The 57671-nt window shown below is 61.1% G+C and carries 44 protein-coding genes (1 of these 44 running past the window's edge); 18 read left to right on the forward strand and 26 right to left on the reverse strand.

Translation table 11 applies throughout. The features are described from left to right. The first annotated feature begins 575 nt into the window (after positions 1 to 575). The 5 genes from V3330_RS08540 to V3330_RS08560 all read left to right on the forward strand — a co-directional run bounded on the left by V3330_RS08540 (position 576) and on the right by V3330_RS08560 (position 6678). The gene (locus V3330_RS08540; protein WP_354694988.1) at positions 576 to 1865 is read left to right on the forward strand and encodes a choice-of-anchor Q domain-containing protein; all 1290 of its coding nucleotides are present in this window, start codon (positions 576 to 578) and stop codon (positions 1863 to 1865) included. Positions 1866 to 2542: 677 nt separating this feature from the next. Then, positions 2543 to 3610: a type IV toxin-antitoxin system AbiEi family antitoxin gene (locus V3330_RS08545; protein ID WP_354694989.1), complete on the forward strand. Its 1068-nt coding sequence runs from the start codon at positions 2543 to 2545 to the stop codon at positions 3608 to 3610. After that, entirely contained in the window at positions 3594 to 4427 is an 834-nt protein-coding gene (locus V3330_RS08550; RefSeq protein WP_354694990.1) for a nucleotidyl transferase AbiEii/AbiGii toxin family protein, read from the forward strand. The genes V3330_RS08545 and V3330_RS08550 overlap by 17 nt, the downstream gene beginning before the upstream one ends. 305 nt (positions 4428 to 4732) lie before the next feature. Continuing rightward, positions 4733 to 5692, forward strand: coding sequence for a hypothetical protein (locus V3330_RS08555; protein WP_354694991.1), 960 nt, complete (start codon positions 4733 to 4735; stop codon positions 5690 to 5692). 14 nt (positions 5693 to 5706) lie between these two features. After that, positions 5707 to 6678: a hypothetical protein gene (locus V3330_RS08560; RefSeq protein ID WP_354694992.1), complete on the forward strand. Its 972-nt coding sequence runs from the start codon at positions 5707 to 5709 to the stop codon at positions 6676 to 6678. A gap of 79 nt (positions 6679 to 6757) precedes the next feature. Here V3330_RS08560 and V3330_RS08565 read toward each other — a convergent pair whose 3' ends face one another. Together V3330_RS08565 and V3330_RS08570 are read right to left on the reverse strand one after the other, a co-directional pair. After that, positions 6758 to 8068: a type II toxin-antitoxin system HipA family toxin gene (locus tag V3330_RS08565; protein WP_354694993.1), complete on the reverse strand. Its 1311-nt coding sequence runs from the start codon at positions 8066 to 8068 to the stop codon at positions 6758 to 6760. Continuing rightward, on the reverse strand, positions 8065 to 8406 hold the full coding sequence (locus V3330_RS08570) for a helix-turn-helix transcriptional regulator (RefSeq protein ID WP_354694994.1): 342 nt from the start codon (positions 8404 to 8406) through the stop codon (positions 8065 to 8067). Before V3330_RS08570 ends, V3330_RS08565 begins: the two co-directional genes overlap by 4 nt. Positions 8407 to 8733: 327 nt before the next feature. Here V3330_RS08570 and V3330_RS08575 point away from each other — a divergent pair, with 327 nt between their 5' ends. Next, complete coding sequence (locus tag V3330_RS08575; RefSeq protein ID WP_354694995.1) at positions 8734 to 10839, forward strand: C25 family cysteine peptidase; 2106 nt, start codon at positions 8734 to 8736, stop codon at positions 10837 to 10839. 73 nt (positions 10840 to 10912) lie between these two features. Continuing rightward, positions 10913 to 11332 carry a hypothetical protein gene (locus V3330_RS08580; protein ID WP_354694996.1) on the forward strand — a complete coding sequence of 140 codons (420 nt, stop codon included), beginning with the start codon at positions 10913 to 10915 and terminating at the stop codon, positions 11330 to 11332. Between the two features lie 60 nt (positions 11333 to 11392). Here the strand turns inward: V3330_RS08580 and V3330_RS08585 are convergent, their stop codons facing one another. The 10 genes from V3330_RS08585 to V3330_RS08630 all read right to left on the reverse strand — a co-directional run bounded on the left by V3330_RS08585 (position 11393) and on the right by V3330_RS08630 (position 25013). Further along, a complete protein-coding gene (locus V3330_RS08585; RefSeq protein ID WP_354694997.1) occupies positions 11393 to 12136 on the reverse strand; it encodes a sulfotransferase family protein in 744 nt (247 codons plus the stop codon). Continuing rightward, on the reverse strand, positions 12133 to 16278 hold the full coding sequence (locus tag V3330_RS08590; protein WP_354694998.1) for a sulfotransferase family 2 domain-containing protein: 4146 nt from the start codon (positions 16276 to 16278) through the stop codon (positions 12133 to 12135). The genes V3330_RS08585 and V3330_RS08590 overlap by 4 nt, the downstream gene beginning before the upstream one ends. Continuing rightward, positions 16268 to 17185, reverse strand: coding sequence for a GlcNAc-transferase family protein (locus V3330_RS08595; RefSeq protein WP_354694999.1), 918 nt, complete (start codon positions 17183 to 17185; stop codon positions 16268 to 16270). Before V3330_RS08595 ends, V3330_RS08590 begins: the two co-directional genes overlap by 11 nt. Continuing rightward, positions 17182 to 18306: a PqqD family protein gene (locus tag V3330_RS08600; RefSeq protein ID WP_354695000.1), complete on the reverse strand. Its 1125-nt coding sequence runs from the start codon at positions 18304 to 18306 to the stop codon at positions 17182 to 17184. The genes V3330_RS08595 and V3330_RS08600 overlap by 4 nt, the downstream gene beginning before the upstream one ends. 14 nt (positions 18307 to 18320) lie before the next feature. Then, positions 18321 to 19271, reverse strand: coding sequence for a 2OG-Fe(II) oxygenase (locus V3330_RS08605; protein ID WP_354695001.1), 951 nt, complete (start codon positions 19269 to 19271; stop codon positions 18321 to 18323). A gap of 19 nt (positions 19272 to 19290) precedes the next feature. Beyond that, positions 19291 to 21315: an O-fucosyltransferase family protein gene (locus tag V3330_RS08610; RefSeq protein ID WP_354695002.1), complete on the reverse strand. Its 2025-nt coding sequence runs from the start codon at positions 21313 to 21315 to the stop codon at positions 19291 to 19293. Then, entirely contained in the window at positions 21312 to 21959 is a 648-nt protein-coding gene (locus V3330_RS08615) for a hypothetical protein (RefSeq protein ID WP_354695003.1), read from the reverse strand. The genes V3330_RS08610 and V3330_RS08615 overlap by 4 nt, the downstream gene beginning before the upstream one ends. After that, positions 21949 to 23349: a PqqD family protein gene (locus V3330_RS08620; RefSeq protein ID WP_354695004.1), complete on the reverse strand. Its 1401-nt coding sequence runs from the start codon at positions 23347 to 23349 to the stop codon at positions 21949 to 21951. The genes V3330_RS08615 and V3330_RS08620 overlap by 11 nt, the downstream gene beginning before the upstream one ends. Position 23350: 1 nt before the next feature. After that, positions 23351 to 23884 (reverse strand): hypothetical protein, encoded by a 534-nt coding sequence (locus tag V3330_RS08625; protein WP_354695005.1) that lies wholly within the window; start codon positions 23882 to 23884, stop codon positions 23351 to 23353. A 124-nt stretch (positions 23885 to 24008) separates the two neighbouring features. After that, positions 24009 to 25013 (reverse strand): GlcNAc-transferase family protein, encoded by a 1005-nt coding sequence (locus V3330_RS08630; protein ID WP_354695006.1) that lies wholly within the window; start codon positions 25011 to 25013, stop codon positions 24009 to 24011. 125 nt (positions 25014 to 25138) lie between these two features. On the opposite strand from V3330_RS08630, the gene V3330_RS08635 reads away from it, so the two are divergent. From V3330_RS08635 to V3330_RS08645, 3 genes are all read left to right on the forward strand, one after another. Beyond that, a complete protein-coding gene (locus tag V3330_RS08635) occupies positions 25139 to 26098 on the forward strand; it encodes a putative nucleotide-diphospho-sugar transferase (RefSeq protein WP_354695007.1) in 960 nt (319 codons plus the stop codon). An 86-nt stretch (positions 26099 to 26184) separates the two neighbouring features. Continuing rightward, a complete protein-coding gene (locus V3330_RS08640; protein WP_354695008.1) occupies positions 26185 to 27186 on the forward strand; it encodes an NAD-dependent epimerase/dehydratase family protein in 1002 nt (333 codons plus the stop codon). A gap of 134 nt (positions 27187 to 27320) precedes the next feature. After that, the gene (locus V3330_RS08645) at positions 27321 to 28919 is read left to right on the forward strand and encodes an IPTL-CTERM sorting domain-containing protein (protein WP_354695009.1); all 1599 of its coding nucleotides are present in this window, start codon (positions 27321 to 27323) and stop codon (positions 28917 to 28919) included. A gap of 77 nt (positions 28920 to 28996) precedes the next feature. Here V3330_RS08645 and V3330_RS08650 read toward each other — a convergent pair whose 3' ends face one another. From V3330_RS08650 to V3330_RS08665, 4 genes are read right to left on the reverse strand one after another with little or no spacing between them, the layout of a single operon-like run. Beyond that, positions 28997 to 30349 (reverse strand): cytosine permease, encoded by a 1353-nt coding sequence (locus V3330_RS08650; protein WP_354695010.1) that lies wholly within the window; start codon positions 30347 to 30349, stop codon positions 28997 to 28999. Positions 30350 to 30389: 40 nt separating this feature from the next. Further along, entirely contained in the window at positions 30390 to 31487 is a 1098-nt protein-coding gene (locus V3330_RS08655; protein ID WP_354695011.1) for an S-methyl thiohydantoin desulfurase family protein, read from the reverse strand. 5 nt (positions 31488 to 31492) lie between these two features. Continuing rightward, entirely contained in the window at positions 31493 to 33040 is a 1548-nt protein-coding gene (locus V3330_RS08660; protein ID WP_354695012.1) for a hydantoinase/oxoprolinase N-terminal domain-containing protein, read from the reverse strand. Positions 33041 to 33076: 36 nt separating this feature from the next. Next, positions 33077 to 34195, reverse strand: coding sequence for a zinc-dependent alcohol dehydrogenase family protein (locus tag V3330_RS08665; RefSeq protein ID WP_354695013.1), 1119 nt, complete (start codon positions 34193 to 34195; stop codon positions 33077 to 33079). Between the two features lie 216 nt (positions 34196 to 34411). Here V3330_RS08665 and V3330_RS08670 point away from each other — a divergent pair, with 216 nt between their 5' ends. Further along, complete coding sequence (locus V3330_RS08670) at positions 34412 to 37144, forward strand: LuxR C-terminal-related transcriptional regulator (protein ID WP_354695014.1); 2733 nt, start codon at positions 34412 to 34414, stop codon at positions 37142 to 37144. 7 nt (positions 37145 to 37151) lie between these two features. On the opposite strand, the gene V3330_RS08675 is transcribed toward V3330_RS08670, so the two are convergent. From V3330_RS08675 to V3330_RS08705, 7 genes are all read right to left on the reverse strand, one after another. Further along, entirely contained in the window at positions 37152 to 38819 is a 1668-nt protein-coding gene (locus V3330_RS08675; RefSeq protein ID WP_354695015.1) for a hydantoinase B/oxoprolinase family protein, read from the reverse strand. Then, positions 38812 to 40911 (reverse strand): hydantoinase/oxoprolinase family protein, encoded by a 2100-nt coding sequence (locus V3330_RS08680; RefSeq protein WP_354695016.1) that lies wholly within the window; start codon positions 40909 to 40911, stop codon positions 38812 to 38814. Before V3330_RS08680 ends, V3330_RS08675 begins: the two co-directional genes overlap by 8 nt. A gap of 12 nt (positions 40912 to 40923) precedes the next feature. Next, positions 40924 to 41670, reverse strand: a complete 747-nt coding sequence (locus V3330_RS08685) for an aspartate/glutamate racemase family protein (protein WP_354695017.1) — start codon at positions 41668 to 41670, stop codon at positions 40924 to 40926. Beyond that, complete coding sequence (locus V3330_RS08690) at positions 41667 to 42797, reverse strand: S-methyl thiohydantoin desulfurase family protein (RefSeq protein ID WP_354695018.1); 1131 nt, start codon at positions 42795 to 42797, stop codon at positions 41667 to 41669. The genes V3330_RS08685 and V3330_RS08690 overlap by 4 nt, the downstream gene beginning before the upstream one ends. Further along, the gene (locus V3330_RS08695; RefSeq protein WP_354695019.1) at positions 42794 to 44386 is read right to left on the reverse strand and encodes a hydantoinase/oxoprolinase N-terminal domain-containing protein; all 1593 of its coding nucleotides are present in this window, start codon (positions 44384 to 44386) and stop codon (positions 42794 to 42796) included. Before V3330_RS08695 ends, V3330_RS08690 begins: the two co-directional genes overlap by 4 nt. A 94-nt stretch (positions 44387 to 44480) precedes the next feature. After that, entirely contained in the window at positions 44481 to 46562 is a 2082-nt protein-coding gene (locus V3330_RS08700) for a TonB-dependent receptor (RefSeq protein WP_354695020.1), read from the reverse strand. Positions 46563 to 47075: 513 nt separating this feature from the next. Next, the gene (locus V3330_RS08705; RefSeq protein WP_354695021.1) at positions 47076 to 47651 is read right to left on the reverse strand and encodes a phosphoribosyltransferase; all 576 of its coding nucleotides are present in this window, start codon (positions 47649 to 47651) and stop codon (positions 47076 to 47078) included. Between the two features lie 171 nt (positions 47652 to 47822). Between V3330_RS08705 and V3330_RS08710 the strand changes: the two genes are divergently transcribed. After that, positions 47823 to 48431 carry a phosphoribosyltransferase gene (locus V3330_RS08710; protein ID WP_354695022.1) on the forward strand — a complete coding sequence of 203 codons (609 nt, stop codon included), beginning with the start codon at positions 47823 to 47825 and terminating at the stop codon, positions 48429 to 48431. 136 nt (positions 48432 to 48567) lie between these two features. After that, positions 48568 to 49005, forward strand: a complete 438-nt coding sequence (locus V3330_RS08715) for a hypothetical protein (RefSeq protein WP_354695023.1) — start codon at positions 48568 to 48570, stop codon at positions 49003 to 49005. Between the two features lie 75 nt (positions 49006 to 49080). On the opposite strand, the gene V3330_RS08720 is transcribed toward V3330_RS08715, so the two are convergent. Continuing rightward, positions 49081 to 49512, reverse strand: a complete 432-nt coding sequence (locus V3330_RS08720; protein WP_354695024.1) for an SRPBCC family protein — start codon at positions 49510 to 49512, stop codon at positions 49081 to 49083. A gap of 95 nt (positions 49513 to 49607) precedes the next feature. Further along, positions 49608 to 52025 carry a TonB-dependent receptor gene (locus tag V3330_RS08725; RefSeq protein ID WP_354695025.1) on the reverse strand — a complete coding sequence of 806 codons (2418 nt, stop codon included), beginning with the start codon at positions 52023 to 52025 and terminating at the stop codon, positions 49608 to 49610. Between the two features lie 407 nt (positions 52026 to 52432). Here V3330_RS08725 and V3330_RS08730 point away from each other — a divergent pair, with 407 nt between their 5' ends. Both V3330_RS08730 and V3330_RS08735 read left to right on the forward strand, forming a co-directional pair. After that, positions 52433 to 53347, forward strand: a complete 915-nt coding sequence (locus V3330_RS08730; RefSeq protein WP_354695026.1) for a hypothetical protein — start codon at positions 52433 to 52435, stop codon at positions 53345 to 53347. Further along, positions 53344 to 53736: a DUF6152 family protein gene (locus V3330_RS08735; protein ID WP_354695027.1), complete on the forward strand. Its 393-nt coding sequence runs from the start codon at positions 53344 to 53346 to the stop codon at positions 53734 to 53736. The genes V3330_RS08730 and V3330_RS08735 overlap by 4 nt, the downstream gene beginning before the upstream one ends. Before the next feature lie 66 nt (positions 53737 to 53802). Here the strand turns inward: V3330_RS08735 and V3330_RS08740 are convergent, their stop codons facing one another. Further along, positions 53803 to 54282, reverse strand: a complete 480-nt coding sequence (locus V3330_RS08740; protein ID WP_354695028.1) for a hypothetical protein — start codon at positions 54280 to 54282, stop codon at positions 53803 to 53805. Between the two features lie 195 nt (positions 54283 to 54477). On the opposite strand from V3330_RS08740, the gene ada reads away from it, so the two are divergent. From ada to V3330_RS08755, 3 genes are all read left to right on the forward strand, one after another. Continuing rightward, positions 54478 to 55578 (forward strand): bifunctional DNA-binding transcriptional regulator/O6-methylguanine-DNA methyltransferase Ada, encoded by a 1101-nt coding sequence (ada, locus tag V3330_RS08745; RefSeq protein WP_354695029.1) that lies wholly within the window; start codon positions 54478 to 54480, stop codon positions 55576 to 55578. Positions 55579 to 55858: 280 nt separating this feature from the next. Continuing rightward, the gene (locus V3330_RS08750) at positions 55859 to 56440 is read left to right on the forward strand and encodes a TetR/AcrR family transcriptional regulator (RefSeq protein ID WP_354695030.1); all 582 of its coding nucleotides are present in this window, start codon (positions 55859 to 55861) and stop codon (positions 56438 to 56440) included. Positions 56441 to 56485: 45 nt separating this feature from the next. Then, positions 56486 to 57671, forward strand: the 5' portion of a protein-coding gene (locus tag V3330_RS08755) for an AMP-binding protein (protein WP_354695031.1). The gene runs 434 nt beyond the window's last position; the window shows 1186 of its 1620 coding nt (coding positions 1-1186); the start codon lies at positions 56486 to 56488; its stop codon lies off the right edge, out of view.

Below are 57671 nucleotides of genomic sequence, written 5' to 3' on the forward strand. Positions count from 1 at the left end.
TTTGGGTTCTCCCCAAATGCAGTCATGTGTAAACCATGTGCTCGGAATATTCTGTCAGCTATCTGTCGATAAGCTCAAAGCCCTTGAGGAAACGCAAGGGCTTTTTGCTTTTCTGACCTGCGCACCCTCAGATAAGCCAAAGTAAACCACAGTCGGGTCGGGCCTGATCAAGCCTGCCCAAGCCTCAGAAACACAGAGGGAATCAACTCATTTATGCGGAGCATTACGGCTTGAAGGACTAATTTCTGGGTAAGAATGGGTGTTCTAAAAGGCAACTCCCTAATGCTCAATTCAGACAGGCCCAAAAAACGATTTTGGCGCTGAAATAGTGGTTCTAAGCGCCAGGAACGGACAGTTTCAATTACATTTTCTCAGTAAAACCGTAGATTAAATCGGATTGGCTTGGCCCGACCCCAATCCCTCCATGGAGCATCGATAGACCCAATCGAAGCCCCGCACACAACACGGTCTTCACCTGCCACACAGTCGGTTGGTTCGCCCCCAGTAGACCCCGATAATCCGTTTCGGTATGGTCATGCGACAACCCGGTTCGGGGGGACTTGGAGAATGCACAGATGAACTCGCCCAGGAATACTGGCGGCGTTGCGTTGTGGCTGATTTTCGCCGTCTGGACTCTGCTGGCGCTCACGCCAGGCACGGTCGCGGCGGCTTGTGGTGGCTACACGGACGTTTCTTCAGAAGCGGAACTCGATACCGCAATTGCCTCATTCAACAGCCAGCCCGGCCCCTGCATTTTCGGCATCCGGTTTGCCGGCGACGTTCTGCTCACCGCTTCGACCAGCCCGATCGACAACAGCAACCAGGGCGTCGAACTCGTGATCGACGGCCAGGGTGCATCGCTCGATGCGCAGAACCTTCCGGGCGTGCGACCGCTGTACATCGCCTACGTATCGACCGTCCACGTCACCGATTTGACCATCGAAAACGGCAACGCGCCCCCGAGCGAGTTGGCGGGCGGGATATTCAATGCGGGCATCCTGACATTGAGTGACTGCACGATCGCCAACAATACAGCCAACACGTCCGGAGGCATCCACAACGACGGTTTACTGACGGTCTCGCGCTGCTCGATCTTCGGTAACTCCAGCACCGGCCTGGGCGCCAGCGGCGGAGGCATCGGCAACAGCACCGGCCGTACGGTCACAGTGACCGATTCCATTTTCGCCGGCAACAGCACGCAGCGGGGCGGTGGACTCTACAACAACAACGGCACTGCCATCGTTGAACGAACCCTGTTCACGAACAACACCGCCAGCCTGGACGGTGGCGCGATCTACCTGAGCAATGGCGGCCAGGTCGTACTCATCAACAGCACCGTGTCGGGCAATAGCGCCCAACTGGCCGGGGGTGGCGGCATCTACGTTGCCAGTGGCCTGATGAAACTGACCCATGTCACGGTGACCGGCAACACCGGCGGGGGAATCGCCAACTCCTCAGGCGCATTGCGTTTGAACAACAGCGTATTCAGTGCCAACCCGGACGGTGGCGATTGTCGATCCTTCAACATCAACGTCACGATTAAACACAGTCTGCTGAGCGATGCCGGCGTCACGGCATGCGGGCTGGACGCCGCCAACCCCGACGAGGATGGCAATATCATCGGCCAGGACCCCCTGCTCGGCCCCCTGCAGGCCAATGGTGGCCCCACGGACTGCCATGCACTGGGCGAGAGCAGTCCGGCGATCGATGCCGGCGATGACGCACTTGCCGTGGACTTTGCCGAAGACCCCCTTGAGCATGATCAACGCGGACCGGGCTATCCACGCCGGACCGGATACGGGGTGGACATGGGGGCGTACGAAGCCCCAGGGGCACTCTTTCTGGACGGCTTCGAAGAGCGCTGACTCAGATTGAATCGGGTCGGGCCTACCCAAGCCTCAGAAATACCAAGGGAATGAACCCGTTTATGCGGCGCATTACGGCTTAAAGGACTAATTTCTGGGTAAGAATGGGTGTTCTAAAAAGACAACTCCCTCAATGCTCCATTCACACAGGCTTAGTAAACGATCTTAGCGCTGAAATAGTGGTTCTAAGCGCCAGGAATGGACAGTTTCAATTACATTTTCTCGGTAAAACCGTAGATTAAATGGGATTGGATTGGCCCGACCCCAATTTCAGCAAATGGGATTGGATTGGCCCGACCCCAATTTCAACCAATTTCAATTTCCCCCGACCCCAATTTCAGACCAATTTCACTACAACTTCTGACTGGGTATTCATCCTTTTCTCAGACCCTTACAGCTGGACTTCGATAGTTACCGCCATCCACCGAAGCCATTCCGCACCCCAGTCCGTGTTCATTGATCCGATATGTTCAATATTATTGAACAGATTAATTATGTGAACACAAATTCGGGATAATTCCCAGCTGAATTCTATTTATATCAATATTTACAGTAACTTAGAACACTATTGGCGCTTAGAAAGCCCGATTATCCGATCAGATGGATAAGACTTGTTCACTTCATAGAGATGTTCGATAATACTGAACAAAGTAACTTCATGAACATATAGCCTGCACATGGAAACACGACCTGAGAACACGGCAGAGGCGCTGATAGGCAAGGCGATCGACAAATTTGCTGCCGACACCGGCGTGCAAATAAAGATCCTCGCTCACGAACACCCCATTGGAAAGGGCAAATATCTCGATGCACTCGCTGATGTCCAGGCAGCGGACCATACAGCAACCTACGCCATTGAAACGAAGCGCCACCTAACAACTGCAACACTGGGTTTGGTGGTGGAGCAACTGAAAAACACCCCCTACAAAGGGATGCTGATTACCGAGTATGTAAACCCGAACATGGCGGAAAGATTGAGAAGAATGGGCATTGCGTTCCTTGACCTAGCTGGCAACGCCTACCTAAACGAAAAACCAATCCTCATCTACATCAAAGGCAACCGTGCCAAGGATAAACCAGAGAAAGCAAAAAACCCCAGACCCACAAGGGCGTTCCAGGCCACTGGGCTCAAGGTGCTTTTTGGGCTTCTATTGAAGCCGGAACTTCTGCAACAGCCCTATCGTGACATTGCCAAGGCAACCAATGTGGCTCTGGGAACAGTGGGCTGGGTTCTAACCGATCTGCGAGACCATGGGTACCTCTATGAAGGCAAAGGCAATGAACGAAAACTCGTTCAGAAAGCAAAAATCATTGAACAGTGGGTTACCGCGTACCCCGATAAACTCAGGCCAAAGCTGAGGCTTGGGAAATATCTAACAACTAATCCACGCTGGTGGCATAACGTAGACATCGAGCAATACAAAGCACAATGGGGAGGAGAAGTCGCTGCCGCCATTCTCACGAAATACCTCGTTCCAGAAAACGCCGTTATTTATGCCGACAACCTTCCGGCAAAGCTGATCGTGAAGAACAAGCTAACCAGAGAAGCGGAAGGAAACGTTGAAATACTTGAGAGATTCTGGAAGCCAGACCTTTTCGATGACAATCAAGCACACGACAAGATTCCACCCGTCACAGTACCTCCATTGCTTATATACGCCGACCTCATTGCGACTGCCGACGACCGGAATATCGAAACAGCCAAAATGATCCGCACGGACTTCCTTGATGGATATTTCGGATAGGATCGACGATCCAATAATCGTTGAGATTTTGCAGCACGTTTCTGCAATCGCGAGCGAATTAGGAATCCCCTTTTTCGTTGTTGGCGCAACTGCTAGAGATTTGATACTCCGACACGGATTCGGAATAGAGCCTGGCCGCGCAACAAGAGACGTCGACCTTGGTTTCAGGGTCGCCTCGTGGGATCAATACGAAGAGTTGCGAGGAGCACTTACTGAAACGGAAAATTTCAATCCGATCGGAACGGGACAGCGTTTAAGTTTCCGTGGCATTACTCATGTAGACGTTTTGCCGTTTGGTCCCATCGCTGACTCTCAAACCAAAATCAGATGGCAGCCTGATGAAGACACCGAACTTGATCTAACAGGTTTCGATGAAGCCTTCGATCATGCGATCCCAGTGACTGTGAGCCGCGATCCACACACAGAGGCGAGGGTTGCCAGTGCCGCTGGACTAGTTTTGCTAAAGATCTTTTCCTGGAATGACCGGAGACCCAAAAGCAAGGACGCAATTGACCTAGGAATACTCATCCGAAGTTACCTGCAAGCGGGAAACGAAGAGCGACTTTGGGATGAACATGATGACCTCTTACACCACGAAGATTTTGATTTTCAAGTTGCGGGGGCTCGTATTCTGGGCAGAGATCTTGCGCGGATATGTCGAAAGGAGACCCGCGAGAAGATCCTAGAAATTCTTGATCGGGAGCTTGACGGAGACGGCGATCTTCCGTTGGTTGTGCAAAGCGCAGGTGACAACCCACAAGTCAACCGCACCCTTGAGTTCTGGGAGGCGATCCGCGCCGAACTTCGATCTTTGTAGGAAAGGGTTCACTTGGAATTAGTAATTTGCTGGCCCAAACTACAGAGGAATCAGCGGGGTCAGAGTAAAGGGACAGAATAAGAAAGGAGTCTGGTGGCGTACTGGTGGGACGGATACGGGGTGGACATGGGGGCGTACGAAGCCCCAGGGGCACTCTTTCTGGACGGCTTCGAAGAGCGTTGACTCAGGCAGCTCACACATATAACGCACTCACACATATAACGCACTCACACATCATGCTGTTTACCGTCCAATTTCCTTGAGTTAAATTAGCTTGGCTTCGAATAATGGTTAGGGAGAGACCGATGATGCATCGTTTCAGCGACGGCTGGAAATACGGGATAATTTTCTGGCTCAGCCTGGGGTTCAGCGCAACTGCTTCGGCCCAAATCAACTTCCTGGATAATGCCGCGTTCAATAACGACCTGAGCGGTTGGGATGTACTTTCAAACGAAACCTCCGAATGGATCGATACGGATTCGGGCGATAATCCGGCATCCGGCGCCGTGGAGTTGATGCATATCGGGACAAGCAACGGTGGCACCGCCCTGTCATTGAGTCAGTGCATCGTCGCCACCCCGATGGTGGATTACGAGTTTGGTGGCTACTTTCGCGTGCCCGACGGACAACCTGAAGGCACCGAAGCCGTTATCACCGTCCGCACGTTCCAGACCAGCAATTGTGTCGGCGATACGGAACAGTTTTTTGATCTGGGAAGCCGTTCGGATCGCTGGCAACGCCGCTCGGAGTTCTTTTCGACGGGTGAGTTCGGCAACAGTTTTCAACTCTCGCTGGGCGTGTTCAAACCTTCCGGAGAAACAGCCGATGCAACGGCTTATCTCGATGAGATTTATCTGCATGAACGGGAAAGCCGTGCCAGTTACCTGAACCCGTCCATGTCGGCATCCTGGTACAACCCGGACGAAAGCGGACACGGAATCATGATTCATATTCTCGACGGCACATCGGCGTGGATGTGCTGGTTCGCATTCGACGATGGCGGCGACCGAGCGTGGATATGCGCACTGGGCACCATTGACGGGGATACCATCGAATTCGCCGACGCATTCACCGTCTCGGGCGGCGCTTTTCCGCCTGCTTTCGACCCGGATCAGATCACGGAAACACCGTGGGGCAGCATTACCGTAACCTTCGACGGTTGTAACTCCGGCACCATGACCTGGGTTACCAGCGCCACCGGATACCAGTCGGGCTCGATGCCCATAGCCAGACTGACGCCCCTGTGGGGCGCCGACTGCTCGTGAAAGGAGGCGGCACCATGAATATCGCAATCACCAAACAATCCAAAATGCTGCCCGTGTTGCTGGGCCTCCTGGGGCTGGCTTTCAGCCAAGCCCTTTCCGCCCAGATCAATCTGGTTCGAAATGCCGAACTGGACGACAACATCGACTATTGGCTGAACCCTTACGACCGGCCAGCCGAATGGAACTCGGCCGACCATGAAGGCAGCAACAGTTCAGGCTCGGCCAAACTCACCAATACCGGCACCAGCAACGGCGGCGTTTCACTGGCGATTGAGCAGTGCATCCCGGCACGGCCCGACACGCAGTACGAAGTCGGTGGTCATATTCAGATTCCTGCCAACCAACCCGACCAGACCACTGCCTATCTGTTCGCCTATACCTACGAGAGCGGTGACTGCGAGGGAAGCAAGGCATCCACCCACGAATTGTCAGCCAATGGAGTGAATGTCTGGACGCGCGTCACCGACGTGTTCTTCACCGGTCACAATGTGACCAGCATCAAGATCATCCTCGGTGTCAGCAAGCCTGGAGGCGAAACAGCCGATGCCGCAGGGCTGTTTGACGGACTGTTCGCGCGAGCCATCGCCGGCCAGACCGGCGATGTTCTCGGCCCCTCCATGTCCACGTCCTGGTACAACCCGAGCGAGAGCGGCCATGGGATCATGATGCACCTGCTGGATGCGACCACGGCCTGGATGTGCTGGTTTACCTTCGACCCTGCCGGGGAACCCACCTGGATTTGCGCGCTGGGAAGCGTGTCCGGTAACACCGTTCAATTCGACTCGGCATTTCAGGTGGAAGGCGGCGTGTTTCCACCCGCCTGGGATCCCGCCAAAATCAAGGAAGTCCCCTGGGGCAGCATCACGGTATCCTTCGACACCTGTCACGCGGGCACCATGACCTGGACCACCGGCGCCGCGGGATTCCAGTCGGGATCCATGCCGATTGCACGACTGCTGCCGGTCTGGGGGACTTATTGCCCCTGACCGTTGCCTCGGTGTCCACCTGGACCGACCCAGGGCCGAGCGTCACCCGCGGAAACACCGGTACCGCTGATGATCGAACTCACGCCGCCTGAATAATATCCAGGCGCTGGGCGTTGCGGATGCGGCGCATCTCGTCTTCGGCGACGCCGGCCTGCTCGGCGAACTGCGGCCAGCGCGCGATCGCAGCGTGGACCTCGCGCACGATTTCCTCCGCTCGCCCGCGCTTCATCGAGGCGAGCGCGGCACAGGCCCTGAAGTCCTCGAGCACGAAATGATCCCGCTTGCCACCCAGGCTCATCTGGTGCGTGCTGGTCCAGGCGCCGGCCGGGTTATGGCTATAAGTCATGTCATAGGCCGGCGACAGCGACCACCGGCCACTGCGATCCATCAGGAAAGCGATGTTCTTGACGTGATCATCCTGATTGCGGCCGATGATGTTGAATGTCATGCGGCGAAACTGCTCCTCGACATCCTCCATCGGCAGGCCGAGCTCGCGAATCACCTGCAGCGCCTGTTCGTACGAATACGCGCCGGGGCGTCGATAATCGAAATGCGCCATGGCGCAAAGCGTCTGCATATGGATTTTGCCGCCACTGTCGGTGCGGTCGAAGCGCCGGGTCATGAAGTGATTGCGCCCCTGCTCCTGGAGCAGGCGGCATTCGTTCATCGTGATCCCCGCTTCCAGCGCCATCAGGTAATAGGCATATTCGATCAGCCCGTAACCCGCCGGGTCTTCGAGTTCCTTGTCGCGATTGCCGGACACCCCGTCGAACTTGAGCAGCCAGTAGGTGAAGCCGTCTCCGGCGGCAACCTGCCCGGAACGCACTTCGCCCGTTTCCCGGTTCCAGGCAATGATGGCCTTGGCACGCGCGCCGCCCGCCGAGGTGCCGACGCGCAGGATGTCGAGCAGGGTTTCTTCGCGTTCGTCGGGCAGCAACGAGCCGGACAACCGGTTTCGCCGGGTCAGAATCTCGCTGGCGAGATCCACCAGGGCGGCGACATCCACCTCGGCGGACCGGTTACGGAACGGGCCGGCCGCGGGCGCGTACTCGAGCGCGCCCATGCCGCGCACGCCGATGTAGCAAAGCCGTTCGACGGCATTGAAGGTGTCGGGCGCGCGCCCCTGGCGGGCGAGCCAGGCATCGATCAGCGCATTGCCGAAATCGTCGGGCAGGGAATCGGCCAGCAAACCGGGAAGTCCCTGATAGGTTTCATGCGCCAGCGCCGGAAAACTCCAGATGCGGTCCGACAGGGGCATGGTGAGTGGCGCGACCTCGATTCCGCTGCGGCGAAAAGCCGGATCGTATTCGAAATGGCACAAGGCCCGATCCGCATCCTGGCTCACCGCGCCGATATCACGACCCCACAGCCTCACCGTCGCGGTGGTCACTCTTCATCTCCCCACGACCAGGAAGCTTTCTCGCGCCTCTTCGATTCCCGCGAGGAAGCCCGCTGACGCACCCGGCCCTGCAGCTTGACCTGCTGAATGGGGCTGGGCGGCGGCGCCGGCACGAGGGCGTCGAGATTGTGCAGCAGCCCATGGGCGCGCAACACCCGGATCAAGCTGGTGATCTGAACCGATTCACCATGTTCCAACCGGATCAGCGTGCGTTGGGAAATCCCGGCTTCCTCGGCAAGTGCGCTCTGGGTCTGGTTGCGGTTCAGTCGGTAGCGGGCAAGTCGTTCACCGAGTTCCCGGATGGCCGCGTCGTCGGAGGTGTTTTGCATGATATCCATAACACGCCACTTTTGTCACTAATTACCCTATAAGAGCAATCATACTGCCATAATTGACATATTATTAGAACTTTTCAATACCTTTTAAGGTGTAAATTTTGTCGCTTATTACCGATTTCAGTAGCTTAACATGTCACTTATGACACTTTATGAGCCATTTTGCTCCAAGAGCCGATGGGGCATGCCCCTCCCGGCTTCGCGTCCAGCCCATCCAGACCGCATCGATCCGGAGCCGGCGCCGGGTCCCCTTCCACGGTGATTGGCAACCCGGGCACGGCTCGGTTTACTCTGGCGCTTTGGCCAGACCCAGGGTATTGCATGCGCACCGATCGCCGCTTCCGCTCAGCGCCTTTGGCGTTCCGTGTACTGGTGACCGTCTGCGGCCTTCTGCTGGCCAGCACGTCACTCCACGCCGATGACTTCGCCTTCAAGATCGCCGTGACCGAGGACGGCCCGTACCGGGTGGACTTCGATGCTTTGGGGTTCTCCGGTCCGCCGCCCGCGACGTCGCGACTGAGCCTGACGAACGGAGGCCGTCCGGTGGCTTTCGAGGTCGAAGACGGAGGCGATGGACGTTTCGGACCTGGAGACAGCTTGCATTTCATGGGCCTGCACCTCGCCGGAGAGCATTCCTGGTTCAATCCCTGGTCGGCCGAAAACATCTATCTGCTGCGCCTGCGCGGGAACAAAGACCCGGCCTCGCCGGAACCCGAGACCGCCGTGCATCGGGATTCGATCGTGACCCGGCATCTCGAGCACGAAGCCTTCCGCACGGCCCTCGACGCGCCCGACGGGAAGTCGCCTGAAACCTGGTTCTGGAAACGCCTGAGTCACCTGGACCGTGCGCCGTTTCGGCTGGCTTTGCCGGACGGTCCGGCGCCCGCCGGCATTCGCGTTGCGCTGGCCGGCCTGTCGGCTGACCAGGCGGCTGCTGCCGCCGGCGCGCCTCAACACCGGGTGGAATTGCTGGTGAACGGCCGGATCGTCGCCAGCGCGGAGTGGCAGGGTCAGGCCATGATCGAACTCAACGCCGATGCCGAAGCACTCGGTTCGGCGCCCATTCCCGTACACGACCCCGTACACGATCCCGCACGCAAGCCGACACTCGCATCCGACAACGAACCGGCGCTCACCGTGGAACTGCGCGTACCGAAACGCACCCTCCCCGGCCGGACGGCACCGGTCATCGACGTGGTTCTGCTCAACTGGATTGAATTGGACTATCCGAGCCACGCGGTCGCAGACCTGCCAGCCTTTACCGGGCCGGGCGGAAAACGCCGTTACCTGACGGACGCCCGAGTCCACACACCCGTGTGGATCAAACCCTTCGAAGCACCCGTGCTGCGTGCCGCCACCGCACAGGCGGATTACCTGATGATCGTCCACCCATCCCTGCGGGAAGCGATCGCTCCACTGTCGGCCTTCCATGCCTCACGCGGCCTCGCAGTCGCGGTCATCGACGTTGAAGACATCTACGATGCTTTCAATCACGGCATCGTGTCGCCGTTCGCGATTCGCGATTTCATCCGGCACGCCAGCGAGCACCGCGCACCTCCCGCAGCACGTTTCGTACTGCTGGTGGGCGATGCGTCCTGGGCGGTGCGCGGCGAATCCCCGCGCCCCAACCTGATCCCGACCCTGCAGGTACAGGCCCACGACGAACTGGCGGCCAGCGACAACGGGTTTGTCACGATCCGCGGGGACGACTGGCGGCCGGACCTGGCGATCGGCCGCATCCCCGCCGGCGATCCGGATGAACTCACCGCGGTCGTGCGGAAACTTCTGGCCCACGCCCGTGGCGCACCGGACGCCACGTGGCTCGGCCGGGCGGCGCTGATCTCCGATGCGAGCACGGAATTCCAGGACATCAGCAATGAACTGGCCGCCGACCTGGCCGCGCAGGGTCTGGCCGTCAGCACCGTTTTTCCCGATTCGGCGGCAGGCACCGCCCACCAGGACCAGACAGACCTGATCAGGACCTTCAATGAAGGCCATGGACTGATCCATTTTCTCGGCCACGGCGGGCGTTTTGTCTGGCGCACGGGGCCACCCGACCTGAAGCACAGCAGCGATCTGTTCTCCGTCACCGATCTGCAGCGGCTCGGTAATTCAGATCGACTGCCACTGGTGCTCAGCATGACCTGCTCATCGGGCCCTTTCGATCACCCGGAGGCGGGTTCGATGGCCGAGGCCCTGCTGATGATGCCGACGGGCGGAGCGGCCGGCGTACTGGCGGCCTCCTGGCGGGTACCGGCATCCAGGTCGTTCAGCGGATTGCTGCTGGACCAGTTGGTGCAACCCGGCCAGAGCATCGGCGAGGCCATCCTGCGCGCCAAACGCGCAGAGCCCAAACGCGCACTGGTTGAATCGTATAATCTGCTGGGCGATCCCGCGCTCGGCTTGCGCCTGGCGGACGAGCGCTGAAAACATCGTTTATCGAAAACCGGCCCGGCCGGAACCGTGACATCCCTGAACCGAAAGACGGAGAGTCGCTCCATTGAAATACGCGATTACCTTGCTGGTGTTGCTGAGCCTCATGACCGGGGCCTGTGGCCAGGAGTCCGCAGGCCGGCAGGCCACAGAACTACGGGCCGCCGGACGGCAAGCGGCGGAAACCACCACCGCCCCGGAACCCAATGTCATTACCTGGAGCACGGCCAGCGAGCACGGCAGTTTCGGCTACGACGTTTACCGCGGGCTCTCGGAGAACGGACCCTTCACCGCGGTCAATGCCGAGATCATCCCCGGCGCGGGCACCACCGACCTGACCCGCCACTACGAATTCGTCGATGAAGACATCGAGCCGGACACGACTTACTGGTATTACATCGAGAGCATTTCACTGACGGGCGAGCGCAAGCGCATTACCCCCATCCATCCCTCGAAGCCCAAACCGACGGTTCCGGCGGCCGACTGAGCCGGACTCTGGCAGCGATCTGTTCCGCACCGACGCAGCGGCGGATTCCCGCACGACCCATCAGCGCGCGGCAGCGCTCGCACCTAATCCGGGTCTGGCGCACTCCGGGGCAGGCCATGCCAGGGGATAGTCGAAGCGCTTGAGAAGCTCGGGGTCGATCTGCTGGTTGATGAACGACAGGTCCTGGCGGCGCAGGGTTCGCGTCACATGCTCCAGGCGGTTTTTTTCCTCCCAGGCCGATCCGAAGGCGTTGTCGGATTTGGACGGTCGGCGGGACAGTTTTGCAACCACGGCAGCAACGTCGCTTTCCGGTCTGCGCTCGAGCCGGGTCTCCAGCCGCTGAATCGTCGCGGCTGGGTTCCTGACCAGGTCCTCTAGACGGACGTAGATCACCCGCCCCATCGGCTCCAGGTAGTGTGCGTAACCGCGGTAGTAGCCGTTCCACGCGCGCGCCAGGTTGATGAACAGTTCACCCTTGAGGTACACCGGGCTGCGCAGGCGCTGGCCCAGATCGAAACTCTGGGTCGTGAACCGGAAGTTGTAATGCCGCCTGCAGGTGGCAGGCAGCCAGAAATACGGCGACCGGACCATGCAGATGAGCAGCACACCGGGAAACTCGCCGACGGCGTCCTGCATCAGGATGCGTTGGTCGGAGTTGCGTTGATAGCGCGGCGGCAGCGAATGTTTCCAGTACGCGAATCCGTCGTGCCGGACATTGCGAAACAGATGATTCACGTACGACTGCATGAGCACGGTGCCGGAATTGAAAGGACCCAGTACCTGGCAATGTTCGATTCCGCTCATGCGCGCACGAACACCAGGCCGCGCCACTTGAAATGTCCCGCCCGGGCCACGTCGCGGGCCTGGCGGGTCAGCGCTTCATCCAGACCGAATCCCAGGCGGCGCATTTTCTCCACCCAATAGTCCTGCGGCCGGCAGTTGACGTGATGCCAGCCGGTCTGGCCCGGTGGCGCGAACGTCATCAGCACGTACTTTCGGGCGCAGGCGAACGTGGCGAGAAAATGGGGGCTGAAACGCTCTTCGACGTGCTCGACGAATTCGCAGCTCCAGACCAGGTCCCATTCACCGGGCGGCACCAGTGGGCCGCGGGTGTAGTCATGTCGCCGGTGCAGGCCGGGAATCACGGTATCCCGCTCCGCCTGCGCGCTGCCGTCCACGCCCAGCACGGTACAACCGTGATCGCGGAAGTACGCCGCGGCGTGGCCCTCGCCGCAGCCCACATCCAGTACCGACTTCACGCCCAGCGTGTCCAGCACCCATTGCCACAGCTCCGGGGCGTAGGTCGCCGGGTCGCCGTGCTGCGTGCCGTATCGATCGGCCAACGGGTGGCACGAACGCAGATATCCACCCAGATGGCCTTCGGCCGCGTGGGTCAACGGGTGATGGGGGGTCCCGTCCTCCGCCGGCGGCACCAGGCTGGCGAAGTGAATGTCCGCGCCGGAGAACGTCAGCGCCGCCCGGCCGTGATGGAGCGGCACCTGGAACAAGCCCGCGTCACCGGCGCACCGGGCGCCCTCCCCCCGGTTAATGCGCTTGCGCAGAGATTCGATGTACGGAGAATCAGCCGGCAGATCGAACTCGTGCACGGTGCCGTCGCGCATTTGCACCACGCCGTGCCAGGTGCTTTCCGCCGTGGCATTTGCCCGCCGGCCGGACCTGCCCTCGCCGGCCCCGCCCCCTGAACCTTGCTGCGCCGCGGCTTGACTCTCCGGGTGCAGCAGTTCGCAGCTCTGGCGATCGCGATGCAGGCAGGAAATCATTCGGCCGACATTGGAGCGCCAGGTGGAAACAAAGCGCCGGGACCTCGCCGCGATCAGGGTTTCGGCGATCAGCATCCGGGTCGCGTCACGCACGTACTCCCGGTGCCCTGACCCGTCCGTCGGACCGCTGTCGTCACCCATGAAGGGTCGCCCTTCGCACAATCGGGTCACATTGAAACCCGCTCGTTCGGGCTCGGCCAGACTGGCAACGCGGACCGCGTCTCCCCGATCCCGCAGGTAGCCGATCACTTCCTCGACGGCTGCCCGATCGTCGCTCATCACGAACAGGGTCTGCCCGGAACGTAACGGGGTCAGCCGATCGAGGTAGGCCTGCGCCGGATAGGAAATGTCCTCATCTTCCACCTTGTCGCCACGCCGCACATGTATCGCATCATAGTCCTCGGACAGGTTCAGGGAGTCGGTGAGCCGGTCGACCACAGCCTGACACTCGGGTGTTGGCCGGAACGCCAGGCTGGTGAAGAAGGCCATGATGTTCCCGAAACCCCGAATCGTCTCCCGGCCAAAATCCAGTTCCCGCGGCGCGAACCGGATCAGGCGGCGCCAGACAGGACGGTCCTCCCGGCGTGCGAAGTCACAGCGCTCGACGATTTGACCGGCGGCCACCTCACTCGACTCCGCGCCGAATGGTTCGAAGTAGTCTGTCCAGCCCTGTTCGTGCGCCCAGGCGGATGCGGAGGAGTCCAGCAGCAGTCGGTAGCCGTGCGCCCAGCAGTAAATCATTGCACGAACCACGGTCGAGACTTCCGCATAGAAGCCCCGGTTGCCGAACACGTAAACGAAACACGCTTCGTGCTGTTCGTTGACCCGGGTGTAAAGCTCGGATGGCGCCGCATCCTCGTCGGCGAGAATCGAGAGCGCACGTGCCTGACTGGACGGACCACCCCGGGACTCGCCCGTGAACAGCGCCGGCACCGGGCAATGCGCTTCCACCCGATCCACGTCCTCCCGATACAGGCGTCGAATCCGGGCAATCTGTTCCGGGTTCAGCTCGTGATGATCCAGATTGAACCGGGTATAACCGAAATTCGCCTGGCGGCCACTGCGCGACCGGCGCCGTGGCAGGTCCGGGCACGGCCCCAGATCCAGCGTGTCGAAAACCTGCTGCAGATCGGCGGCCAGGGTTTCCACCCGGCCGTGGAAATCCACCGGCAAAGATCCCAGCAGCCTGGTCTGCGTGGCCACGTGCTTGTCCCACTTGTCCTTTTCGACTTCGTCCAGAAAGGCCTCGAAGCGCTCGGGACCCTCTTCCATCTCCAGAAAGGGCTTGGCGCCGATCGCCGAGTCCTTCATTTCATGCCGCATGGAGATTTCCTGGTAGGCGGATACCAGGCGGGTAACCGGGTCGCGCAGAAATGTAAACGTGAAGTAGGCGTCCAGAGTGGCCTCGTCGAGGGAATTGACCGGAACCTGTTCGCATTCGTACCGTGGCCTGAAGAATTCCGCCTTCAAGGTACTGCTGGCGTTTTTGCCAATCTGGAAATAGATGAAGCGGTACTTGTGCGAAATCAGGCACGAAGCCCCGGGGGAGCGGAATTTCGCCGTGGGCAGGCGAGCCAGCCCCTGTTCCGGCGCGATAGCCTTGCCGCCGACCTGCTCATTGCCGGGCAGCAGATCTGCCAGATCACCTGCGGTGGCATCACGGTCCAACTGCCGGCACTGGCTGCGGGCCGTCAGCAGAGCCGTGTAAGCGGGCTGCAGCATGGCCAGGCCAATGTCGCCCATGTGCGGCAGATGGCGGTTGGTCAGCGCTTCCACCTGGGACTCGATCACGGCCTGCTGAAAACCCGGTTTCAGGTACAGCAAGGCATGCCGGGCCAGCATGTTGTACACCCGGAGATAGTCCTTGTCGAAGCGCTCCCACAACACCCCGCCTGCGCGGCCCCAACTCATCCGCCCGGGTTCGCGCAGACCGAAAATCGAAGCGCCGAGGTACAGGCAATCGGCTTGCGCCGGCACCTCGATAACGGGCCGGAAGTGCTCGTCGAACACGCAGTCGTCTTCAAGCACGAGAAACGGGGGACGCGCGCGGGAAAGTCGCAATGCTTTCAGATGCCCGAGCGCGACTCCGACCCAGCCGGGCGTGACCCGAAGGGTGGGAATGAACTCGTAATTCAGGCCGAGCTCCGCCATCTGCTCGACCATCAGCAGACGCTTCCTGGCGTCATCGGCGCAATTGAGAATGAAGGTCGGGATTTCGCGCAGGTCGATACGCAGATAATCCCGGCCATCGCGCGCGATCCGTTTCCAGCCCGTCGGCTCCGGCTCCCGCTCATCGACCATCAGCGGCAACTCCTGCTCGACATGGCAGGCATTGAATCGCTTGCCGGCAAACGCCCGCACATCGACCGCGTTACCGTCCAGAAAAGACCGGTTCAGGGACTCGGCGTCCTGGTTTCCACAGCGGTTGGCGACAACTTCCTGCACCCGGTTGGCCGCGACATTGAGCACCGTGGGAACAGCCTCACAGACCAGGTCGGGGCGTGCCAGCGGATGCCCGGCTAGCGCGGATTCGAGGCTGTTCGGGCCGGCGAAATTCAGTCTCGGTATCAGGACGGCCAGGTCGGTGGTGCGAAACACATGACCGTCCAGCGACATGGGGTAATTCCAGTACCCTGGACTGGCTTCTTTCCAGGCCCAGCGGTATCCATCGCTGAAATCGGGCGGCCGCGTCTCGCAGTCACGCGGGTAGCAGTAGCGGATGTCCTCGCCCAGGCGCAGGGAGACGGCCAGTATGGCCTCATCCTCGTCCAGCGATCGCATCAGATCCATTGCGGTGAACGGGCGGGTGAACAGCATGTCGTCCACCGCGAACATCAGGTAGCGGCCGGGGCCGCTGCTGATCGTTTTCAACAAACCGAGTAACGCCCCGCGGAACTGATTCTCGTCCGGCCGCCAGCGCACGCCCCGGTGCCAGCGGCGCAGGCGATCGTATCCCGACTCGAACCCCGCGGTCGTGGTGGTGTAAAGCACGTGCAGACGGTGCGGGTACGGCATGAACGCACGCACACTGCGCAGCAGGGCATCCAGTTGGGCGGGGCGATCCTTGCTGAACACGATGATGTCCAGCAGCGAGGTTGCGGCCTGCCCGTCCCACACCGCAGGGACCGGCTGGTCGACCGGCAGGAGTTGCAGCTCAGATTTCAAGCTTGAGGCCGGCGAGGCGGGCCCACTCCTCGAGCGAGCGCTCTTTGCCGAGGGTATAACGACCGAGGATCGCGGGGTCTTCCTTGCCGTAGAACAGGGCGCGCAAGCGCCGGATCATGCCGTCGGTGTGCTCCGCCTGCCAGCGGTCGGTTTTGGCCTGCCAGACCTTGTTGCGGTCGCCGTTCGGATAATTGCTGTAATCCAGGTGCCAGATCTGCACTTCGTCCGGCAGGTAGATGTCATAGCCGTGGGTATAGGTGCGGGCCGACAGCGCGGACTCGTGCCCGGCGTTGATCATCGCCGGATCCTCAGGCACCTCGGTAATCCAGCGCCCGTGGGTAAATACGAAGTTGCAGCACACCAGGGCGGTCGTCTCGTGCGGTTCGGACTTGCGCTGCTCCGACATCTGGATGTCGATCCAGCCAACCGGAGGAATCACCGCGGCTTTCATCAGCGGCACGCCGTCCCGCCCGGTGCCGGCCCAGGGAATCACCACCTCCCCCGAGTCCGAGAACGTGAACGGGGGCGAACTGGTGGTCAGCAACGGCTTCGGCCCGGGTTTGCCTTCGAGCTGCTCGATGAGATTGACGTCCCAGCCTTCGGCGAACCAGGTGTGGGAGTCGATCAGGAGGTGGTATTCCTCACCGGCGTACAGCTTCTGCACTTCGGCGCGCGACCAGCCGTAGCCCAGGCTGGCATGGTACGGATACTTGCGAATGCGAAAGCGCGGGTCTTCCAGCCATTCATCGAGATTTTCCGTTTCGTCGGCCTGCCAGCAGACGCCGAAGCTCAGGCGCTCCGGGTGCGCCGCACGGGCAATTGCCGAACGCAGGGTAAACGGCAGAAACTGATCGCGGTAGGAGGCCACCGATACGAAGATGCGGGCCGTGGCCGGGTCGTTGTTCATGGGGAAGCCTTATCCAGTTCGAGGGCGCCCTGGCTGTGCAGTTCGATGACCGTGCGTTCGACATCGTCACACACGACATCGCCCGGCACCTCGAACTGCTCTTGCAGCACGTCGGCGATATCGGCCAGGGTTCGCTGATTGTCGCACAGATTCCAGATCGCGCCGGCCGAGGCGTTGAGTTGCAGCAGCTCTTCGGCGCCGGGCACCTCCAGTACCATGCGATCCGGCAGGCGGGCTTCGCGCACGCCGTGGCAGCGTCGCGGACGGCGCGTGGCGAGCAACGCTCCGGATTCCCGCCGGGTGACGTAATCCTCGAGGAAGCTGAGAAAATCGCGCCCGGCACCGGCCCGTGCCGCGGTTGCATCAGGCCGTGTCCAGGGCCGGTAGGTCGCGGCATCCCAGACGGTCTCTTTTCTCGCCGACACGATCGGCTGGCCGTAGTCGAGCACCGGCGCTCCGGCGCGGCGGTCCGTACTCGCGGCCGCCAGCTTTTTCGCCCGGTGCGGAATGCGGTACTCGGCGGCAGCCACGGCATAAGCCACCTGGTGCGCCTGATTCGCCAACTCCGAATCGGGCGAAATCAGATTCCGGATCAGGCCCGTCAACTCCAGCCAGCGGGCAGCCATTTTCCTGAGGTCCGTGGAATGGATCATCACCGGGAATGTCACGCGCGGCGGCTCCAGGGTCCGGTTGACGCACCAGGCCTGCAGCCCGGTGAAGTCTTCGGCCAGTCCGAACGGACCCTCTCCTTCCGGCCAGTCACTCCAGCGGTGGCCCACCGCGCCACCGGGTTCGGCTTCGTCGTCAAGCGGCTGCAACAGCACGCTTTCAAGGTCCAGCAGCAACAGGCTGGCATCGACGGACTCACGGACCAGCCATTCCAGCAGGGCCGCCGGCAGCTTGTACCCGGAAAACCGGTCCGGCAGGTAGGGATGCGGGTCGTATGGCAGGGTTCGCACCACCCGCGCCGTGCCGTGCATCGGCAGCGCGGCGTTTGCCGGCGCGGCCACCAGGCGCAGCAGTTCACCGGGCTGGCCGGACTCGAGCCAGGCTTGCTCCAGCAGTTCAGCGCGCCACTGGTCGCCGGCGGAATGGGTGCTCACGAAAACGGTGATGATCATCGGCGCGCCAACCTTCAGACCTCGAATTGGGCCGGCACGGCACCGCAGCGAAGCTGGCCCCAGCCGAATCCCGCCTGCGGGTCCGGCTGATCGGTCGAAATGAGCCAGTTGGTCACCGCGAAACGACTGTCCGCAAACTGCCGCGAAGGACAGCGGATGCGCATGAGTTCGTGGTGGACATGGCTGCGAAACACCAGCAAGCGGTTCGACACCGGCTCCAGTTCCCGGTAGCTCGTCATCGGCATGCGCCGCTCGCCCTGTTCCAGCACGTCGTACAAGCGCAGGGCACCGCCGCTGAACGGGCGCGGCTGCCGGAAAAAGTAGTACACACAGGTCAGCATCCGGGCGCCGGCCTGATCTCCGCCCGCATCGCTGTGCAGGCGGTAATAGTGTCCGTCATTGCTGGCCGTGAGCTGGGATTCGACATGCCGGAGCGGAAACGGCGCCAGGTCGAGTTCACGGGTCAGATGGGGCAGCCAGGTCAGCAGGCGGTTCTGCAGCAGTCGGGAATGGGCCGTCTCCGCGAAACCCATGATGACCTGGTTCTGACGGTGAGGAGAGGCTTTTCCTTCGACCGTCCCGCTCTCGAACTCTTCTTCGTGCTGGAGCGCGTAGGCCAGCATGTCCTCGTGCTCGTCGACGGAAAGAAAGTCCTCGATGACCAGGTAACGCGGCGTGTGCACCACCGCAGGTTGCGCTTCCGCCGGTCTGTCGGCCGCCGGGTGCGCTGCCTGCGGTGTTTCCAGCCGCACGATCACAGGCGGCTCGGTGATCACCGAGACCAGTTGGCGGGAATGGAAGGAAGCGGCCGCCTCGCCGCCTTCCAGCGGCAGCTGCAGAAACTGTTCCATCGGTTCCACGTCGCCGCCCCGGCTACCCAGTATCTGGAACAGGGTCATCAGTTCCGGCGCGTTCTCGGCCAGGCGCAGACTGATTTCCTGACCGCCCTCCAGTTGCAGGCGCACGGAAATCATCCGGGCGGGTTCAGGCGGCGCTGACACGGCCTTCACGTCTGAGCGGAGACACGGCATCGCCCTCGGGCGTGGACAGGAATTCAAGCAGCCCGGGAACAGCCTCGGACTCACCGAAGCTCAGACTGTAAACGGGAATCTGCGAGGCGATGCGGCACACGCGCTGGACAGCGCGTTGGCGGTCGAACTGGAAATCGATGGACTGTTGCATGAGTTCGGCCGCCGCCACCGAGGGCGGCAGGCCATGGAGCCCGGCGCGGACCAGCAGGCGGTGCTGCCCGTGCACGATGGCCTTCACCTTCGCCTGCTGCCAATGCAGCCGGGCCGCCGCACCATTGGGCCAGGCCAGGCGTGCGAACGGCACGGCTTCCAGGCTGTCTGCGCGCAACGGAATGGCCTCGTCGCCCAGGAACTCCCAGCCGGAAGTGCACAGCGCATCGGCGACCGGATCGTTCGCGTGCCCGAGTTCCCCGGTATAGATCACGGCCTGGCCATCCTTGCGAAACAGCATGCCGCGCAACCAGACGTGGCCGCGGCGGGCGCGACACAGCACGGGCACGAGGTAGCGGATCAATTCAACCAGCATTCGTTGCCGCGACGGCGCTTCAGCCACCTCGCTGCCATTGGCGATGAGCCCATAACCCTTGCCGCGCGCCTTGATCTCCAGGCTGGCGATGTTGCTGCCCTGAGCGTCGCGCGCGCCCGGCGCGAAAACCTCTGCCACCTTGAAGGCCAGTCCGGGAACCGTGCTGCGCACATTCACGCCCAGACCCTCGAACTGAAACCGGGCTTCGGTTTGCCGGACCGCTTCCGGCGGGCTGGTCACCGGCCGCAGCTCGTCGCCGGCCAGCGCACCGGTTTCAAGCACGGATCCGGTCAGAAAACTCTCCGGCCATTCGCGCATCCAGGCGGGGTTGATGCGCGGGTTGTAGCGATTCCAGGAATACGGCCCCTCGAACTCCTCGACCATGATGCCGTCCTCGAGCGGCACGCACTCGCTGACCGGATGGCGTCCCCGCTCGTAGCGTTCACCGGGGTCGGGCAGTTCATTCCACAGGAACTTGAACGGCTCCGCCTTGCCCCGGTTGCCCCGGTAACGCTGGATGATGGACGTGAACGTGCTGGTCATGGTGCCGATGAAGTCCTCGGACTCCGCCGCCACCAGTTGCGACAGGTAGGCCAGAGCGATGCTGTCATGCCGCGGCAGGGCGAAAAACTCGTCGCCGAAGTGATCGAGAATGTGATGGTCGATGAAAACGTGATCAGTCCAAGCGTTCTTCAGCTCCGTGAAAAACGGATCATCGCGCTCATCGGTGCAGATCAACAGACGCTGGTCACGGCTGAAATGCTTGTCCAGTGCCTCGATGGCCTCCCAGGGCTGGCGGTCGAGCACGGTCACACCGTAGGTGACCTTGAAGTCGCCACGGCGCATGTGCACGGCGTTGAATCGGCCGAGGTCCGCCGCGACCTTGCGCGCCAGCTCGGTATACGGCGCTTTCGCCTGCATGCGCTCGAGCATGCGGTAGGCGGAACGCCGGGTCTCGTTGTCGAAGTAGAACAGGTAGGAGTAGAAGCACAGGTTGTTGCGGTGGTATTTGCCACCGGGAACCAAAGGTTTTTCAGATACCCGCAGCAACGGGATCTCCTGCACTTCACCGTCACCGCCAATCCAGGTTTCACGACCCCGGGCGAAATGAACCGCGTCCTGCGAGTCGATATCCACGGTGTCCGGCACGTAGAACACGGTATCCATCAGGCTCTGTTCGGTCAGTTCGCGGCTCTCCAGGCCCTCGAGTTCGCGCTCGTCCGGCTCGGTCCACGCGACCGGCAGGTCGATCAGGTCGGTCACCCGGCTTCTTACCGTGTTGTCCACCCGCCCCTCGTACTCGACCACATTGGCCGGCGGGGACGTATTGCCGTCCAGCAACAACAGGCGATTGGTCAGAAAAGCCATCACCACGCCGCATTCGATGGACATGATGGCATTGCTCAGACCGGATTGGCCCGACTGGTAGTTGGTGTAGTAAAGCTGTCTCATGGCGTGCCTGCGGAATGATTCGCCAGGGACAGGGGACGGTAGTGCACGAACATGCCGATGTAATAGTCCCCCTGCAGCGCCCAGGGCCGGCCGTGGATCAGCCTGGCCCCTTCGTAGAACACGAATTCGCCCGGCTCCAGGTTGACCTGATGAGGACGGCCTTCGATGTCCTCCAGATACAACGGCCAGGGTTCGTCCAGGCGGCTGTCCACGCAAATGGTGGAACTGATGATGTGCGTCTGCGTGCGGTCCACGTGGTTGTGCAGATAACTCCCGCGCTGGTACACGCGGAAGCCGTAACAGGCCGATTCGGTCAGACGCATGCCGGCCCAGGTCTCGTGCATGGGTTTCAGCGCCTCGCAGACGGCCCGGTTGAATTCGGGATCCTCGTGAAACAGTACGGGAATGACACCCGGCTCGGTGGTCTGGATTTCGTCAATCGCCGTTTCGGGACGAAACCGTTCCGCGTTGTGCGTGAGCCTCTCCACCATGCCCGCGTGCAGGTCACTGTCCAGTCGCCCTTTCTTGAAGCCCAGCCCGCAGTACGGCGCCATGGCCTGCTGCCTGGCCGTTTGCTCCACCAGCCAGTCCGGCGGGGCGAATACGTCACGGGAGACCGTGCGTTGCTCCGGATTACCGCTCATCGCGCGCCCCGTACAACCGCTCCCGTGCCTGCCGGGCCAGGGTCATGAAACGGATTTCCGCCTGGCCCCGGGCGACCTCCAGGAAACTGTCGATGTCCGCCTGCAGGAAATTCTGCTCGGCGAAGAGTTGCTTGTGCCACTGGGATTCGAAAAACGGCCCCCGGCTGCCGGCGTCGTTGATGTCGGTGTAGTAATGGAAGAAAGTGCCATCCGGCAACTCGTCGGCATGCTGTTCCTGCACCGCGAACTGCTCGATATCCAGTAACTCGTAGTCGATGCCGTTCGGGTACGTGGCCATTGCGAAGCACGCCATTTCGGCAACCCATACGCCGTGCTCGGGCAACTCGAGAATCTTGCCGGCGAGGTAGAGTATCTGCAGAAACCGGAAGCAATCGCGTATGACCTTGCGGTCGTTCTGCTGCAGGGCTTCGCCAGTGAGAAACACCATCACGCCGCCCGGCTTGAATTCCTGCTCCACACCGAGGGCTTCCAGCAGTTTAGGCAGCGCCAGCCCCTTGGTGTCCTGGGTGGAGAACTGGAAAAACCGTTCCTGCGCGACAATCCAGTTGCTGGCCATGGCGTTGCCGCGGGGAAACAGATCCTGCCGCAGATTGCCGTACAGGAAAATATCCGTATCCATCAGGCAGACGATGTCTTCAGGGCGCACATGGTGTGAAACCACGTTCAGGGCTTCAACCCGGTTCATCGGCACATACCGATCACCGCCGCCGGCGAAATCCAGGTGGTGGTTGTCGGCGTGGCTCTCCCCGGTGAAATACTCCACAGAGTAGGTATCGAAAATATGCTGCAGTTCCGGCGAGATGGGCTGGTGGTTGTTGCACACGACCACCCGGATGGCCCAGCCCTCGGGCAATTGGCCAACCAGTGACTCGAACATGATGCCCAGTTGCCAGTGAAAATACGGGCGATCCTCCACACCGTGCACGATATACACGCGGGTGCCGGTATCCTGGCGCGGAGCCAGCACGATGGTCCCCCGGGTCGACAGGTCGGGATCGCTGAGCGAACTCGAATCCAGCAGGTTCAGGGCGTTGAAACGGAACAGGGCCGCTGTCACATCGGCCATGATTTGTACCGGATCGCCTTCGAAGCGCTCGCACAGGGCCGAGTGCATCTCCATCAGGGAATGGCGACCGTCACACATTTTCCAGATTTCCGCCCCGGTTGCGTTGAGGGCGAAAATGTCGCTGCCCTCGGCGGGCACCAACACGGACTCGTCGAGGACCTCGTGCAATTCAGGACCGCTGCGCCTGAGCGGACGCACCGGAAAGGTCTCCAGGGGTGTTTCGAATGCGGGGTTGTTGCTGGACTTATCGCTGCCTGGCGCCGGGGAATCGGCGCTCCGGGCGGCCGCTTTCGCGCGGCTCATCTCAACCGTTCACCTCGAACTCAGTCAGCTCGACCGGAATCGTCACAGTCGGACTGGCGGTTGGGAATGCGGTCGGAAATGCCGTCGGGAAGGCAGTCGGAAATGCCGTCGGGAACGCAGTCGGGAAGGCAGTCGGAACTGCCGTGGTGGGCGCGGCGGTCGGAGCCGTGGGGCTGGCCGTCGGCTGCTGTGTCGGCGCCATCGTGGTCGGAAAACTGGTGGGAAAACTGGTCGGAAACGCGGTGCCTTCGGGGTTCTCGGCGGTGCCGGCCTCGACATTCAGCCGGGTCGGAAACGCGGCGAAATCGGCCTGCGGATCGCCGGCCGGAGTCTGCGCCCGGCCCGCTCGTGGCATCAACGGCACCGTCAGGATCACCGGCGCCACCCAGCCTGACAACACGTCGCGCCGGGTCAGGCCACCGGTCGGGGCTTCCGCCCCGGCATCGGAATCAGCCGCTTTGCCGGATTTGACCTGACCGCGCAGGGCCTCGAGTTCTTCGATGAGTTGCTGTTTGGTTTTATCTGAGTCGCTCATGGATGCCAGCCCGTTGCCGCCACGCAATTCTGCTTTGGGAGTCAAAGCAGTCACCGGATACTAGCACGACCGCGCGAACCCAGTAAAACCTTGATTCCGAAGCCCGCTTTGGACATACCGGGGATCAGGTGGATTCGGCGAGCGCCTCCTCGGCGCTGATGCATTTCGCCCAATCCGCATCGCAACGGATGGTGACCGGATCCGGATTGGCGCCCGTGAATACATCGGGGTGCGCGCGCTTGTTCGCGAAATCGAACCCCGCGTAAACCTCGTAGTCGCGCAGAGACCGCTCCCGCCCGAGGCCATAGGGTCCCAACGAATGCCCCTGCCCGCTGTAGATGAGCCGGTCCAGGCGCTCGAAGGCTTCCCGGTTGCGCTGCTGAACCACCGCCTCGCCCTGCTCCCAGTGCCGGCGCGGCGGCCCGTTGGTATGCAGCATGTGCCAGACCACCACTTCGCTGGGCAGAAACAGGTCGTAACCCCAGGTGTAGGAGCGCACCGTGACGTTGAATTCCTCGCCCCAGTAGTAACTCTCCGGATCCTGCGGCACCTCGACGCACCATTGCCCGCGGCTGAAGGCGAAATTGCCATTGATGAACCGGGTGCGGCCCGGTGTCTGCTGATTCGGCGGACCGAAGTCGAACCAGGGCGACCAACCGGAACGTGCCTGCCAGTCACTGACCCGGGTGGTGGGAACCCCCATCTCGAACCTGCGGTGCAGCACACCCTCTTCGTCGTAATGAAACAACGGGGCGTTCATCGTGATGACGGGCTTGCGGGCCGGCAGCGACTCCAGCATGTCGATCAACCGATCATCCCACCCGGGTTCGAATTTCATGTGCGAATCGACCTGCAGGGTGTAGGGCTCACCGCGCCAGAGCGACTGGGCCTGATTACGCGCCCAGGGTCCGCCGCGGCTTTCGGCGACCGTGCGGTCGATAAAGCGAAAACGCGGGTCGGTGCGGAAGCGGTCCACATCGATCGGATGATCCGGGTCCCGTTGCCAGCAGATGCCGAAGCTCAGGTCCCGCGGCCGCGCCGCCATCGCCATGCAGTCGTCAAGCGTACGCGGCAATTCCGGGTCCGCGTAAGCAGCAATGGCAACAAAAATTCGGGGGGTACCGTTCATGGCTGGAATTCGGCAGCGCACACGCGCCGCGTGGTCTGTCGGCATCAGACTCGGTACGATACCGGCAATCCGGGCATGAGTCACGCCGCGAAAACGAGGCGCCCCAGGGCGAATTCCGCGAACAGATGAGCGATTCCTATTACCATCGATTTCCTCCCGGCGGTTTTCCCGGTGCCGGCAATGAGGACATTCGTTTCTCGTCGGCCGAATGGCTCGATCGGCCAGACCATGTGGCAAAGCACAGGAAATGGCAGGTGGAACGGGCGCAGGCACTGCGCGACTCCTTCGAAGCAGGCCGTCCAGAACGCCAACGGGAACTGCGCGGCCTGCTCAAGTACCGGCACCGCTTCAACACCGTGCTGGCCATGACACTGAACCGGGGATTCTCGGACCTGTTGCTCAACTGGGTCGAATCCTGCGACCGCCACGGAATCGAGGTTCGATCGTGGACCCTGATTGCCGCGATGGACGAGGAAACCGCACAGCAGTTCGAGGCTTTGGGCTTCACGGTTTACCTCGCGAGCCCGGCGTACGGCCAACACGATCCGGACGCGGCCACGGTCTTCGGCGACCGGATATTCCGCGACATGATGTTTCCGAAAACCGCACTGGTTCAGGACCTGCTGAACATCGGCCACGATGTGTTGTTCCAGGACGTCGACCTGGTCTGGAAAAAAGACCCGGGCGAATTCCTGCTGCAGCCCGAACGGAACATCCTCGATGCGCAGTTCATGTACGACGGCCCCAATCCCAATTACGCGCCGCTGCACGCCAACAGCGGATTTTTCTTCCTCCGCAACAACGAACGCAGCCGCACGTTCTGGCAGCAGGTCTTCGATCACTTCGACAAGGTCTACGCCTACGGAGGACAGCAGCGCCACGTCAACATGCTGCTGGTGAACCGCTATTTTCGTGGGCTGCGCGTGGACATTCTGCCCGAGGCGGACTTCGCCAACGGCCACCTGTTCAGCCGGTCTGACGTGGACCGGTTACCGCCCGATCCGTTCGTCATTCACTGCAGCTGGACGCAGGATCTGCAGCACAAAATGGAGAAATACCGTCTGGCGAACCTCTGGTATCTGTAGGCGGCGGCGCTCGCATCACCGCTTGACCACTGCGGGCCGCAGCGCTGAAGATGCCGGCTTGTGCTGATTCCGACAGGAGAACACCCTTGAAATCCGTACTGGTATGCGGTGCCGGCGGCTTTATCGGCTCCCACCTGGTCAAGCGCCTCAAACGGGAAGGATGCTGGGTGCGTGGTGTCGACCTGAAGCACCCGCCTTTCTGCCCCACCGCCGCCGACGATTTCATCCAGGGTGACCTCAGAGACCCGGCCCTCTGCGCCGAAGCGTTCGATCGCGAATTCAGTGAAGTCTGGCAACTCGCCGCCGACATGGGCGGCGCCGGCTACATCTTCACCGGCGACAACGATGCGCAGGTGATGCACAACTCGGCGCAGATCAACCTCAATATACTGGAAGCCTGCCGGCAGCACGGAGCCGGCCGCGTGTTTTATTCCTCTTCCGCCTGCGTGTACCCCGAACACAATCAGACCGACCCGGACAAGCCCACTACCGAGGAAGGCACGGTCTACCCCGCCGCACCGGACAGTGAGTACGGCTGGGAGAAACTGTTCAGCGAACGAATGTACCTGGCCTATGGCCGCAACTACGGGATGCCGGTACGCATCGCGCGCTACCACAATATCTTCGGCCCCGAGGGCGCCTGGAACGACGGGCGGGAGAAAGTGCCGGCCGCGGTGTGCCGCAAGGTGGCCGAAGCAGCGGACGGCGGGTCCATCGAAATCTGGGGCGATGGCCTGCAGACCCGCTCTTTTCTGTACATCGACGAATGCCTGGAGGGCAGTCTGCGGCTGATGCGTTCGGCCTGGCCGGGGCCGGTGAACATCGGGTCCGACCAGATGGTTTCGATCAACGAACTGGCTCGCCTGGCCATGCGCATCGCCGGAAAGAATCTGTCCCTGGAGCACGTTCCTGGCCCGCTGGGTGTTCGCGGGCGGAATTCCGACAATCGCCTCATTGCCCGAAAACTGGGTTGGGCGCCATCGCAGCCGCTCGAGGCAGGACTGAAGAAAACGTATGCCTGGATCGAACAGCAGGTGATGAGCGGGCAAGCCACCGCCCATCGACCCAGGGCCACGATACCGCCGTAATTCCTTCATGTCCCTCGATTAATTTTGCCGGATGGACTGAAGTACACTCCAAGTTAGGTTATAGTCGTCTTCGTCTGTGCGCCGAAACGGGCACATCACTATCCTTCGACTAGCTGGCATCCTGGGGTCACGTCATGAACGCGATCAAGAAAATCACCCTGATTAGCGCCGTATTAATGAGCGCGAACGCATGGGCTTCTGTAGAAATCGTGGGTTTTACGGTGAACGAAAGTGCCGGCACCGGAACCTGGGATGTAACGGTCACGCCCGGTCAGGAAAACCCGGCCGGCGCGGGCGTCGACGTGCAACTGGATTACCAGACCCGCGACGGAACCGCCGAGGACGAAAACGGGGATGACGATTACAAGTCGAAATCCGGCACCCTGGATTTTTCCAGTGACAGCACCCAGCAGATCACCATCGATATCGTGCAGGACACCAAGATCGAAGGGGATGAAACTCTCTACGTGGACCTGTTCGAAACGCCGGGCGTCAAAGAAAATCCCGCCGGCCCCGCTGAACCTGCGGCCACCGGCACCGGCACCATCATCGATGACGACGTCACCCTGACGGTACTGGTGCAATTCCCGGGCGGCGACAACCCTCCGGTTGAAATCTTCCTGGATTGCAACGGTAACGGAACGATCGACGACGACACCAAACCTGTCGTCGGCGGCATGGTCACCTTCGATGTGACCAACTACACCGATCCGCTGAACTGCACGGCCGTGCCCGTGAATACGCCATCGGGTTACGCCGTATCATCGAGCGACTGTGATCCGGGCCTGGATGATCAAAACACCCAATGCAACATCGCTTTCGCCGAAACCCGAGTGACGTTCACGGTGCAGAAGCTGTTCATGGACGGCAACGACAACACCGACGTGGAGCTGAACATCAGCTGCAACACCGGTCTGCCGCTGGACCAGTCGCGCACCGCGACCTTGAAGCCCGGCCCGCTGGGCTCGCCCCAGACCTACGAGGTTGAATTCGTCGTACAGGACTTCGACGACGGCGAACTCGACTGCACCGTTTGGGAGACGCCCGTTCCCGGCTACATCCCGTCCTACAACTGCGACAACGACGTGGGCGGCACCTGTGACGCCGGTGACGAATTCGATGTGTACAGCGGCGCCTTCATCGATGGCGATGTCGACGACTACTTCGACGGACCCTGCGTGTACGAGAACCTGTCACCGAGTGGCGGCGCTGACCAGTCCAACTGGGACACCCTGTGCGTGATCCGCAATTACCCGGCACCGGTCGAAGTCGAAATCGACAAGCTCTGGGTGATCGAAGGCAGCAGCACCCTCGACGGAATCAATCCCGACTTCCAGGTATTCCTTGGTTGCGACTCTCAAATCATCGACGCCGACATCGGTTCTGTTTCGCCTGAGCCGCCCGCCGAGTCCCCGCAGGGTGGTGCGTACCCCTACTGGGTCGAGTTCGATGTCAACTTCCTCGCGGAGCCGACGGACCTGGCTCTCTACGCGTCGGTGATTCCGGGCTACCCGTCGTCCAGTTGCACGGTTGATGAAACCGTTTGGGATCCCGCGGTCGAGGTGGACAACAACTGCGGCACATTCGAGATCAGCGTCGGCAACGGCCGCCAGTGCACGATCACCAACACGGTGTTCTACGAGGGCATCCCGACCCTGAACCAGTACGGCCTGGCATTGCTGGCCCTGCTGATGCTCGGAGTGGGCTTCGTCGGCTTCCGCCGCTTTGCCTGAGCACCTTTCCTGATAGCGGGGTCAGGGCAGAAATTCTGCCCTGACCCCCAGCCTTTCTGTTCGATACCCTGTTCGAGCTAACTGTCGATCAACTCGACGGACCGGGTGCGTTCGGGCCGTAATATCCGCTTATCAATCAGATACACCAGGAATGCGACGGTAATGGCGTCGCAGGCGGGAATGGACGTCAGCCGAAAATATCCATAAGTCGTCATCCAGGCAACAACCGTCCCCATGGTCCAGGCAAGGAATGCCGCCCAGGCGATCGGCGGCTGCGCCTTGAGACGCTCGAGCTGATAACTACGACGGTGCACGAAAAAGTAGTCCGCAATGTAAATGCCGGCGACAGGCGGAATAGAAATTCCCAGGAACAGCAGAAAGTCGATGAAGTAGTGAGTAACGCCAACCACTGCCAGCACCGTACCCAAACTGCCGGCGAGCAGCACCAGTATCCACAGGGGAACCCGAGTGAAGATGGTTTTCAGAACCAGGGCATTGGAGTACAGGTTGCCGGTGTTTGTGGTCCACGTAGCGAAAATCAGCACCACCAATCCGACAGCACCGAAGCCAAGCGCAGTCAGAATACTGATGAAATTCTTCTCGCCGGAATGGATCGAGACGACCGCCAGCATGAACAGAATCAGCGGATAAGCCACGCCGAAATGCAGAACTGCGGCCAACAGGCCGTGCGCCGTATTGCGAACGTACCGGCAGTAATCCGGCAGAATAATGGCGCCGACGATGAAACCACCGATTACCGCGGTTATACCCTGACCCAGGGTCATGGTGTCACTACTGTAGGCCGCCAGGCTGGAAATCGTGGCGTCGGCCAATGCCCGTGTGACCAACCACAACAGGGCCGCGAACAGCAACGGGACCGCTATCAGGGCGAGCTTGTCGATGGCTTTGAAGCCGAAGATCGTGGTGGCGATCACCAGGCCGGAACCGACCACGATCAGGGTATCGAGGTCGGCGGAATAACCCCACATATCCTGGACCGCCTGGTAGATGGACTCACCAAAAAACGAGGCCGTAACGGCGAACCAGCCGAAGATCGTAATCGAGATAATACCGTTCACGAGCTTCGCCCCGCGCACCCCGAACGAAAACTCGATGATCATGTAGGTGGTCAGCCTCGACTGAGCGGCAATAACCGCCGCCAGGCAGCCAATCATGCACAGGAAAGCGGAACCCACCGGGATGGCGACAGCAACATCGGCCAGCCCCATCGCCAGACCGAGCTCGGCCCCTGTGAGAAAGGCCGGTATCGTGATCGCAATGCCGATCAGCACCAATGCGACACGCAGCCCGTGAACAGTCTCTCCCGCAGGAACCGCTTCAATGGAATGATCATCGCGCGGCGCGTGAAGGTGCTGCGCGCCCACCTGCGGAGCCGGCGCCTTGTTTGCTGACTCGTCTGCGGCGCCCAAGACTATGTGTTCCGCCCAGGCGGGATCACCCGGGGAGTTTTCACGGGTTGAGCTCTTCGATCGGCTTGAATTCCTCTTTGTAACCGAAACCGCCCGGGCCAAACACGGCCAGGCATTCGGGACGGCGCATGATCGGCGCTGCGCTGAGCCCCACCACCTTGATGCGCTGGCCGTACTTGAGCCGTTCTCCGGTAATGGGTTCCGCCGTTTCGGCATCCAGAATGCACAGCAGGTCCGGCACCATCGTCACGGTCTTTCCATTATGACGCGCCGCCAGGTATTCATTCTGCATTTCCACCACCATGACATCGTCCGGGTTACCGTTGGCCTCCATGGTAATGGTGCCGAAGTGCCAGGCGTCGCGAATCTCGTGCACCAGATCCACGATCTTGCCATCGAACAGGAGGCGACAGTGCCGGCCCTCTTCCGGCCGATTCAGCAGCGCCAGCAAACCGTCAAACGGATTGTCCAGTTCCTCGCGGGATTCGCGAATGCACTTGCCGATGCTGTAGCACAGCGAAATCGTGTCGTGCACGGCGAAGTCCTTAACCTGCCGCCCGGTCATCGGGTACAGCGCAGAATACACCATCGCGCCGAGGCTGGAGGATATGGCCCGGCTCATCATCTCGGCGGTCGCGTCGTCACGTGATTGCACGATCGCCATATTGCCCAATTCGTCCATGATCATGACCGGACTTGCCGGGCAGCCGTAGACGCTGAAGGTCACCAGTTCGAGCTTTGGAAAGGCGCGGCCCATGCCGTCGGCGTCGATCAGCGGCAAATCCCGCTGCGCGGCGACCCCGAGCGTCATCACGGAATTGAGTCCACCGATTTCCGCCGAGATCAAAGCGTCGATCGAGTAGCCCAAATGTTCTTCCATGCGGTCCATCAATTCAGACAGCAATCGACTGGACAACAGATGCTCCACCAGCACCGGTGGAGACCCGATACCACACACGGACAGCACTCGGGCATCGTCGTCCAGTTCATCAGCCTTGATCACACGCGGGTAGCGGCCCTTCAGGACTTCCTGTTGCAGCATCAACTGGCCGACGTAGGGGTCGCCACCACCACCCACGCCGAGGAATGCCGCACCGCGGGCCATGTCACGCACATCCTGCTTGTTTCTGATCTCCATGTGATTCAGTCTCCCGTCGCCAGGTCGCCAATGGCCCGAATTTTCAGGCTCACCGCATTCGCCTGCAGATAGGTCATCTGCATCTCCTCGATTTCCACGACCTTGACGGTTTCGGGTATCCCCCCGGCCTCGACGACATCGCGTTTCACTTCCTCCGACACTTGCCGGATCACTTCATCCCGGCCGGAATCACCGTACTCGACGATACGCTTGATCCGCGCCCCCACCTGGCCGATCGCCGCGCCGATGGCATTGGCCACCGAAGCGTGCTCCGGGCGATGCAGTTCGGACACACCCTTGAGCGAACGTGATACCAGTACATGTCCGCCGCCCACCAGCACGGCCGGCACTGCCCTGGCGCTGGTCTTCATGCGATCGAGCGCGGTTTCAATCTTGCTGTGCATGTCACTCAGTGCATTCTCCACCAGCTCGGACGGCAGAGTGCTGACGGCGCTCGCGTCGCCGATGTCGGCTTGACCAGAGGCAACCGCGATGTCGGTGGCCGTCAACGTTGATCCTCCAAAAATCCTCGCTTCCTGCAGAATGCGATAACCAACCGAGGCAGGACCTACGGTCACCTCGGCATCCCCCGCGACGATACTGCCGCCGCCGAGCCCGATGGATAGCACATCCGGCATGCTGAAATTGGTGCGCACCCCACCAATATCGTTGGCGTCCGTGGTCTCGCGCGGAAAACCGTGATGCAAAAAGCCGACGTCCGTCGTGGTCCCGCCGATGTCGATAACGACCGCCTCTTTGAGACCCGACAGAAAACCCGCGCCGCGCATGCTGTTGGTGGGCCCGGCCGAGCACGTCATGACGGGGTTTTGCTCGGCCGCTTCCGCGCTCATCAGGGTACCGTCGTTCTGCGTGACATAGAGCCGGCCATTGATGTCCAGCGCGGCCAGTGATTTTCGGTAGGAATCGATGACCTGGCGCGAAAGTCTCATCAGCGAGGCATTGATCACGGCCGCGTTCTCACGTTCCACCAGGTTCAGGCTGCCAACCTGGTTGGACTGGGTGATGGCCACATCCGGGGCATATTCGCGGATGATGGCAGCCGCACGTTCCTCGTAGTCCTGGCGAATGGGCGCGAAAATAGACGTGATCGCAACCGCCTCCAGACCTTTGTCCCGAATGTCTCTGGCGGCTTTGACCAGGGCCTCCTCGTCCAGGGGCATGTACTCGGCACCCGTGTAGTAACAACCGCCGCCGACCATGTAGATGTGTTCGCCAATGGCGGCGCGCAGATCGTCCGGCCAGTCCACGAGCGGTGGTATGCCTTCGGACAGCGGCAGCGCGATGCGAATGATCGCCACTTCCGACAGATGCTTGCGCTCAACAAACGCATTGATGAACTGGGTGGTTCCCACCATCACAGAATGAATGTCTGAGACCGGCACTTGTGAATCGTCCAGCACGGCTCGGATCGCCGCGACCATACCGCCGGCGACATCCTCCGTGGTCGGCCGCTTGGCCGAGGCCAGCACCCGGCTTCCCTCCATGATCACGGCATCCGTATTGGTGCCGCCAACATCAACGCCTATGCGCATGCTTACAACTCCTTGATCGACTCGGGACATGCCAACTCATTCCACACGTGGCCGCAGCAGAATTTTGCCGGTCTTCCGCTCCAGGCTGGAGCGAATCGCATCCCCGACACGCTCGAAAGGAAACACCTCGGCGACCGCCGGCCTCAACGCCTCGTTCGATCGTATGTGTTTCCACACCGCGTCGAAGATGCGTTGCTTGACGCGATCCGGCGTATCCGGCAACCACCAGTTCTGCAGCGAAAAGCCCCGAATACTCAGGCATTCCAGCGGGATGTGACATGTGGTTTCAAACGGGACGGTGAACGAACCTCCGCCAAGTACGCCGTACACGATGATGGTGCCGTAACGCGAAAGTGTGTTCAGCATCAGCGACGCGAAGACACCGTCGCCCACGGCATCGAGCGCGCCTTTGATGCGCGCGCCATCGGCAATGTCATGAATCTGTCGCTGCAATTCCGTGGCGCGGCTGCCATCAGACGGGCACCACAACACGTGTTCGGCACCCGACTCGGCCCGCAACTCCTCAACCTGCTCTTCTCGCCGCACCAGGTTGATGGTGTGGATGCCGAGTTCCTCGGCCAATGCGATGACCCACCGCCCCACGGCCGATCCGGAGGCATTTTGCACCAGCCAGTCGCCTTCGCCGAGGCCGAGTTCCTCCAGCATCATCACGTAAGCCGTGACCGGTATGACCATGAACATCGCCGCCGTGGCGTCGCTGACGTCTTCCGGCACGGCAATGACGTTTTCGCGCCGGACCAGCAGGTACTCCGACCATACGCCATCGGCTTGATCCCAGCGCCCCCACGGGGCCCAGCAGCAGACAAACACGCGCTGACCCGTTTGGAAATCACCTGCCAGATTCGCCCCGACTTCTTCCACCCGCGCCACGGCTTCGATGCCGGGTACGAACTGATCGCTGTCCGAACCGTCCGCAGCGCCATAGCGTTTCGGCACCAGTCCGGCTGCGCACAAGACGTCACACGGGTGAACCGGCGAGAGCAAAGTCCGTACCCGCATCTCGTCGGGCCCGGGTTCGGGAAGATCCGGTACAGACACCGCCTTGAGATGATCGGCCACGGATTGGTCGGGCCGCTCTGCGATGGACTCCAACCGGACCTGCTTGAAGGGCAGTTGCGCTCTAGCAGGAGGCATGTTCAACACGCTACCTGCCACCAGCTCGCACGGCAATGCGCGATGCAGACAGGCCGGCGGTGATTTTGGACAGCCCCCACTGCAACGGGCGCACAGGGCACCTGTCCAAAAAGACAGAGCAGGCCGGCCAAAGCCATGGCTAGCGCGGGGTAATTTCTTTACGATACCCGGGATAGCCAGAGCCGGGCCCGCGCACCGCAGCCAACAGACCGTCCCATGAAACCTGCCACCGCCACAGACAAACCCGCACTCTTTCCGGTTTGGCTCCTGCACTCCAAGACATCTCCCACCCGGCAACGCGTCGATCTGCTGGAACGTCCGTCGCTAACGCTGAAGCTGCACCAGGCGCTTGATGCGACTGTTTCGGTCATCCATGCGCCGGCCGGATACGGCAAAAGCACCCTGCTGAGTAACTGGCGCGACCTGCTGCTCGCCGAAGGCCACACGGTATGCTGGCTGTCCCTGGACAGACAGGACAATGAGGCGCTGCATCTGCTGATCTACATCGCCTTTTCGCTGGTCGAAGGCGGTGTGGCATTCGATTCCGACAGCGCCGGCTTCGACCGCACGGTGAGCGAACTGTCAGAACGCGATCTGCTCAGCCTGATTATTCACTGGGCCGCCGAACACCCGAACCAGGTCGTGCTGATACTCGATGATTTCGATCATCTCAAGGCCGAAGTCATCGATTCCGTCATCCACCCCTTGCTGGAATATGCCCCTGACAATCTGCATATCGCCATCGCCACCCGGGACGACAGCCATTTGAAAGTTTCCAGCCTGGAAGTCAAAGGCCAGGCAGTCCGATTTGGCGCCAGCCAGCTCCGCTTCACGCCGATGGAGCTGAATGACTTTCTCGCCGATGAACTGGATAACCAGACCATCCAGAAGCTGTTCAAGGTGACTGAAGGCTGGCCCGTGGCCATCCAGATGATTCGCAGCGCGGTCCAATCCGAAAAAGACGTCGAGCGCATCATGGACGACCTGACGGGCGACGCGACCAACATTGCGTCCTATCTGTCTGAGGAAATCCTCAGCAACCTCGATGAGGGACTGCGGGATTTCCTGATGGATATCTCGCTGGTCGATCGTATCGACACTGAGTTCGCCGATTACCTTCGAGGGCAGCCCGGCAGCCATGTCCTGCTTGGCAGGGCCCGGGTGCTGGACACTCTGGTGCTGCCAGTGGACACGATGGACGGCACATTTCGATTACACCCGCTGTTCCGCGAGCATCTTTACGAACGACTGGCCGCGAGCCGTCCCGACCGGCTGAAGACCCTGCACCTCAGTGCGGCCGACTGGTTTTCCTCTCGCGAAGATCTGGTCGAAGCGGTGCGCCACTGCGTATTGGCCGGAGAGCCCGAGCATGCCATCGGAATTATCCAGCGCGTTGGTGGCGTGATGATCTGGTTCAGGGAAGGCTTGACGCGGCTGCGCGCCGTAATGCGCTTGTTGGAGGACCAGGCCGTATTCGATGACTGGCGCCTGGCGATGATTCGCTGCCTGCTGTACATCAAGGACGGTCAGGTCCACCAGGCACGACAGCTGTACGACTCAGTAACCGCACGCGCCGACATCGAATTCGCCGGACTCTCCCAGCTTGGCGCCGACGACCAGGTCGATGAATTTGCCATCCTCGAGATGGGCATATCCATCTACGAGGGCAAGCCGATCTCGCAGGCCTCATGCCGACAACTGGAAGCCCGAGTCGCATCCCTGGACGAAAAGGAATTCGCCATTCGAGGCAACCTGCTCACGTTTCTGTGTGTGGGATATCTCCAGCGAGGGGAGTTCAGCGAGGCGCGCCGCTACGGTGAACTGGCCATTCCCGCCTTCATGGCCGCAGGGTCACTGTATGGCACGGCTTACATCCATTTTCATCTGGGCGACATCAGTTTTGCAGAAGGCAACAGCGAAGATGCCGCGCGGTCATACGCCGAAGGCCTGGATCTCGCCAGGAAGCATTTCAACGACGATCAGGGCATGAAGCTGGTGGGCAGCATCCTGACCTCGGAACTCAATTACGAGCTGGGCGACGTGGGTTCAATTCCCGCCATCGCGCGCTCCATCCCAAAATTGCTGGAGCGCCACGAAGCCTGGTTCGACATCTATGCTGCCGGATACTCGGCCTCGTGTCATCGAGAATTGGACGACTATGGCATCGACGCCGCCCTCGCCATTGTCGATCGGGCCGTCGAGTACGCGGAACTCAACCGGCTGTTCCGGCTAACCCGCCTGCTGGCCTGCCTGCGCATCGAACTTCTGCTGCGAGCCGACAAGATCAGCGAGGCCCGCAGTGTCCTGCAGCACTCGGGCATCACCATCGGGGACTACATGTCCGAAGCCGAAGACCAAATCGCCTGGCGCGAACGTGATACAGCCGTGGCGGCAATTTCGCACCTGCTGATCTGCGAAGGCCGGCTGGAAGAAGCCCTTGACCAGCTCCGCCATTTCTCACGTCAGGCGCGGCATGCCGGCCACATGCGTGCGCGCATGAAATACCAGCTGCTGCTTGCGATCGCGCATGGCCACCGTGACGATGCGACTGCCAGGGATCATCACCTCGAAAGCGCGCTGGAACTGTACGAACGGTCCCGTTATGTCCGGCCCTTCCTGGAACACCAACCCGAATTGAAGGTCGCGCTCACCGCGTATCTCTCCGAAACCGCCCAATCAACAGGTGCCCGGCATCACGAAAGCGCGCAGCAAATACTGGAACGGCTCGAGGACGCACGCACCAAGGATGTCGAAGAAGCGCTGCTCAGTCCACGGGAGCAGGAAGTCCTGCAAGAACTCATGCAGGGATTCTCCAACAAAGTTATCGCGCGCAAAATCAACGTGTCCGAGAGCACGGTCCGCTTCCATCTGCGTAATATCTTCGTGAAGCTCAATGTCACCAGCCGGCTGCAGGCAGTCACGGTAGCGCGCCAGCAGAAGCTGGTGTGAGACCGGCTCAGGTTTCGTAGCCGTACTCGCGGGCCGCCTGTTCGGGAGTAATGTATTCGTTCTTCAGGTCGCGCGCGACGAGATCGCGGGCACGCTGGCGCGCATCGCCGAAGCCACCTCCGGTTGCGGTCGTCAGCCGGAAGACTTCGCCCCGCTCCGCGCGCAGCCCGGTGACCATGTGGTGGCGCTCCACGCTGCCATCGTTGCGCAGAACCTGCAGGTAGTTATTGGAGCCATCCTGCCCTCCGCGCAGCCCCCAGGGACGTGAAACGGTACGCGATGCGGCGTAGGTGATACGGGCTTCGTCACCCAGTACACGGTAGTCCAGCACCACACCCTTGCCAGCCCGGTGCTGACCGGCGCCGCCGTCTTCGTTGTGCAGCGCATACTGCTCCACCTGCAGACCGTAGCGGCTTTCGAACAACTCTACCGGCACGTTGTAGGTTTCGCCGTTGCCACAGCTGAACTGACCACTGTCGCCATCGCTATCCAGCGAAGCACCCCAGCCCCCCACCAGTGGCTCACCGAAAACAAAAAACTCGCCGGTATCAGGATGAGTTCCCGAGATGAAGGTCGCGCCGACCGAACGCTGATGCCCGGCCGGCAGCCGTTCCGGGACCGCGTTTGCCAGCGCCTTCCACATCACATCGATGGATGCAATCAACGGCTCGTAGTAAAGCGAAACCGCCGCAGGAGATGTTGCGCTGAGTACCGTACCCTCCGGGCATATGACCTCCAGCGCCCGAAAGCAGCCACCGTTGGCCGGAATGTCCGGATTGGTCACGGCCTTGAACAGGCAACGCGCACCGGTCACCAGTCCGATGTAGGAGCAGTTGATCGGCCCCGGCGCTTGCGGATCGGTGCCGGTGAAGTCCGCGATCATCCGTTCATGCGTGATGGTTATCGCTACCTGGATACGGAACGGGCCGTTGCCCAGGCCGTCATCCTCGACCACGTCCTCCGCCTCGTAACGCCCTTGCGGAAGGGCCGCCAGTTCCAGCCGCGTCATGCGCTCGCCATAGTCCAGCAGATTTTCCATGGCCAGCAACAGATTCGCCTGGCCGTACTTGTCGGCGAGCTCCAGGATACGCCGCGCACCGACCCGGGCGGCTGCCACACCGGCATACATATCACCGATCGTGCTCTCGGGCAGCCTGACATTGGTTCGAATCATGCTCACCAAGGCCTGGTTCACGACCCCCTCCTCGAACAACTTGAGGAAGTGAAACTGGAGCCCTTCCTGGAATATTTCGGTGGCCTCGGTCGAAGCGCTTCCCGGATTGGCACCGCCGAGTTCGGTCCAGTGCGCCTTGTTGACCGCCCAGGCGATCAAGGTGTCTTCATGAAACACGGGCACGATGATGACGACGTCGGACAGGTGACTGCCGCCACCTTCGTAGGGCGTATTGGTGATGAACACATCACCGGGCCGCACGTCGCCGGCCGAGGGATAGTGCTGCAGGGTGCTTTGGACCGCGGTATCCAGGGTCGCCAGAAATGCCGCGATGCCGTTGCCCTGAGCCAGCAGTTCACCGTCCGCGCTGGTGATGCCAACTGCGAAATCCGTGGTCTCGTAAATGATCGGACTCATCGAGGTCCGGATCATCGCGTTGAACATTTCCTCACCGACCGCGACCAGTGCGTCCTTGATGATCTCTTCGGTGAACCTATCCATTTCCGTCCGCCACGAAGTCCATGTGAACATGATAATTGCCGTAGTCATCGACCAGCACCCGGTGCCCGGGCTGCACCACCAGCGTCACAGACGGCTCCTGCACCACGGCCGGACCCGTCAGCTCCATGCCCGGCTCAAACGCGAGCCCGTCGTAGATGGCGGCATCGTGCACGCCGTGCTGGTCGAAATCAACGCGGCGATTGCCCAGCACGGTGTCCTCCAGGGTCCGGCCGGTACGCGCCCTGCGCGCCAGGTCCGGTTTTTCCACTTCGACCATCGCGACCAAATGGAAATTGACAATCTGCACGGCGTTGTCCAGCCGGTAGGTGAACTGCTTTTCGTGCGCCGCGTGAAACGCGTCGGTGCAAGCCGAAAGATCGGGCCGTCCCTCCGCGTCGTGCGAAAGGCGCACGTTCACGGTGTGCTCCTGGCCGACATAGCGCATGTCGACCCACTGTTCGAAAACGAGCGCTCTGCCCGCGTCCTCGTCACCGAGCGCGATTCCGCTGTCACTGAAATCCTGCCGGGCGCGATCCGCGAGCTCCGCGAATCCGGTCTTGACGCGGTCGCGTGCACCGGCGTCGAGTGTCAGCGGGCGGGTCAACAGATAGTCCCGTCGCAGGTCGGTCAGCAGCATGCCCCAGGCCGAAAACACCGCCGAATTGGCTGGTACGATGACCTTGGGAATCCGCAGTTCTTCAGCCAGAGCCACGGCATGCATCGCGCCACCGCCCCCGAAGGCGACCAGCACGAACTCCCGCGGATCGAATCCCTTGTTTACCGATATCAGGCGCAGCGCATTCGTCATGTTGGCGTTGGCAACACGAACGACGCCACGCGCCGCCTCCTCGATATCGACGCCCAGGCGCTCGGTCAGCGGCGCGAATGCCGCCTGTACCGCGTCCCAGTCGGGTTCGACCTCGCCGCCCACGAAACTCTCCGGATCGATGCGCCCCAGCACCAGATTCGCATCCGTGGTGGTGGCGTGCGTGCCACCGCGACCGTAAGCTGCCGGCCCCGGCATTGCGCCAGCCGACTGCGGGCCGACATGGAACTTGCCACCCTCGTCGATCCAGGCAATGCTGCCTCCCCCATTGCCGATCTCGACGATTTCAGAAACCGGAGTCTGAATCGGGTAGCCCGGATCGGTGGGGGTTTTCTCGATGTGATACTGGGTGGACACGCGTACATTGCCCGCTTCCACGAGCGTGCACTTGGCGGTGGTGCCGCCAATGTCGAGCACAATGAGATTGGGCTCACCGATTGCCCGCCCCAGCCACGCAGCGGCGTGAATTCCGCTGGCCGGACCGGACTCGACCATGGAAACCGGATTGGCCTTGGCCGCCGCGGCCGTCGTGATGCCGCAGTTGGACTGCATCATGTACAGGGTGTCTTTGTAGCCACCGCTGGCAAGGCGTCGCTCCAGCGACTCGATGTAACGCCGCGCGACGGGATGCACATACGCCGACAGCACCGTGGTGTTGCTGCGCTCGTACTCACGCCATTCCCGGCTGATCCGATGGCTGGCCAGCACCGAAACCTCCGGCCACAGCGCTTTGATACGCTCCACGACATGGCGTTCGTTTTCCGGATTCAGGTACGCGTACAGGAAGCACACCGCGATGGCTTCCACGCCCTCCGCACGGAAATATTCCAGCAACTCTGGTAACGGGTCGAGATCGGGCTCGCATTCGATTTCGCCCTTGTAGTTGACCCGCTCACGCACTTCTGCGCGCAGGTGACGCTCGACGAAGGGCTGGGGTTTGCGAAAACGGAAGTTAAACAGGTCCGGCCGATTGCCGCGTCCTATTTCCAGCACGTCGCGGAATCCCGCTGTGGTGATCAGCGCCGTGGGTGCACCCTTGCGCTCGGTGATCGCATTGATGATTACCGTGGACCCGTGGGCGAAGAAATCCAGCTCGGCCAGCGGTACCCCGGCCTTGGTCAGCGCATTCATGACGCCTTCCTCGAAGCGAGGAGGTGTCGTGTCGGTCTTGGTGCTCTTTACTTCACCACAGCGGCCGGTGACGGGGTCGACCTCATAGTAAACGAGATCGGTAAAAGTCCCGCCGACATCGCTGGCCGCTCTCATGTCACGCCCGGCTCAGTCCCAAAGGTCCGGCATGGGGTAGCCGGTGATGGCCTTTTTTTCTGGCCGTGGGTAAATGAATTTGCTGTGGGTCAGACCGGTTTTCACCAGCGAATCGGCCACGCGTATGGTCAGCGGAATCGCATCGATGACGGGCACCTCCAATCCCTCTTCGCTCAAGGTACCGGCGATGACCTCAGCCAGGCCCATGAACCCGGTACAACCCAGCACGACGGCGCCAGCGTGATCCTCACGCACGGTTTTGATGGCTTTCTCGGCCAACAACCCGCCCAACTTGTCGACATCGTGGCAAATATCCAGCACCGGGACATCGACGGCTTCGAAGGCCGCGTAACTACCGGCCAGGCCGTAACCGCCGACGATGTGGTCGAGCATGGGGCGCAGGCGCTCCAGCACCGTGATGAAGCTGAAACGGTGACCGAGCATGGCGGCTGTGTGGCAGGCCGTCTGGCACGGACCCAGCACCGGGATGGACACCGCTTCGCGGCATGACGCCAGCCCGGGATCACCCATGCAGTCGATGACGATGGCGTCGGCGCCGTCCCGTTCGGCTTCGATGGCGAGCCGGATGGTATCCGGGATGGCCAGCGCCTCGTCGAACTCGGATTCGATCGAGGCGGGTCCTCGTTCCAGCAGGCTGTTGGTGACTTTCAGGTCAGATCGCTCGCAGGCATTGAAGTCTTCCTCGGTGCGGAACCCGGTCGTGGTAATGGGCGTAATGACATGGATCGTGGATTTCATTTCTGTGTTCCTCGGGGGCTTGCCGATGAGGTCGACGATTCTGGCAGATTCTCGATCGGCACGAATGCGTCTTCGAGGCCGAAGGCCTGTGGTCCCACCACGGCCAGCGCCTCAGGCGTTCTCAGCACCGGCGGCGCACTGACGCCGATGACGCGGATACGCTGGCCATACTTCAGCGCTTCGACCGGAATGGGTTCGGCCGTTTCACTGTCGACCATACAGATCAGATCCGGCACGATGGCGCGCACCTCGCCGTTTTCGCGCGCTACCAGGTGCTCGTTCTGGAACGTCACTTCCATGACGCGGTCCGAGCTGTCCAGCGCGGACAGCCGGCAATGACCAATCGCGAAGCCTCGCGTCGTTTCACGCCGCAAGTCGGTTACCTTGCCGGTGAACAACACGCGGCACTCCGAATAATATGGCGTGGTTCGCAGGTGCCGGATCAACGCGTCTATCGGGTTGCCGTTGTGCCGGCCGCGCGCGATGGCCCGTCCAATTTCCAGTGCCAGGCTCATGGTGCCGTGGACAGCGGTTCGTTTCATATCGGCACCGCTCATCGAATAGGATGACAGGATCACGCTGCATCCCATCTCGATGGAGGCGACGCGCACCAGGTCTTCCGCCCGCTTCGCAGTCCCGGTGTCCACGACCAGAGAATTGAGGTGATCATCGGTGACGACCAGCGGCGTGCAGGACACGCCGTAAATATTGAACGACACCATCTGGATTTCGGGGAATGCCCGACCCATGCCGTCGGCATCGACCAGCGGCAGATCACAGCGCGCAGCGGCCATGATCGGCAACATCGAATTCACCCCCCCGATCTCGACCGGCAAGATGGCATCTATGGACCGGCCCAGGTATTTCTCCATGCGCCGCACCGCGAGATCGACATCATCGCCACAGGCCGCCTTTTCGGTCAGCACCGTCGGCGCGCCCAGCATGGCTACCGTACAGAGCTGTGCATCGTCCGCCACATCTTCGGGTGCGACCAGTTCGGGCATGCCGAACTCCTGGATGGCATGGGTCGCCAGCATGCGACCGACGTAAGGGTCTCCCCCACCACCGGTACCCAGAAAGGCCGCGCCGCGGCCGACGTCTACGAGGTCCTCGATACTCAGTTTCATCGCCCGCCCCCCTGAGCGCCCTTGGCCTGCACCGCCTCGCTCGCTTCCAAAGCCAATGACCCCGCGACCTTGACCCGCAGCCGCACGGCACCACCCGGCACGTATGCCAGGGGCACTTCCTCGATGTCGAGTACTTCCACACTTTCCGGCCGGGCACCGGCTTGTACCGCCTGCGCAACCGCTTCCTGACGGGCCTGATCCAGTGCGGCTTCGCGGCCGGTGTCTTCATACAGGAAAACCCGGTCGGTTTCGCCGCTGACCTGCGCGATCGAAGCTCCGATGGCGTTGGCCACGCCAGCGTATTCCGGAACGATGACCTCGGATACCCCCGGAATATCACGGTCGATCAGCACCGACCCGCCACCGACCAGTACCAGCGGCACCGGATCGGCGCTGACTTTCATGCGATCGACGCCGTCGGCGACGATGCGATGGATGCGCTGCACCGCAGCCTCGACCAGTTCGGGTGAAAGGTGCTTCACCTGCGCCGGATCTCCAAAATCGGCATAGTCCGCGGCCACAGCGATATCGCTCGCGGTCAGTGTTTCCCCACCAAAAATCCGTGCCTTCTGAGGAAGTTTGAAACCTACGGAACGCGGCCCCACCCGAACTTCTCCGTCCGCTTCCACCACCAGCGAGCCGCCGCCCAGTCCCAGCGCCATGACATCCGGCATGCGAAAATTGGTGCGCACCCCGCCGATATCCACCGCCACGGACGATTCCCGTGGAAATCCGCTGTTCAGCATACCGATGTCCGTCGTCGTACCGCCGATATCGGCTACCAGCGCATCCTTCAGGCCCGACAGATAGGCCGCGCCCCGCATGCTGTTGGTGGGTCCCGAGGCGAATGTCAGCACGGGGTAGCGTTCGACGAAATCGGCACTCATCAGCGTGCCATCATTTTGAGAGATGTAGAACGGCGCCGCGATATCCAGTTCTCGCAACGCCGCGCGGAATGACTCGACAACCCGCTGCGAAAGCTCCGCCAGGCTGGCGTTCATGACGGCCGCGTTTTCACGCTCCAGCAAGCCGATGCGCCCGATCGTGTGCGACAGCGTCATGGAAACATCCCCCATGACGTCCGCGACAATTTCGGCGGCACGCTCCTCGAGGTCGCCGTTGACCGGTGAGAACACTGAGGAAATGGCCACCGTCCGAATGCCTTTGGCTTTCAGCTCGCGGGCAGCCTCAGCCACCGCCTTCTCGTCCAGCGGCGAGTTGAGCCGACCGTCGAACTGGTAACCGCCACCCACCAGGTAGCGATGATCCCCAATTTCCGCGAGCAGGCCCTCCGGCCAGTCGATCAACGGCGGTATTCCGCGTGAGGCCGGCAACGCGACACGAATGATGCCGACATCGAGCAGGTTTCTGCGCTCGACAAACGCGTTGGTGAAATGCGTCGTGCCGATCATCACGCACTGCACGTCCGCTGCGGACACATCGGACTCACCGAGCACGGTGCGGATTGCACTCACGATGCCGTCGCTGACGTTGTCGGTGGTCGGCTGCTTGCAACTCGCCACCACGGCGTCACCCTGCATCAGGGCGGCGTCCGTATTGGTGCCGCCCACGTCCACGCCAATTCTCATGATGTTCGCCTGGTCACAGGATACATATGGAGGTCTGCGGTAATCCCCCACTTCGCGCCCGAACCTTCATGGGCCGAAGCGGGGGCACAGCCAGTCAATCGAACAGGTAGGAAAAACTGACGCCGTACGTCCGTGGCTCACCGAAGATCTGGACCGGTCCGGCGACGCCGCCTGTGAACCCGCCGATGCGGTAATCCGTATCACCAAGATTACGGCCCCACATTTCGGCACGCCACCTCCCGTCCGTGGAGGTTACACCCACCGCTGCATTGAACAACCAGTAGGAATCTTCCAGCAGGAAAGGAGTTTCATAGATGTCGAAGAACACGTCGTCCTGGAAGTTGAAATCGCCGCGCACGAACCAGTAATGACTGCCCGCATCATGTACGACGAACTGCGCACGCCCGTTCAGATTCCACTTGGGCGACATGGCTGGCCTGCCATCAGGCTGTACTTCGGCAATAAAGGGGTCGACGATCTCGGCGTCCAGGTAGCCGACACCCAGCGCCAGATTCAGCCGCTCCGTCGGGGCGGCCGTCAGGTCGATTTCAAAGCCCAGCACTTCAGCATCACCGATGTTCTGCAGCGCAAACAGGTTTTCCACGCCGCCGGCGCCACCTTCAATGGTGCCCTGCGCCTGCAGATTCTCATAGTCGTAGAAAAAGAAGGCGGAATTGAGCTGCACGCGGCCGTCGGCCAGGGTCATCTTCGAACCCACCTCGTAGGCGAGCACGGTTTCCTCATCGAACGGAATGATGTTGGAAGGACTGAAGACCAGGGTTCCCTGAAAACCGCCCGACTTGAATCCTTTACTGATGCTGCCATAGAACAGGATGTCTTCGTTCAGCCGGAAATCAGCACCGAACTTGCCGGAAACCGCGTCGAAGTCCTCGTCGAAGGACGCTGGCGGAAACAACAGCCCGACTTCGTCCGGACCCGACTCACCCGGTCCTGGCATGACGCGCCACGGCGTAGTTACGTTGTTCAATTCTTTGTCTTCCTGCGTGTAACGCAGTCCGGCGGTCAGGTGCCACCTGTCCGCGACGTCCCACTCGACCTGGCCGAATATGGCTGCCGACTGGGATTTCTGCTGGAACGTGTTACCCAATTCATCGAGGGTCGCATACGAAGAGGGAACGCCGAACACGAACGGAGGGAAGCCTGCGCCGGTGACCTCGTAGATCGTGCCGTCTTCGATCTCGTCCTCACTGTAGTACAAACCGCCGACCCAGGTGACGGGACCGTCGCCGTTGGAAGCCAGGCGAAGTTCCTGCGTGAATTGGTCGATATCGCTGATCAGCACCTGGTCGATGCGCCCATCCGCGAATAGCCCGTCCGTATCGCCATACTCGAAGCGGTCCAACTGGTCGTAGCTGCTGACCGATGTCAACACCAGGTTGCCCAGATCCCAGTCGATGGTCAGTGCTGCCCCCTTGGAATCGTTGTCGCGGTATGGCACGCCATCGATGGTATCGATCGTGCCGGAGGAACTGTCGTTACTGCCGACTCCCGGTACGTTGAAGCTGTTGAGGCTCGAATTGTCTTTCCCGACGTGCACCTTCAAACGCACGTCTACCGAGTCACTGGGCGTCCAGTCGAGGATGGCCCGGGCGGACACGCGGTCATAACCACCGTGATCCTCACCGGTAAAGATATTTTCCTGGTACCCGTCGCTCTGAGTCGTGTTGAATGCCAGGCGGCCCCGGACGGTGTCACTGAGCGGGCCGCTGACGGCGCCTTCCACCATGTAGTAACCATAGCTGCCGATCTCCAGATCTACCGAGGCTTCCGGCTCCTCGGTCGGTGACTTGGATATGAACAACACGGCACCACCGGTCGTATTGCGACCGTACAAAGTGCCTTGCGGACCTTTCAAAACCTCCACGCGTTCGGTGTCGAACATCTGGAACAGCATCATCGCCGGGGAGGCGATGAACACCTGGTCCACGTACGAGCCGACCGAAGTCGCCTGATTGATTGCGTAATCGTTGACACCCACTCCGCGGATGGTGAAATTCGGGATGCTCGTTACCAGTTGGTTCACTGAAAAGTTCGTGGTTTGCGTAGCCACGTCGATGGGCTGCTGAAACCCGAGTTCACGAATGGTTTGGGCGTCGAAAGCCGATATGGCAATGCCGACGTCATTGATGTTCTGCGCACGCTTTTGCGCAGTCACGACTATTTCCTCGAGCATGCCCCGAGCCGGTCGCTGCTGTTCCTGTGCCACTGCTGTACCAGCCACTGCGCAAGCCAGCGCAACCGCCGCGCTGAGCTGAATTTTGATTGCCTTCCCGGTCACTCGTGCCATCGTTTTTCCTCTGCCGTTGGTCCGGATTCTCGCTCCCGTTTCCGGGATGCCCACGCGCGAGATTCCAGTATTCATGCGCGGATTGGAGCTCGTCATTCCAAACTACCGCTGGCTTCCAGGCCACATCAATCGAAAATTTGGACAGGGCAGGCGGCAATTTGGACAGCACGCGGAGCAGCACAGCGTGAAAACACCTGTCCTAAGCGACAGGTCGATGCTTTTGTTTCCCGCAATCAGAGCCGGCAAGAACCGTTCTCGCACGGGATGCACGCTGAATGATGTGGTTTCGAGCGAGTCACGCGGGAAAAATCAGTATTCACAACCGCGGACCATTTCTGATCCACGACGACGGCAAGGTGGTGATCTCGCCGCCCGGGCGGCTCAATCCGCCCTTTCCGGCAGGCAGGGCTCGAGGATGTCGTACAGATCCGGCCGGTGCCGGGCGATTTCCTCGACGCTCAGGCCTTCCAGTGAATGCGGGTACTTCAGCCAGGCTTCGGTTTCGTGCAGGTAGTAATCCGGCACCCGGTCGGTCTGATTACGCGTGGGTTTGTAGTACGGAACCGCCACGCGGATATCGTGCGGTGCGTTGCGCCGCGCCTTTTCGCGCAGATGCTCAATCACGGCGTTGATGGTATGGCCGGTATCGAACACGTCATCGACAATCAGCAGACGGTCTTCGTGGGTGATGGCCTTGATAAGGTAGTCCATGCCGTGAATGCGGATCCGGGACGAACGGTCATCGATGCCGGCATAGGACGAGGTACGGATGGCGATGTGGTCGGTCTCCACGCCGGACCGGGCCAGCAGTTCCTGCACCGCGATACCAATGGGTGCACCACCGCGCCAGATGGCAGTGATGAAGGTCGGCCGGAAGCCGCTCTCCAGCACCCGGGCACCGAGGCGGAACGAGTCTTCCAGCAAGTCCTGCGCGGACAGGTAAACTTTGTCAGTCATGCGCTGCTCTCGTGATGCCGTAGCCCGAACCCAGTGTACGGGCGGAATACGCGATCCGAAAGCCCGGTCACCGATTGGAGTGACGATGGTGTGGGCGATACTGTGACACAATCCCGCGCAGGCTGAAATGACCCAATCCGCACTCTGATTCCGGACCCGCAGGCGACCGACATGACACCGCAATCCATGCAGAAAACGTTTGTCAAAGAGGAAGAACTGCTCAACGATTCCTATCGGCTGGCGGTGCAGATCTGGCAGAGCGGCTTCCGCCCGGATTTCATCGTCGGCCTGTGGCGCGGCGGCTCCACCGTGGGCATCTACGTGCAGGAATGCCTGCAATACCTTGGCCAGGAAACCGACCACATCGCCATCCGTACCTCGTACCGCGGCATGGAGGACTACCTCAGGCGTCTGCACGAACCGCACATGATTCGGGTGCACGGCCTGCAGTATCTGTACGAGAACCTGAACCACGACAACGCGCTGCTGATCGTCGACGACGTGTTCAGCACCGGCTACAACGTCGAAGCCGTCATCCAGCGCTTGCGGATGAAAACCAAACGCAACATGCCCAAAGACACCCGCGTGGCGGTGCCGTTCTACAAACCCGGCAACAACAGGACCGGGCGTATCCCTGATTACTATCTGCACGAAACCGGGGAATGGCTGGTCCTGCCCTACGAACTGACCGGCCTGACACGCAGCGAGCTGCAGGAACACAAACCCTGGGTGTTGCCTCTTCTGGAACCGGCCGGGAAGCTCGCAGGGCCGGTGGATTGACATCAGCCTCACCGGCTGCGGTATCTGTCGCCCGGCTGCCCGCTGCGTATGCTGCTCAAGTGACCTGAATCAGGGCATCCAGCGGACGTTCATGACAGCCTTTTGGTCGCCCGTTCCGCATCAAACAGGAATCACCATGCACCCGACCGGATCAGCCGCCATCGTTATCGTTCTGCTCGCCAGTGCCACTCTGACCACTTTCGGGCCTGCCAGCGCACAGGCTGCTGACACACAGACCGTCAAAGACATCATGACGCAACAGGTCGTACCCGCCAGCGACACCATCTGGGGTGCCAGCGAGCTGGCGACGGATGCGGAATGGAAACCGGTCGGTGACGCTGCCCGGGTACTGGTCAAAGCGGGCGAAAGCCTGTCCGGCGGTGGTGCTTCAGAGGTGGAACAGGCCTGGATCGCACAGCCTGAATGGCAGGCGTTCAACCAGCAGATGATCGACGCCGCCCGGCAGATTCTCATCGCCGTCGAGCAACGCGACGAAGAAGCCCTGTTCAACATCGGCAACGACGCGCTCTACCCGCCTTGCGCCGGATGCCACGAGCGTTACATGCCGAAATAGGAATCCGCGGCCGGTTGGTCCCGTTCCGATAAACCCCTGGCCGGACTACATGGCAGTGTCAGGCGGGAACGCGACTCAATGCGCTTCCATCTGCGCCTTCAAATCCTCCAGCCGCGCCGCGTACACGGCACGGCAGAACTCGGCTGCGGCCTTTTCGTTACGCTGCCAGCAGGAGGACCATTCAACGAGTGTGCCACTGTCCTGGGTGGCCGGACTGACGCGCACGCAGCCGCGGTACTGACGGACATCGGCTTTCGAGACCGGTGACGGACCGTCCACCATGCGGTACTCGAAATACCGTTCGGCATCGTCGAGCTTCTGCAGCGTCTCGTGGAATGCGCCGTTGAGGATGCGGCCGGCTCCGGGCTGATCGCCTGCGATATCGCCCACCGGCTGGATACTGGTGATGACGCTGGGCGCCCAGCTCATGTCGTGGAAGTCACGGATGGCCTGCCAAACGCGATCCGCGGTCGCGCGGATCACGATGGACTGGTAGGTCTTGCCCATTTCAGGCCCTCGGCGTTCGGTCGGATCGGGAACGCCATCTTGCGGTGAAAAACGCGGCTGACAAGGGAGTCAGCCGCGGGTCTTGATGCCTGGCCTTACTGCCACTCGAACCGGACGGTCACGCCGTACTCACGCGGGCGCCCGACGGTGGCGTCGTCGACCTGCAGCAGCGGACTCATGAAGCCGCCGTCCACGTAACGCTCGTCGGTGAGATTGGTGCCGAACACCGCCACTTCCCAGTTGTCCGCGGGATAGAAGGTAAGCCGGGCATTGAGCAGACCGAACGAGGGCTGCTCGTACTTGCCGCCCGTGTAACGGGTGCTCCAGTCACCCGGAATGTAGGTGCGGTTGTAACCGTCGGTCCACATGTAGTCCAGACGCAGGGAGTAATCGGTGCGCTCGCCGAGCACGCCGTTGTATTGCCCGCCCAACGAGTACTGCACCTCGGGCGCCATGCCGAATTGCGCGTCCAGCGACAGCTCGGAGCCTTCCGCGATGTCCGTGTACTCGGTATCCAGGAAGCCCAGGTCGAGGTCGAACTGCCAGTTGTCGTTCGGCACCCAGGTGACCTCGATTTCCGCGCCTTTGGCTTCGGCCGTCGCCGCATTCGAGGTCAGGAAGGTGGGCAGCACCACGCCGGTGAACGGGTTGGTGACCGTACCCTGGATCTGAATCTGATCCCACTCGGTGAAGAACAGGGTGGCATTGAACCGCAGGCTGCCGTCCAGCCAGTCCGAACGAAGTCCGAGCTCGTAGTTGTCGATCTGCTCGGGCTCGTACGGGAAGTCGAAAGCGATGGCGTTGTTGTCCAGATCGAAAATCTGGATTCGCGACACACCACCGGCGTTGTAGCCCTGTGAGAAACCGAAATAGGTCATCACGCTGTCGGTCCAGTCGTAACTGGCCGCCAGGCGATAGGTATCCTGGTTGAAGTCGTTCTCCAACGGATTGATCCAGGTAATGTCCCCCAGCGCATCACCGCCGGGCAGGGTTCCCGGAACGTCCGGGCGGCGCGCCGTGTTGGCGCCGAATGTGCCGTTCCATTCACGGTTCTCCTGGTCGTGGTAGCGCGCACCCACGGTCACCGAGAATTGATCGGTCACATCGAAGGTCACTTCACCGAAGATCGCGAAGCCCTCTTCCTGGCTGCGGAACAGGGAATCCTGCGACGGCGGCACCTGGATGCAGGGTGCCAGGCCGCTGGAGGGATCCCACGACTGACAGGCCGCGGAGTTGGTCACGTCGGCGAAGTCCAGCTCGCCGGTCGCGAACTCCCACAATGCCCAGCGCATGAAGTGACGCTCGGTCTTCTCTTCCCAGCCGTACAGGCCGACCACCCAGCTGATGCGGTCGTGTTCGCCACTGAACTGGAATTCCTGGGTCCAACCGCTGCGTTCACGAATATCGCCCTGGGTGAAGAATTGCACCGTGGACGGCACGAAGTTGCTGTAATCCCAGGTCCACTGATCGTGGTAATTGGTCAGCGACCGCATGCTGATGTTGTCGGTGATGTCCCAGTTGATATCCAGGTTGGCGTGTTGCATGTCCAGCAGAATGCCCGGACCCGCATGCGGCGAACGATTCTCCAGGTCGCCGACCAGGCCACCGGGATAATCCATGCAGTCGGTGTGGCAGTTGAACGGCACACCCACCACCGCGTAATACTGGGAATTGGGCACCCAGAAAATGGTCCGGCCCGGATCCACCGGATCGCGGTAACCCGGATCCAGTCCGGGCTCGCCCGGATCATAAATGGCGCGAATCACCTGTGCGCCACTGCCTTCGAACTGCGTGTCGCCGATCTGCAGACGGGCGCTGAATTTGTCGCTGGGCCGCCACAGCAGATCGCCACGGATGGTTTGGTCGTCGAGATCACCAAACGAGCGATCGATGACGATACTGTCCACGTAGCCGTCGCGCGTCGCGCTGCTCACCGAAATCTTGGACAACAGGGTGTCTGAAATCGGCAGATCGGCGAACAGGGACAGGTCACGGCGGTTGTAATTGCCGATGGTCGCATTGGCGCGCACACCGAATTCCTCATTCGGCAACTTGGTGTAGAGCCGGATCGCACCACCCGTGGTGTCACGGCCATAGAGCGTACCCTGCGGACCGCGCAGGATTTCCACACGGTCGAGTTCGAGCACGGACTGCTGCGCCAGCGACACGTTGCTCTGCTGCCACACGTCGTCGATGAAGAAACCGGCACGCGGAATGCCGCGCATGGCGAATGTGCTCAAGGCGGTATTGGTACTGGCACTGACCATCACATTGGGTGCGGCGGCGACGACGTCTTCGACGCGTTCCAGACCCCGCATTTCGAGCTCATTGCCCGAAAACGCCTGAATGGAAACCGGCACTTCCTGCAGGTTTTCCTCGCGGCGCCGGGCCGTCACGACAATTTCTTCCAATGCCGACGAACCGCTGGCGCTTTGCTGGGCCTCGACTGGCCCGCCCAGCACGGTCATCGGCAGGGCCAGTGCGATCGCCCAGTTGAATTTACTTCTTAGCATGCTATTCACTCCTACAGGTGTTCAGTTGCGTGCTTCGAGTTGTTATACGTGCCTCGTCACCACGAACGTCACTGCTACGATGCACAGCAGAACGGCCAACCATGCGGTTGGAAGGGTTCTGGGTGGGGGTGTAACGGGACATCCCTTGACGACGCGTACTATTAAGCGCCGTGCTGGCCGATAGCGCCTATCCGTACAATGCACAAGTCTGTCCCAACTGCGCAGAATTGATCGCAGCCCGAACATCGCACGACTGGCGCTATCGGAGAGAACCGGCGGATCCGTCTGTCCTGAGACTGCACCAACCCGTAGCATTACTCGGATAGTTTTGGCGCTTGAGGTTGTGGATAATTCCTATCACGATGACCGTATTTGCGGTCTGTCCGTGATCAATCGGAGTACTTGCCATGATGACACCGCATTACGCCTCCCGCACAGGCCTGGCCCTGATAATGGCCGCCGCGTTCGTACCGGCCGCCGTGCAGGCCCAAACCTACACACCCGAAGAAAAGCAGGAGATGATCGAGTACGGCGAGCAGTTCGACACCGCCTGGGACTTGTACCAGGAACTGGTGAAGAAGGCCGATGGCGGCACACCGCTGACACCGGCAACCCTGCCCGACTGGTCCGGTGTTTTCCGGCGTACGCGCGGCGGCACCAACTTTGACCCCGACCAGGCCCGGGGGGAGCTGCCCACCGCCAAACTGACGCCGGCGGCGCACGCGGAAATGATGGATCGCATCGAGAAAACCAAACAGGGCATCCAGTTCGACCCGATCAGCACCTGCCTCTCGCCAGGCATCCCCCGCTGGCTGGACATGCCGTTCATGCGGGATTTCTACGTCACCACCGGCACCACCATCATGATCGCCGAAGCGTACAACAGCGTTCGCCGTATCTATACCGACGGACGTGGGCACGTGCCGGAAGAAGAACGTTACCCCACGCACAATGGCGATTCCATTGGCATCTGGGACGGCGACAAGCTAATTATTCACACCAACCAGCTCATGGCTCATTACTATGAGCGCACCCAGCCCCGTTACAGTGAACAGGTCGAAACGGTCGAGGTGTGGCAAAAGGTAGATGACAACACCATCGAAGCCGATGTGTGGGTGTTCGATCCGCCAAATCTCGTCGAGCCCTGGTACACCAAGCAGAGTTACACCAAAATCGATGATCCCGAGAAGTTTTTCCGCATCAACCACTGGGCCTGTAAAGGCAACCAGAACAACGATGTGTACATGACCGAGGACGGTAACTCCAACTTCATCGACTTCGACTTCACCAGTGAAGACGACCAGACAGGAGAGGAAGAATGAACAGAAAGATGTTGCGTGCAGCCGCGGGAGCCCTTGTGACCCTGCTGACCTGCGGTGCCGCCATGGCGCACCATTCCGGCACCATGTTCGACAAGGACAAAGAGGTGACTTTCACGGGAGTGGTCAAGGAATTTCAGTACACCAATCCCCACTCCTGGCTGATCGTCGATGTCACCAACGAGGACGGCAGTGTCACCACCTGGGGCTTTGAGGCCGAAGGGCCCAGCCGGATTCGCCTGTCCGGCGTGCGCAAGTCGGATTTTCCGCCCGGTACCAAAATCACCATTACCGCCCACCCGATGAAAGATGGGCGCCCCGCGGCGGCCTGGACCCATGCGATTCGCCTGGAAGACGGCAAGGAATTCGATCCGTGGTCGGCGGAGCGGTAAGGAACTGCGACCCAGCAGCCGAGCCCGGGAGTCTTCCCGGGCTCGTCCCGCATCATTTCACCCTGTTCAATCCCGCGCCTTGCGCCAGAAAGCAGCGAACAGGGCTGCGGCCTCTTCGGCCGAGTAAATCCCGGAATCCACGTACAAAGTGAAGTCCGCGTGCCAGGCCCGCGGGTTGAGCATGATCGTGATGTCGGGCTGGGTGACGAACCGGGCCACGTACAGGGTGGTCGACCGGTAGCGGGTCGGCGAGCGGCACACCGCGACGTCGGCCCCGCCAAGGCCATCAGACAACACCAGGTCGGCTTTCATCGGATGGCTGACCAGGCGAATGGTCAGATCGGGCTCGACTTCATACTCACTGACCATCACCTTGAAATCCGCCTGCAGGTCGGTGATGTCGAAATGGAACGGCCGGGCGCCGTCACCCAGGCAGCGATCCAGCCCGGAAATCCGGGTCTGAGCCCAAACTGGCGCGCTCACCACGCACCCGAGCAGCAGCAGTCCGGCCAGGCCGCTCAGCCTGGAATATCGGCTTGGTCCCATCACCCCATCGACTCCCCGCAAGTTCAATTCCAACTTGGACCACTGCCGCTGCCAGCGGGTTCACTCGTCCGTCCGTCCCTCCGGCGATGCCGGGACGGCTATCATGAATGCGAGATTCCCCGGCAGGAACCGGATGGGCACGTGGATGGCACCGGTATCCAATAGCGCCATTCCCAACCGCAACGGGAGTGAGTGATGAACACCGCCAGACCGGAACAGACACAATTGACGATTCCCTCGCAGGCGCAGATGGCGCAAGCCGTCGCGGACCGCGACCCGGCCTACGACGGCCGGTTCTTCTACGGGGTCGTCACAACCGGCGTGGTTTGCCGGCCCGTGTGTCCGTCGCGGCGCGCCAGGCCGGAGAATCTGCGCTTTTTCCTGACGCTCGACGAGGCCCTGCAGGCCGGCTTCCGGCCGTGCAAGCGCTGCCGGCCCGACCGTGCAACCCACGAAGCCGAGCGCGTGAGCCGGATTGCCCGCCATATCGAGCAGCACGCGGATGAGCGGCTGAGTCTTGCGACATTGGCCGCCGTCGCCGGCCTGTCTCCCGGCCGTCTGCAGAAAACCTTCAAAACCGCGTTCGGTGTGTCACCCCGGCAGTACCAGGATGCGGTGCGCCTGGACCGATTCAAAGCCGATCTGAAAGCCGGAGAAGACGTGACCGGCGCGATCTTCGCGGCCGGATTCGGTTCCACCAGCCGTATCTACGGTCACCCCGCCCGCAATCTGGGCATGACGCCAGCCGTCTATCGGTCGGGCGGAGACGGCGAGCGCATCCATTACGCCTGCCGGAAAACCGCACTTGGCCCGCTGCTGATGGCGGCCACCGGCCGCGGGGTTTGTTTCGCCCAGTTTGGCGACGACCAGAACAGCTTGCTGGAGCAGCTTCACGACGAGTTCCCGAAGGCCGAACTCACCGCCTCACCCGCGAGCGAAGGACCGGAACTGGATGCCTGGATCGACGCACTCGATCATCACCTGTCCGGCCACGGACCCCGGCCGGATCTGCCGCTGGATCTGCGAGGGACCGCCTTTCAGGTCCAGGTCTGGCGCTTCCTGCTGAGCGTGACGGAAGGCGATGTGGTCAGCTACGGCGACGTCGCCCGCGGCATCGGCAAGCCGCGAGCCGTGCGTGCCGTGGCCTCCGCCTGCGGCGCCAACCGGGTCGGAATACTGGTCCCCTGCCACCGCGTACTGCGCGGCGACGGGCAACTGGGTGGCTACCGCTGGGGACTGGACCGCAAGCGCAGCCTGATCGACCTGGAGCGCCGTCGGCGTAAGACCTCCGGCTGAACCAACAGAGCCCAGCCGGTAACCGTTACCCCCGGCTTCAACTTCCGGGACACGGCGTTCTGACCAGTGGCGAAAAAGGTCGCCGGTTTTCGGCGGTGTGATCAGGCCCCTTGATGCAAGCCCCGTCCAGGACAATCCGAAGTCCGTTTCTCGTGCACCAGGCATGGAATCGCCGTCCATTGCAAGGCTTGCTGAACAGCATATTTTTTCGCATGCATCCTTCTTGACAACAACGATTTTTAGATGGATTATCCATCCATTAAATTATGGATACGAGAGTATGAGCCCCCGCACCTACCGCAAGAACCGTCGAGCGCAACAAGAATTGGAAATGCACGAAAAGATTCTCAAGGCCGCGGTGCAACTGCACGCCGAGCACGGCGCCACCGGAACGTCTTTCGGCATGATCGCCAATTTGGCCGGGGTCTCGCCGCAAACGGTATACAACCATTTCCCGAACCTGGGCGAACTGGTGACGAGTTGCACGCAACATGTGCAAAAAAAAGCGCCGGTTGTGGATGCATCCGTCCTGAAAGACAAGGCAAGTTCGGAGGAACGACTCACGGACCTGACGGCAGCTGTCTATCGACAGCTGGATTATCTCGCTCCATGGTTGCGGCTGGGCCACACTGAAGTTGAACGCGTACCAGAGCTTGCAGACTTGTTTCAGCGCCAGCAAGCCGCGCTCAGGGCGTTACTTGCGCAAGCAGTGGTCGAAGCAGACAGAGTCACCCCGGATTTTCTGGATGCCGCATTGACCATGTTGAACTATCCGGCCTTCGCGCAGTTCACCCAATCACGCAGTACGGATGAAGCCGCGGCGCTGGTCGCTGGATACATCATCCGGCTCCTGCCTGAGTAAATTCGTTCCGGATCATGGGGCCTGGTCACCGCGTGAATACCGAAGATGACTGATTCGTCGCACCAGCGCACGGTGTATGGTGAGTTCCAGCGAGCATGCACTCGTTGGGGCGACCGTCCGTTCCTGCGCTCGACATCAAGCGCCATGGCCGTCTATGGCGATTGTGCCGTTGAATACACTTATGCCTCGGCTCAAAGAACCGTCGAACGGTTGCGCGCCTCCTACCACGAATTGGGTGTCCGTCCTGGCGACAGGGTGGCATTGGCCTTCGACAGCCGGCTGGATGTCTACCTTCATCTACTGGCGTTGAACGCACAGGGCGCGAGCCTCGTCCCCTTGAACATGGGAAGTACCGATTCCGAATTGCGACACATTATTCTGCACAGCAAATCCCGCTGGACCAGCGGTGCACCGGAGCATTCCGAGCGCCTGCAGAAACTGGTCAAGACAGAACCTCGCATCCGTTACTTCGAATTGCGCACGCCGAATGCTCCAGATCCGATCGAACCGGGATATGGCGACGAAAACACCGAGGCCGCCCTTCTGTACACCTCTGGAACCACCGGAAGTCCCAAAGGGTGCATCCTGTCGAACGACTATTTCGTCACGATGGGCGAGGAATACAACCGACTCGGCGGACTGTGCTCGGTCGGTTTTGAGGACCGATTACTGACCCCCCTGCCGCCGAACCACATGAATGCACTGGCGACTTCGTTCATGGCGATGCTTTTGTGCGGCGGTTGCGTGATTCAGGCAGACCGGTTTCATCCACGGACCTGGTGGCAAACGGTTCGTGAGGAGAGGGCGACAATCATTCATTACCTGGGCGTGATGCCAGCCATTTTGCTGAAGCTTCCCGAGAGTCAGGACGATGACTTCAGCGGTCAGGTCAGATTTGGATTCGGTGCGGGCAGCGACCCGAAACATCAGGGCCTATTCGAACGCAGGTTCGGCTTTCCCCTCATCGAGGCGTGGGCGATGACGGAAACAGGCGGCGCAGGCATCGTCGTCGCCAACCATGAACCACGACATGTCGGGCAGCGCTGCATCGGACGTCCACCTTCGCACGTGGCTTTCCGCATCGTGGATAAGAACGAGCAAGATGTAGCGCCGAACCAACCCGGCGAACTCCTGGTTCGAAGGCGCGGCGAAGAACCGCGTAAGGGTTTTTTCTCGGGCTACTTCCGCGACGCGGAAGCAACCCGGGACGGTTGGCGCGGCGGATGGTGGC

This window comes from Elongatibacter sediminis, assembly GCF_037892215.1.
Lineage (GTDB): Bacteria > Pseudomonadota > Gammaproteobacteria > Xanthomonadales > SZUA-36 > Elongatibacter > Elongatibacter sediminis.

Bases quoted from the DNA above. Each gene is read 5' to 3' on its own strand.
- V3330_RS08540 (WP_354694988.1), top strand. From the start codon at position 576: ATGAACTCGCCCAGGAATACTGGCGGCGTTGCGTTGTGGCTGATTTTC.
- V3330_RS08545 (WP_354694989.1), top strand. From the start codon at position 2,543: ATGGAAACACGACCTGAGAACACGGCAGAGGCGCTGATAGGCAAGGCG.
- V3330_RS08550 (WP_354694990.1), top strand. From the start codon at position 3,594: ATGGATATTTCGGATAGGATCGACGATCCAATAATCGTTGAGATTTTG.
- V3330_RS08555 (WP_354694991.1), top strand. From the start codon at position 4,733: ATGATGCATCGTTTCAGCGACGGCTGGAAATACGGGATAATTTTCTGG.
- V3330_RS08560 (WP_354694992.1), top strand. From the start codon at position 5,707: ATGAATATCGCAATCACCAAACAATCCAAAATGCTGCCCGTGTTGCTG.
- V3330_RS08570 (WP_354694994.1), bottom strand. From the start codon at position 8,406: ATGCAAAACACCTCCGACGACGCGGCCATCCGGGAACTCGGTGAACGA.
- V3330_RS08575 (WP_354694995.1), top strand. From the start codon at position 8,734: ATGCGCACCGATCGCCGCTTCCGCTCAGCGCCTTTGGCGTTCCGTGTA.
- V3330_RS08585 (WP_354694997.1), bottom strand. From the start codon at position 12,136: ATGAGCGGAATCGAACATTGCCAGGTACTGGGTCCTTTCAATTCCGGC.
- V3330_RS08595 (WP_354694999.1), bottom strand. From the start codon at position 17,185: ATGAACAACGACCCGGCCACGGCCCGCATCTTCGTATCGGTGGCCTCC.
- V3330_RS08600 (WP_354695000.1), bottom strand. From the start codon at position 18,306: ATGATCATCACCGTTTTCGTGAGCACCCATTCCGCCGGCGACCAGTGG.
- V3330_RS08610 (WP_354695002.1), bottom strand. From the start codon at position 21,315: ATGAGACAGCTTTACTACACCAACTACCAGTCGGGCCAATCCGGTCTG.
- V3330_RS08615 (WP_354695003.1), bottom strand. From the start codon at position 21,959: ATGAGCGGTAATCCGGAGCAACGCACGGTCTCCCGTGACGTATTCGCC.
- V3330_RS08620 (WP_354695004.1), bottom strand. From the start codon at position 23,349: ATGAGCCGCGCGAAAGCGGCCGCCCGGAGCGCCGATTCCCCGGCGCCA.
- V3330_RS08625 (WP_354695005.1), bottom strand. From the start codon at position 23,884: ATGAGCGACTCAGATAAAACCAAACAGCAACTCATCGAAGAACTCGAG.
- V3330_RS08630 (WP_354695006.1), bottom strand. From the start codon at position 25,013: ATGAACGGTACCCCCCGAATTTTTGTTGCCATTGCTGCTTACGCGGAC.
- V3330_RS08635 (WP_354695007.1), top strand. From the start codon at position 25,139: ATGAGCGATTCCTATTACCATCGATTTCCTCCCGGCGGTTTTCCCGGT.
- V3330_RS08645 (WP_354695009.1), top strand. From the start codon at position 27,321: ATGAACGCGATCAAGAAAATCACCCTGATTAGCGCCGTATTAATGAGC.
- V3330_RS08655 (WP_354695011.1), bottom strand. From the start codon at position 31,487: ATGGAGATCAGAAACAAGCAGGATGTGCGTGACATGGCCCGCGGTGCG.
- V3330_RS08660 (WP_354695012.1), bottom strand. From the start codon at position 33,040: ATGCGCATAGGCGTTGATGTTGGCGGCACCAATACGGATGCCGTGATC.
- V3330_RS08665 (WP_354695013.1), bottom strand. From the start codon at position 34,195: ATGCCTCCTGCTAGAGCGCAACTGCCCTTCAAGCAGGTCCGGTTGGAG.
- V3330_RS08670 (WP_354695014.1), top strand. From the start codon at position 34,412: ATGAAACCTGCCACCGCCACAGACAAACCCGCACTCTTTCCGGTTTGG.
- V3330_RS08675 (WP_354695015.1), bottom strand. From the start codon at position 38,819: ATGGATAGGTTCACCGAAGAGATCATCAAGGACGCACTGGTCGCGGTC.
- V3330_RS08680 (WP_354695016.1), bottom strand. From the start codon at position 40,911: ATGAGAGCGGCCAGCGATGTCGGCGGGACTTTTACCGATCTCGTTTAC.
- V3330_RS08685 (WP_354695017.1), bottom strand. From the start codon at position 41,670: ATGAAATCCACGATCCATGTCATTACGCCCATTACCACGACCGGGTTC.
- V3330_RS08690 (WP_354695018.1), bottom strand. From the start codon at position 42,797: ATGAAACTGAGTATCGAGGACCTCGTAGACGTCGGCCGCGGCGCGGCC.
- V3330_RS08695 (WP_354695019.1), bottom strand. From the start codon at position 44,386: ATGAGAATTGGCGTGGACGTGGGCGGCACCAATACGGACGCCGCCCTG.
- V3330_RS08705 (WP_354695021.1), bottom strand. From the start codon at position 47,651: ATGACTGACAAAGTTTACCTGTCCGCGCAGGACTTGCTGGAAGACTCG.
- V3330_RS08710 (WP_354695022.1), top strand. From the start codon at position 47,823: ATGACACCGCAATCCATGCAGAAAACGTTTGTCAAAGAGGAAGAACTG.
- V3330_RS08715 (WP_354695023.1), top strand. From the start codon at position 48,568: ATGCACCCGACCGGATCAGCCGCCATCGTTATCGTTCTGCTCGCCAGT.
- V3330_RS08720 (WP_354695024.1), bottom strand. From the start codon at position 49,512: ATGGGCAAGACCTACCAGTCCATCGTGATCCGCGCGACCGCGGATCGC.
- V3330_RS08725 (WP_354695025.1), bottom strand. From the start codon at position 52,025: ATGCTAAGAAGTAAATTCAACTGGGCGATCGCACTGGCCCTGCCGATG.
- V3330_RS08730 (WP_354695026.1), top strand. From the start codon at position 52,433: ATGATGACACCGCATTACGCCTCCCGCACAGGCCTGGCCCTGATAATG.
- V3330_RS08735 (WP_354695027.1), top strand. From the start codon at position 53,344: ATGAACAGAAAGATGTTGCGTGCAGCCGCGGGAGCCCTTGTGACCCTG.
- V3330_RS08740 (WP_354695028.1), bottom strand. From the start codon at position 54,282: ATGGGACCAAGCCGATATTCCAGGCTGAGCGGCCTGGCCGGACTGCTG.
- ada (WP_354695029.1), top strand. From the start codon at position 54,478: ATGAACACCGCCAGACCGGAACAGACACAATTGACGATTCCCTCGCAG.
- V3330_RS08750 (WP_354695030.1), top strand. From the start codon at position 55,859: ATGAGCCCCCGCACCTACCGCAAGAACCGTCGAGCGCAACAAGAATTG.